The organism is Metapseudomonas otitidis (genome assembly GCF_011397855.1).
Lineage (GTDB): Bacteria > Pseudomonadota > Gammaproteobacteria > Pseudomonadales > Pseudomonadaceae > Metapseudomonas > Metapseudomonas otitidis.
In genome coordinates, this window is record NZ_AP022642.1 from 4,526,810 (window position 1) to 4,582,762 (window position 55,953).

General features: G+C 67.6%; 51 protein-coding genes (1 of these 51 running past the window's edge). 9 read left to right on the forward strand and 42 right to left on the reverse strand.

The genetic code is table 11. The annotated features are described in order from the left end of the window. A protein-coding gene (mgtE, locus tag PotMrB4_RS20835) for a magnesium transporter (RefSeq protein ID WP_044411585.1) crosses the window boundary here: on the reverse strand, positions 1-1,099 show its 5' portion. It extends 344 nt beyond the left edge of the window; 1,099 of the gene's 1,443 nt are visible here — the first part of the coding sequence; it begins with the start codon at positions 1,097-1,099; its stop codon lies beyond the left edge, outside the window. 315 nt (positions 1,100-1,414) lie between these two features. Between mgtE and PotMrB4_RS20840 the strand changes: the two genes are divergently transcribed. Continuing rightward, positions 1,415-1,921 (forward strand): DUF4124 domain-containing protein, encoded by a 507-nt coding sequence (locus PotMrB4_RS20840; protein ID WP_172434378.1) that lies wholly within the window; start codon positions 1,415-1,417, stop codon positions 1,919-1,921. A 108-nt stretch (positions 1,922-2,029) separates the two neighbouring features. On the opposite strand, the gene PotMrB4_RS20845 is transcribed toward PotMrB4_RS20840, so the two are convergent. The 23 genes from PotMrB4_RS20845 to PotMrB4_RS20955 form a co-directional block, all read right to left on the reverse strand. Then, positions 2,030-2,284 carry a hypothetical protein gene (locus PotMrB4_RS20845; RefSeq protein ID WP_172434379.1) on the reverse strand — a complete coding sequence of 85 codons (255 nt, stop codon included), beginning with the start codon at positions 2,282-2,284 and terminating at the stop codon, positions 2,030-2,032. Further along, on the reverse strand, positions 2,281-2,661 hold the full coding sequence (locus tag PotMrB4_RS20850; RefSeq protein WP_172434380.1) for a hypothetical protein: 381 nt from the start codon (positions 2,659-2,661) through the stop codon (positions 2,281-2,283). Before PotMrB4_RS20850 ends, PotMrB4_RS20845 begins: the two co-directional genes overlap by 4 nt. Next, on the reverse strand, positions 2,658-3,281 hold the full coding sequence (locus tag PotMrB4_RS20855) for a glycoside hydrolase family 19 protein (protein WP_394354044.1): 624 nt from the start codon (positions 3,279-3,281) through the stop codon (positions 2,658-2,660). Before PotMrB4_RS20855 ends, PotMrB4_RS20850 begins: the two co-directional genes overlap by 4 nt. An 8-nt stretch (positions 3,282-3,289) precedes the next feature. Continuing rightward, on the reverse strand, positions 3,290-3,796 hold the full coding sequence (locus PotMrB4_RS20860) for a hypothetical protein (RefSeq protein ID WP_172434382.1): 507 nt from the start codon (positions 3,794-3,796) through the stop codon (positions 3,290-3,292). Continuing rightward, positions 3,793-5,166 (reverse strand): hypothetical protein, encoded by a 1,374-nt coding sequence (locus tag PotMrB4_RS20865; RefSeq protein WP_172434383.1) that lies wholly within the window; start codon positions 5,164-5,166, stop codon positions 3,793-3,795. Before PotMrB4_RS20865 ends, PotMrB4_RS20860 begins: the two co-directional genes overlap by 4 nt. Before the next feature lie 255 nt (positions 5,167-5,421). Beyond that, complete coding sequence (locus tag PotMrB4_RS20870) at positions 5,422-5,919, reverse strand: DUF4376 domain-containing protein (RefSeq protein WP_172434384.1); 498 nt, start codon at positions 5,917-5,919, stop codon at positions 5,422-5,424. After that, positions 5,919-8,183, reverse strand: a complete 2,265-nt coding sequence (locus tag PotMrB4_RS20875; protein ID WP_172434385.1) for a phage tail protein — start codon at positions 8,181-8,183, stop codon at positions 5,919-5,921. Before PotMrB4_RS20875 ends, PotMrB4_RS20870 begins: the two co-directional genes overlap by 1 nt. Next, positions 8,180-8,818: a DUF2612 domain-containing protein gene (locus tag PotMrB4_RS20880; protein WP_069563013.1), complete on the reverse strand. Its 639-nt coding sequence runs from the start codon at positions 8,816-8,818 to the stop codon at positions 8,180-8,182. Before PotMrB4_RS20880 ends, PotMrB4_RS20875 begins: the two co-directional genes overlap by 4 nt. Further along, a complete protein-coding gene (locus PotMrB4_RS20885; protein WP_160481213.1) occupies positions 8,815-9,960 on the reverse strand; it encodes a baseplate J/gp47 family protein in 1,146 nt (381 codons plus the stop codon). Before PotMrB4_RS20885 ends, PotMrB4_RS20880 begins: the two co-directional genes overlap by 4 nt. Positions 9,961-10,022: 62 nt before the next feature. Further along, complete coding sequence (locus PotMrB4_RS20890; protein WP_044411559.1) at positions 10,023-10,376, reverse strand: hypothetical protein; 354 nt, start codon at positions 10,374-10,376, stop codon at positions 10,023-10,025. A gap of 10 nt (positions 10,377-10,386) precedes the next feature. Then, positions 10,387-11,028, reverse strand: coding sequence for a Gp138 family membrane-puncturing spike protein (locus PotMrB4_RS20895; protein ID WP_172434386.1), 642 nt, complete (start codon positions 11,026-11,028; stop codon positions 10,387-10,389). After that, complete coding sequence (locus PotMrB4_RS20900) at positions 11,021-11,878, reverse strand: phage protein (protein WP_069564431.1); 858 nt, start codon at positions 11,876-11,878, stop codon at positions 11,021-11,023. The genes PotMrB4_RS20895 and PotMrB4_RS20900 overlap by 8 nt, the downstream gene beginning before the upstream one ends. Next, a complete protein-coding gene (locus PotMrB4_RS20905; RefSeq protein WP_044411556.1) occupies positions 11,875-12,192 on the reverse strand; it encodes a phage baseplate plug family protein in 318 nt (105 codons plus the stop codon). Before PotMrB4_RS20905 ends, PotMrB4_RS20900 begins: the two co-directional genes overlap by 4 nt. After that, the gene (locus tag PotMrB4_RS20910; protein ID WP_044411553.1) at positions 12,189-12,950 is read right to left on the reverse strand and encodes a phage baseplate protein; all 762 of its coding nucleotides are present in this window, start codon (positions 12,948-12,950) and stop codon (positions 12,189-12,191) included. The genes PotMrB4_RS20905 and PotMrB4_RS20910 overlap by 4 nt, the downstream gene beginning before the upstream one ends. Before the next feature lie 9 nt (positions 12,951-12,959). Next, on the reverse strand, positions 12,960-14,711 hold the full coding sequence (locus PotMrB4_RS20915) for a phage tail protein (protein ID WP_172434387.1): 1,752 nt from the start codon (positions 14,709-14,711) through the stop codon (positions 12,960-12,962). Further along, on the reverse strand, positions 14,701-14,865 hold the full coding sequence (locus PotMrB4_RS20920) for a hypothetical protein (RefSeq protein WP_160158626.1): 165 nt from the start codon (positions 14,863-14,865) through the stop codon (positions 14,701-14,703). Before PotMrB4_RS20920 ends, PotMrB4_RS20915 begins: the two co-directional genes overlap by 11 nt. After that, entirely contained in the window at positions 14,862-15,269 is a 408-nt protein-coding gene (locus tag PotMrB4_RS20925; protein WP_069563008.1) for a phage tail assembly chaperone, read from the reverse strand. The genes PotMrB4_RS20920 and PotMrB4_RS20925 overlap by 4 nt, the downstream gene beginning before the upstream one ends. A 2-nt stretch (positions 15,270-15,271) precedes the next feature. After that, positions 15,272-15,703 carry a phage structural protein gene (locus PotMrB4_RS20930; RefSeq protein ID WP_044411548.1) on the reverse strand — a complete coding sequence of 144 codons (432 nt, stop codon included), beginning with the start codon at positions 15,701-15,703 and terminating at the stop codon, positions 15,272-15,274. Positions 15,704-15,765: 62 nt separating this feature from the next. Further along, positions 15,766-17,265 (reverse strand): DUF3383 domain-containing protein, encoded by a 1,500-nt coding sequence (locus PotMrB4_RS20935; protein WP_172434388.1) that lies wholly within the window; start codon positions 17,263-17,265, stop codon positions 15,766-15,768. 1 nt (position 17,266) lies between these two features. Further along, a complete protein-coding gene (locus PotMrB4_RS20940; RefSeq protein ID WP_182850739.1) occupies positions 17,267-17,800 on the reverse strand; it encodes a phage neck terminator protein in 534 nt (177 codons plus the stop codon). A gap of 90 nt (positions 17,801-17,890) precedes the next feature. Further along, positions 17,891-18,166: a phage holin family protein gene (locus PotMrB4_RS20945; RefSeq protein ID WP_044411543.1), complete on the reverse strand. Its 276-nt coding sequence runs from the start codon at positions 18,164-18,166 to the stop codon at positions 17,891-17,893. Further along, positions 18,159-18,533, reverse strand: a complete 375-nt coding sequence (locus PotMrB4_RS20950) for a putative holin (RefSeq protein ID WP_044411540.1) — start codon at positions 18,531-18,533, stop codon at positions 18,159-18,161. Before PotMrB4_RS20950 ends, PotMrB4_RS20945 begins: the two co-directional genes overlap by 8 nt. Before the next feature lie 160 nt (positions 18,534-18,693). Continuing rightward, positions 18,694-19,224 (reverse strand): hypothetical protein, encoded by a 531-nt coding sequence (locus PotMrB4_RS20955; protein WP_044411537.1) that lies wholly within the window; start codon positions 19,222-19,224, stop codon positions 18,694-18,696. Between the two features lie 147 nt (positions 19,225-19,371). Between PotMrB4_RS20955 and PotMrB4_RS20960 the strand changes: the two genes are divergently transcribed. Further along, positions 19,372-20,082 (forward strand): XRE family transcriptional regulator, encoded by a 711-nt coding sequence (locus PotMrB4_RS20960; protein WP_172434389.1) that lies wholly within the window; start codon positions 19,372-19,374, stop codon positions 20,080-20,082. 234 nt (positions 20,083-20,316) lie between these two features. Here the strand turns inward: PotMrB4_RS20960 and PotMrB4_RS20965 are convergent, their stop codons facing one another. After that, complete coding sequence (locus PotMrB4_RS20965; RefSeq protein ID WP_172434390.1) at positions 20,317-21,876, reverse strand: sigma-54-dependent transcriptional regulator; 1,560 nt, start codon at positions 21,874-21,876, stop codon at positions 20,317-20,319. 356 nt (positions 21,877-22,232) lie between these two features. On the opposite strand from PotMrB4_RS20965, the gene phhA reads away from it, so the two are divergent. The 3 genes from phhA to PotMrB4_RS20980 are packed head-to-tail and all read left to right on the forward strand — an operon-like array spanning position 22,233 to position 24,670. Continuing rightward, a complete protein-coding gene (gene phhA / locus PotMrB4_RS20970) occupies positions 22,233-23,063 on the forward strand; it encodes a phenylalanine 4-monooxygenase (protein WP_309042769.1) in 831 nt (276 codons plus the stop codon). A gap of 60 nt (positions 23,064-23,123) precedes the next feature. Next, positions 23,124-23,480: a 4a-hydroxytetrahydrobiopterin dehydratase gene (locus PotMrB4_RS20975; protein ID WP_044411526.1), complete on the forward strand. Its 357-nt coding sequence runs from the start codon at positions 23,124-23,126 to the stop codon at positions 23,478-23,480. Continuing rightward, positions 23,477-24,670, forward strand: a complete 1,194-nt coding sequence (locus PotMrB4_RS20980) for an amino acid aminotransferase (protein WP_172434391.1) — start codon at positions 23,477-23,479, stop codon at positions 24,668-24,670. Before PotMrB4_RS20975 ends, PotMrB4_RS20980 begins: the two co-directional genes overlap by 4 nt. 40 nt (positions 24,671-24,710) lie before the next feature. Here the strand turns inward: PotMrB4_RS20980 and arfB are convergent, their stop codons facing one another. After that, positions 24,711-25,124 carry an alternative ribosome rescue aminoacyl-tRNA hydrolase ArfB gene (arfB, locus tag PotMrB4_RS20985; RefSeq protein ID WP_044411522.1) on the reverse strand — a complete coding sequence of 138 codons (414 nt, stop codon included), beginning with the start codon at positions 25,122-25,124 and terminating at the stop codon, positions 24,711-24,713. Between the two features lie 124 nt (positions 25,125-25,248). Between arfB and PotMrB4_RS20990 the strand changes: the two genes are divergently transcribed. Next, on the forward strand, positions 25,249-26,856 hold the full coding sequence (locus PotMrB4_RS20990; RefSeq protein ID WP_074971850.1) for a methyl-accepting chemotaxis protein: 1,608 nt from the start codon (positions 25,249-25,251) through the stop codon (positions 26,854-26,856). An 82-nt stretch (positions 26,857-26,938) separates the two neighbouring features. Here the strand turns inward: PotMrB4_RS20990 and PotMrB4_RS20995 are convergent, their stop codons facing one another. Next, entirely contained in the window at positions 26,939-28,042 is a 1,104-nt protein-coding gene (locus PotMrB4_RS20995; protein WP_044411516.1) for a hypothetical protein, read from the reverse strand. A 132-nt stretch (positions 28,043-28,174) separates the two neighbouring features. Next, positions 28,175-29,188, reverse strand: a complete 1,014-nt coding sequence (locus PotMrB4_RS21000; RefSeq protein ID WP_172434392.1) for a hypothetical protein — start codon at positions 29,186-29,188, stop codon at positions 28,175-28,177. A gap of 165 nt (positions 29,189-29,353) precedes the next feature. Between PotMrB4_RS21000 and PotMrB4_RS21005 the strand changes: the two genes are divergently transcribed. Next, entirely contained in the window at positions 29,354-30,610 is a 1,257-nt protein-coding gene (locus tag PotMrB4_RS21005; protein WP_172434393.1) for a nucleoside deaminase, read from the forward strand. 58 nt (positions 30,611-30,668) lie between these two features. Here the strand turns inward: PotMrB4_RS21005 and PotMrB4_RS21010 are convergent, their stop codons facing one another. From PotMrB4_RS21010 to PotMrB4_RS21070, 13 genes are all read right to left on the reverse strand, one after another. Continuing rightward, on the reverse strand, positions 30,669-32,165 hold the full coding sequence (locus tag PotMrB4_RS21010; RefSeq protein WP_044411647.1) for a TolC family protein: 1,497 nt from the start codon (positions 32,163-32,165) through the stop codon (positions 30,669-30,671). A 49-nt stretch (positions 32,166-32,214) separates the two neighbouring features. Further along, complete coding sequence (locus tag PotMrB4_RS21015; protein WP_269473690.1) at positions 32,215-40,503, reverse strand: Ig-like domain-containing protein; 8,289 nt, start codon at positions 40,501-40,503, stop codon at positions 32,215-32,217. Positions 40,504-40,544: 41 nt separating this feature from the next. Next, on the reverse strand, positions 40,545-41,408 hold the full coding sequence (locus PotMrB4_RS21020) for a sulfotransferase (protein ID WP_172434394.1): 864 nt from the start codon (positions 41,406-41,408) through the stop codon (positions 40,545-40,547). An 80-nt stretch (positions 41,409-41,488) separates the two neighbouring features. Then, a complete protein-coding gene (locus tag PotMrB4_RS21025) occupies positions 41,489-42,064 on the reverse strand; it encodes a phage tail protein (protein WP_232060748.1) in 576 nt (191 codons plus the stop codon). Positions 42,065-42,136: 72 nt separating this feature from the next. Next, positions 42,137-42,445, reverse strand: coding sequence for a DUF6916 family protein (locus tag PotMrB4_RS21030; RefSeq protein WP_052807580.1), 309 nt, complete (start codon positions 42,443-42,445; stop codon positions 42,137-42,139). Between the two features lie 11 nt (positions 42,446-42,456). After that, a complete protein-coding gene (locus tag PotMrB4_RS21035) occupies positions 42,457-42,954 on the reverse strand; it encodes a GNAT family N-acetyltransferase (RefSeq protein ID WP_232060749.1) in 498 nt (165 codons plus the stop codon). Positions 42,955-43,125: 171 nt separating this feature from the next. Beyond that, a complete protein-coding gene (locus tag PotMrB4_RS21040; protein WP_172434397.1) occupies positions 43,126-44,094 on the reverse strand; it encodes a sulfotransferase family protein in 969 nt (322 codons plus the stop codon). Continuing rightward, positions 44,091-44,891, reverse strand: coding sequence for an aspartyl/asparaginyl beta-hydroxylase domain-containing protein (locus tag PotMrB4_RS21045; RefSeq protein ID WP_172434398.1), 801 nt, complete (start codon positions 44,889-44,891; stop codon positions 44,091-44,093). The genes PotMrB4_RS21040 and PotMrB4_RS21045 overlap by 4 nt, the downstream gene beginning before the upstream one ends. A gap of 37 nt (positions 44,892-44,928) precedes the next feature. Further along, on the reverse strand, positions 44,929-47,025 hold the full coding sequence (locus PotMrB4_RS21050; protein ID WP_172434399.1) for an efflux RND transporter periplasmic adaptor subunit: 2,097 nt from the start codon (positions 47,023-47,025) through the stop codon (positions 44,929-44,931). Beyond that, on the reverse strand, positions 47,022-48,341 hold the full coding sequence (locus PotMrB4_RS21055) for an efflux RND transporter periplasmic adaptor subunit (RefSeq protein ID WP_172434400.1): 1,320 nt from the start codon (positions 48,339-48,341) through the stop codon (positions 47,022-47,024). Before PotMrB4_RS21055 ends, PotMrB4_RS21050 begins: the two co-directional genes overlap by 4 nt. Beyond that, complete coding sequence (locus PotMrB4_RS21060; RefSeq protein WP_172434401.1) at positions 48,338-49,123, reverse strand: efflux RND transporter periplasmic adaptor subunit; 786 nt, start codon at positions 49,121-49,123, stop codon at positions 48,338-48,340. Before PotMrB4_RS21060 ends, PotMrB4_RS21055 begins: the two co-directional genes overlap by 4 nt. A 97-nt stretch (positions 49,124-49,220) precedes the next feature. Next, entirely contained in the window at positions 49,221-50,042 is an 822-nt protein-coding gene (locus PotMrB4_RS21065) for an aldo/keto reductase (protein WP_172434402.1), read from the reverse strand. Continuing rightward, positions 50,035-50,595 carry a cysteine hydrolase family protein gene (locus PotMrB4_RS21070; RefSeq protein WP_142015476.1) on the reverse strand — a complete coding sequence of 187 codons (561 nt, stop codon included), beginning with the start codon at positions 50,593-50,595 and terminating at the stop codon, positions 50,035-50,037. The genes PotMrB4_RS21065 and PotMrB4_RS21070 overlap by 8 nt, the downstream gene beginning before the upstream one ends. Before the next feature lie 162 nt (positions 50,596-50,757). Between PotMrB4_RS21070 and PotMrB4_RS21075 the strand changes: the two genes are divergently transcribed. Next, entirely contained in the window at positions 50,758-51,921 is a 1,164-nt protein-coding gene (locus PotMrB4_RS21075) for an OpgC family protein (RefSeq protein ID WP_107330694.1), read from the forward strand. Here PotMrB4_RS21075 and PotMrB4_RS21080 read toward each other — a convergent pair. Continuing rightward, positions 51,903-52,601, reverse strand: a complete 699-nt coding sequence (locus PotMrB4_RS21080; RefSeq protein ID WP_107330693.1) for a class I SAM-dependent methyltransferase — start codon at positions 52,599-52,601, stop codon at positions 51,903-51,905. The two genes, PotMrB4_RS21075 and PotMrB4_RS21080, sit on opposite strands and share 19 nt — an antisense overlap. A gap of 161 nt (positions 52,602-52,762) precedes the next feature. Between PotMrB4_RS21080 and PotMrB4_RS21085 the strand changes: the two genes are divergently transcribed. Continuing rightward, positions 52,763-55,867: a transglycosylase domain-containing protein gene (locus tag PotMrB4_RS21085; RefSeq protein ID WP_172434403.1), complete on the forward strand. Its 3,105-nt coding sequence runs from the start codon at positions 52,763-52,765 to the stop codon at positions 55,865-55,867. The last annotated feature ends 86 nt before the right edge of the window (positions 55,868-55,953 follow it).

The window sequence follows — 55,953 nt, forward strand, 5'->3', positions numbered from 1 at the left end:
TGATGGTCTGGTTGCCGGAGTTGCCGCCGATACCGGCGACGATGGGCATCAGTGCAGCCAGGGCCACCAGCTTCTCGATGGAGCCTTCGAACAGGCCGATCACCCGCGAGGCGACGAAGGCGGTGATGAGGTTGATGGCCAGCCAGGCCCAGCGGTTGCCGACGGACTTCCAGACCGAGGCGAAGATGTCTTCCTCTTCGCGCAGACCGGCCATGCTGAGGACTTCGCTTTCGCTCTCCTCACGGATCAGGTCGACGATCTCGTCAATGGTCAGACGGCCGATCAGCTTGCCGTTCTTGTCGACCACCGGTGCCGATACCAGGTCGTAGCGCTCGAACGCCTGGGCGGCGTCATTGGCGTCCTCATCCGGGTGGAAGCTCACCGGGTCGCTGGCCATCACTTCGGCCACCAGCTTGTCCGGGTCGTTCACCAGCAGACGCTTGATCTGCAGCACCCCCTTGAGGATGCCGTCGTAGTCGACCACGAACAGCTTGTCGGTGTGGCCCGGCAGCTCCTTCAGGCGACGCAGGTAGCGCAGGACCACTTCGAGGGTGACGTCTTCGCGGATGGTGACCATCTCGAAGTCCATCAGCGCACCGACCTGGTCCTCTTCATAGGACAGTGCCGAACGCACGCGCTCGCGCTGCTGGGCGTCGAGGGACTCCATCAGCTCGTGGATCACGTCGCGGGGCAGCTCGGGGGCCAGGTCCGCCAGTTCGTCCGCGTCCATCTCCTTGGCGGCGGCGAGCAGCTCGTGATCGTCCATGTCGGCGATCAGCGTCTCGCGGACGGCGTCGGAGACTTCCAGCAGGATGTCGCCATCGCGCTCGACCTTGACCAGCTGCCAGACCGTCAGGCGGTCTTCGAGCGGCAGGGATTCGAGAATGTGGGCGATGTCGGCGGGGTGAAGTTCGTCGAGCTTGCGCTGGAGTTCGGCGAGGTTCTGACGGTGGACGAGATTTTCCACCAGGTCATGGTGCTGGCCTTCCTGACGATGGGTCAGGTCTTCCACCAGCTTGTGGCGATGCAGCAGTTCGACCACCTGGGCCAGGCGATCCTGCAGGCTCTCTTGAGGCTTCTTTACTTCTACTTCGGTCATAGCGCGCTCCACCCCCAGTGGCGGCGCACGCCAAGGAGGGTCAATCAGTCAATACGCGATTGGCAAATCGAGATCTTGAGTAACTACTGGGTAAGTCCATGAGGGGTGTCCAAAAGCCTCGGCGAGGCTGACCGCGCAATGATAACACCGGTCAGTCATTTTGCGCGTTACAAAATCGTGGCCAGAACAATCGGTTGCAGCATAAAGCTGAGATTGCTTGCACCTTCCGTGGGACGCCGTCACGCCCTGGCGAGGCACCGTTGGGAAGCAAGTAAAGCAGATACCTTCGAGGCTCATCGTCATGGAGGACCGCTCATGCTTCGATACATCGCCACCCTGGCCCTGCTGCTCGCCGCACCATTCAGCGCGCCCCAGGCCGCCACCATCTACCACTGCAAGGGCCCGGACGGGCGCATCACCTACTCGCAACTGGGTTGCCCCGACGACCAGCGCATCGCCAGCCAGGAAACCGCTCCTGCCCACGGCGAAGCGGAGTACCTGCTGCCGCCGGCCAAACCCGAACGGATCGTGCGCAGGAGCCGGAAGGAAGCGGCCGAGAATCGGCGCGAAATAACGGTGGTGGGGGAACGACAGGACGGCTGCGGCAACCGGATCACCGGCACCGAACGGCGCCAGGCGATGTTGCGCAAACAGGTGCGCACCGGGATGACGCAACGGGACGTGGAAAGCATGCTCGGCAAACCGGACCGGATCACCCGCAGCAACGGGCTGACCCGTTACCACTACACGCCGAAGAAAGGAAAGGGACGCAGCCAGGTCGTCGCATTCGACGAACAAGGCTGCGTCAAGGGAAGGCGCTGAAGCAGCGCCTGGAAGGCAGGAAATGGGAAGGGAACGGACGCCCGCCCTGGCAGGCCGCTGAACAACCCGCAGCGTTGCCGTAGCAGCGTCCAGGCGTTCAACAGCCCGCTAGCGGCAGGCGTCCAAAGCGGCCACGAGCTCTCGCTCGTAGCCCATGCGCTGCAGGCGTTCGGCCCGCAGCGCTTTCATCTGTTGATCGATCGGCGCATCCAGCGCCAATGCCGATACCGCAAACGCCGGAGCAGCCGGCAGCTCGACACGACACGGAACCAGCACCGGCACGCGCACCTCTACGGGTGGCGGCACAGCTGGCGCGGCGCATCCGGCCAGCAGGCCCAGGGGCAATAGCCACACCCCGTTCATGGCGCACGCTCGCGGCGCAGCTCCTCGGCAAACGCCCGCCTCGCCGCCTCGCAGGCATCAGCCGAAGGCGTGGGCTCCAGCATCACCTGAGCGGCGGCGTGGTAGTCACGGGCAGACCGGGACCGCGCCTCGGCAACAGCCGCCTCGGCGCGCTCGCTGCGCGCGAGTCCCTGGCGCTCCAGTTCGGCCATCGCCTCACCCTGCTTGAGCAGCGCCAGGCGATTGGCCTGATCGGCCTGTCGCAACGCGACCAACTGCGCACGGGCCTCGTCCAACCGGGGCCGGTAGAACTGCCCCGCCATCCAGGCGCCGAACCCGACCAACCCGAGGGCACACAGCCCCCAGGCCAGCCAGCGGCTAGAAAGGAAGGCACTCATGCCAGCGCCTCCCGGAACTTCGCCCACAGCGCCCGACGCTCGGCCAGGCCATTGAGCCCACCGTTGATGCGCCGGGTGATGGCCTCGAAGTCCCCGGCATCCGCCAGTTCGTTCAGCCCGTTCGCCTGCCAGAACCAGGCGGCCGAGAGCACGGCCGGCTCCGGCTGGGCGAGCAGATCCGGCTGCTCCACCAGGGGCAGGCCCAACGCCGCACCGCAACGCTGGTACTGGGCCCGACCGGTGATCTGCAACAGCCCCCTGCCCCGGTACCGCCAACCGTCTCCGGAAGCCTCGGGGCCGTTCCCCATGCGGTTGGCATACACCACATTGGCAATCGCCTCGGGCCGACGGTGCAGGCCGCGGGCCAGCGCATTGGGCTGCCCATCCGCCCCCCGGAAACGTCCCGGCCAGGTAGCGGCCAGGCCAGTGGCGCTGTAGTTGAGGTTCTCGGTCAGCCGGGTGAAACCGGCGGATTCGTGGGCGGCTTGGGCGAGGAAGGCGGATTGGCGGGTGGGGGTGGTGAGGGAGAAGCGGAGGAAGACAGCATTCAAACCTTCAACCAAGATGCCTCGATCAAAAGGAACATCTCTCAGCAAGGCCAGCGTCTCATATACCGGGATTAGTTCGTTTATCGCCATGGCATCTGAGATATCTGAGAAATCGTTTGAGCAACATACGCGTTCGCTTCCCTCTCATCTCCATCGCTTACTAGCGCCCGCACCTCCGCCTTGCTCTTTAGCCGGATCTCCCGCAGAGCGTATACATCTTTCTTAAACTGCCCAGCCTTATCAATTATTTCATTGGCTGCTTGTTCAGCATCACGCCCTTCAATCATCCAACTACAAACAGATGGCGGGATAGATGCAGCAGGGTAACCTGCTGCCTTGAAAGTCATCGCTTCTATAGCAGCGATATCATATTCAGCCATGCGCAGGGAGCCTCCAGAAAGCGCCTCCAGTGCAGCGTTACAGGCACGATCGATCCGCTCATAGAGCCTTAGCTTGAGCCTCTCCCGAGTACTTGCAGCCAACTCCTCATCAAACACCCACTCACCATTATCCCAACGATGATTATCATCGGGGCGGGGCGTGCGCATTTCATTGCCGTATATATGTAGACCCTCTACCACTCTCATTTGAATACACTCCAAGTAAAGCTAGCACCACTGCAGTTCCTATAAAACAACGCCACACCATTTTCATAATCACTCGCCTGGATTTTCATCAGCCCCATCCCCAGTAGCAACTCATCACTGGCGTGGCTCTTATCTGCATATGTGTGTTCAGCTTGATAGGTCTGCCACATGGAGCGCCCGTTAGCATGGTCAAACCCCGCATTTATAGCAGTTTGAAAAACGTCTCCTACCAAATTATTGCTAGAGACCACTAAAGATGAAGAGCCGTTCCAGTAACCCGAACTCATAAGTCCGGAGTTACCCGGAACTCCATATACATAAGAAGCCCCAATCCAACCATCGCCGCCAAAATTAATATCTGAAAGTCCACTCTCAGGCGGCATAATACAACTAGCACTTCCAGAGGCCGTTTTAACCTGAGGGTCAAGCGGCAAGTAGAGGGTACCCGAGCCGTTCAGGACGACACTCCAACTATTTTCCCGTCTATTAATGATCCTCTGGACCACAGGCACGGTACCCGCAGCCCCCGTAATGATCCGAGCTAGGCACACGTCCAGAGCGGTCGTATTAAATCCGCCGCCAGAATCTGCCGCCGGACTACCTTTCAGCGAAAGTGGAACAGCATCGGACAGCTTCCCTTTTTGCACATAAATCAGCAGACCGCCGTTAGCGACCTGTCCTCTCAGGAAGTACTCCGAGTTCGCGGCCAATACAGGGCTCGTCCAGATCGGTGTAAGGAACTCCTTTACAAACCCCTTTTTCGAACTTTCCACTTCCACTGCCAAACTCAAGGAAATTCCTGCCGGGATCGAAACCCTCCCGCCACCGCCAGACAAAGATTCCGCAGTAACAGGCATACGACCGTCATCGGTCGACACAACTGCCAAAGGCAATGCACTGAATGGAAGCCAGATGCTCTTGGGGGTCAATCCATCCAGGATTCCATAGCCGTCGAGTGTCGAAGGCTTGTTGGTAATGGATGCAAAGCTGTGCGAGTGGTTCGCCGAGGCGTATGCCTCATCCAGTTCTTTTTGCGTGGTTTTCAGGAGTTCCCAAGTGGTGCCGTTCGCGACCGGCTTGATTCCGATATGGTTTTTCGCGCTCCGCCACAACTTCCCATCGTGTTGAACATGAGCCCCTGCCGGGTAATCCTCGGTCGCCGACCACTCGGCAATACCCCGCTGCATCAGGTAGCGCAGGGCCTCGTCATTGCGCTTGAACAGCGCGTTGAACCATTCCATCGGCGGGATGCCGTTGGTCTGGTCGAACGACACGCCCCAACCTCGGGCGATGTCGGGGAAATTCTCGACTTCTCCGGTTTTGGCGCCGGATGCAAAGACCGTCTCGTCAGGACGTTTGTATTGAGTCATGGGTAAAACCTCATTCGATTCGTGGCTAGAAAATCGCCGGCACAACGGCCGGCGATTGAGCGCGGCCCGCTCTGGAAGGGGGCTGGCGCTCGGGAACAAAGGAGGGGCAAACGCCCCACCGATCACGAATCGATGCTCGCCATGGCTCAGGTTGAAACGCCCAGCCCGCGTGAGCGGGCTGGGGAGAGAAGGCTCAGTCGAGCCGGTCGGGCGCCAATGGGCGCGGGGAGATCAGAGGTTTGGCAAGGTGCGCCATCATGGCCACCACTTGTCGTCGGTGTAGTCGCCCGGAATGGCGTCCATGTCCTTCAGGCGACGCCCTGCCAGGACCAATGCCTGGGTGCGCGCTGCCATGGCCTTGGCGAAGGCTACGACAGTAGGCGCATCCATCGGCACCAGTGTGTTGTCGGCGGCGATCCAGGTGAAATCCTGCTCAGGTTCCAGCCAACGCAGATCACCCGGCTTGGCGCCGCTGGCTGCAGCCATGAAGGCCAGTTGAGCGGCTTCGGTGATACGTTCACGGTCGATTGACCGGGATTGGAACAACGTGCCTTGGAACTCGATCCCCCCCGCAAGACGACGGTCACGCTCGTAATCGATATCAGCCGGTTTTATCTGCCCCACCTTCTTGAGGTACTCCTCAATGTCAGCAGTAGTCAGAGGCGCAAGGTCTTTGTTGATCAAATGATCCTGCGAGCCATCTTGCTCATAAGCGAAAATTTCACCACTTAGTGCATTAACGAAGTATTTCATCAGGCCAACTCCATCCAAGTATTAATACTTGTGCCCGCCGTTACCGAGTAAGTAGTTCCATTTGGGACCACAGCAGAAATAGTCGTTGAAATAGATCCCGATGCGATAGGCGTAAACTGCGACACCAAAACTCCTCCTACGGATATCCCCCTCGTCGCCAGACCGTTAGCCGCAAAAATACTCACCAACTTTGGACGACCACTGGAGTTCGTATAAGTGACACCTGAAGCACGACTAGCCGTAACGTCTTGCCATGCTTGGCCATCGCCAACGCTACGCGGTCGCATTTCGAGTGCCTCTACCCTTGTCACCAACTTCGCATAGGTCGAAGAAACCGCAGCGGCATCAATTGCCCCGGGGTTGTTCACTCCGCTGCCCATCTTGATGATCCAGCAGCCGGTAACGTTGAGCGGGCGGGTTTCTGAGTCACTGACCTTGGCGCCAGGCGATCCGGCGCTGTCGAACGCAACTGTGCAACCGGTTGCAGACGCGGGTGAAATACGCATGACTGTAGGAGTGCCGAGTTTGAAAACCCCCGTTCCAGCAGGGGCGGTGCCACTGGTTTCAACAGCCCACTTTTCGCCGCCCTGTCCGGTTATCCGTTGCATTGCATCGCTCTGAATAGCGCCTGCCACGGCCACCGACAATGCCCCGTCGCCTCGCATGAACACCGCCCCCAATGACCCCACCGCCTTGCCGTTGTAATCCGGCATGCGGAACGTGGTGCTGCCGTCACCCTCGGTGAACATGCCGCGCTGGGTTGGATCACTGCTCCAGGTCGCTTCGGTGGTCTTGGGCACTTTGCCGTCGCGAATCGCAGCCCAAACATCGGGATACAACGTGCGGCTCAGCAGTTGACCGTCAGCCGGCGCGCAACCAGCTGGGATGCTGGCGCGGCTGACCCACCACTGCACGGACATAAGCGGCATGCCCGCGCCCTCAATCGCTTCCACCCGCGTCACCAACTTCGCATAGGTCGAAGAAACCGCAGCGGCATCAATTGCCCCTGGGTTGGTCACTTCGCTGCCCATCTTGATGATCCAACAGCCCGTAATGTTTAGCGGTCGGGTTTCAAGCCCTCCTTTCTCGAAGGTGGTACTTGCACCACCAAAATCACCGCCGCCGCCATTCTGGTTCAAGTAGGCGAGCTTGGTTGTATTAGAACCTGACGCACCGTTAATCGAGTGGCTGTGTGCTTTGATCTCGTCTAGCTGAATTTTTCCCGCTGTACTCGCCGACAACGCCCCATCCCCCCGCAGGAACAACGCCCCCAACGATCCCACCGCCTTGCCGTTGTAATCCGGCATGCGGAACGTGGTGCTGCCGTCACCCTCGGTGAACATCCCGCGCTGGGTGGGATCGCTGCTCCAGGTCGCTTCGCTGGTCTTGGGCACCTTGCCATCGCGAATGGCAGCCCAGACGTCGGGGTACAGCGCGCGGCTCAGTAGTTGGCCGTCGGCCGGGGCGCAACCGGCGGGGATGCTGGCGCGGCTGACCCACCACTGGACGGACAGCAGCGGCATGCCCATGTCCGAAGCCCCCGCCGGCGTCATCAACACCTGCAGCAGCGCATTGGAGGCCGGTACGCCCCCTGCCCCGCTGACGTACACCACCGGCACCGAGCGGTAGGCGCCGCTGTCCACCAGCTCGCCAGTGACGCGGAAGCGGTGGGCGACGGTGCCGCCCGGGCGGCTCTGGATGCACAGGGTGTCGCCGGCCCGCAGCAGGGCCACGCTGCGGCTGTAGTCCAGGCCTTCGGCGCTGGACTTGGCGATCATCAGCGCGGTGGCGTCGGCCGGGTTGGTGGCGTTCAGCGCCAGGTAGCCGTTGGCCACGCCGCCGGAGGTGGCGCTGCTCCATTGCCACTGGCCGAAGTTGAGGGTGCCGCCACCCAGTTGCTCCTGGATCAGCGCCTTCAACGCCTCACGCGTCAGCGCCGTCTCCACCCATTCGCCGGGGTTGACCGACGGCCGCTTGCCAAGGTTTGCCACCTTGGCCTTCCAGACCTTACCCCCCTCCTGAACGTGGGCGTCCACGGGGTAGTCCTCGGTGGCCGACCAGTCGGCGATGCCGCGTTGCAGCAGGTAGCGCAGGCCTTCGTCACCGCGCTTGAACAGCGCGTTGAACCACTCCATCGGCGGGATGCCGGCGGTCTGGTCGTAGGCCACGCCCCAGCCACGGGGAATGTCGGGGAAACCCTGGACCTCGCCCGGCTTGGCGCCGGAAGCGAAGACCAGTTCGTCAGGACGGGAGTAATGCGTCATAGGAACCTCGCGAATTTTCCTTGGTTGAAGCCGAGTGCGCCGGCGGCGCCCCGGAAGCCGAAGGCCCGTTGGGGCACAGCGACGTAGAACTGGATACGGACACCCGCCGGTCGCGGCAGGATGTCCAGGGTGTTCAGCGCATAGCGCTTGAAGTCGCTGACCTGGTCGCTGCGGATGACCACGGTCAGGCTCATGTCGTACTGGTCGAAGACCAGGCTCTCGCTGTCGAAGATGAAGCGCAGGGCTGCGCTGATGTCGTCGACGGTGCCGAGTTGGTAGTTGCGGGCGATGCGGCAGCGGATGAGGAAGCGGTAGTCGTCGTCATCCAGCACCGCCGACTCTTCCAGCGGGTCGCCCATGCGGTACCACTTGCCGGTGCCGAAACCACGGGCACCGGGGACCTCGTGGAAGCCGAACAGGCTGCGCGGGGCGAGCCCGTTGAGCACGCGGCTCTGGCCGACGTGCTTGCCCACCAGGTCGAGGTTGGCGCCCAGCGCGCGGTCGATGTCGAGCGCGTCGGGCAGGCTCGACAGGCCTTGCCAGGTGTCGCCGAACTGTCGCGAGAGCAGTTCGGCGGTGGCGGCGGCCCGGGGCTTGCCCTGGTATTGCCAGATCAGCAGGCGGTCATAGCTCATAGCACCACCACCTCGATGTCGGACGGGGCGAACCGCGCCCGTTCACGCACACCGATGGCGATGTTGTCCGCCGCCGGGGTGCCGCTGCGACGGCTGATCTTCAGCTGCTCGACCCAGAAGCCCTGGACGGTGTTGATCGGGCTGTAGAGCCGCGACAGCTGCACGTCCTGGCCGATGCGGAAGTCCAGCTGCGCCAGTTGCGCCTTGATCGCCGCCACGTCGATGGCGGTGAACTCGGCGTCGCGCCGCAGCTGGACGAAGGCCTTGCAGTCCACCACCGCCGGGCGGTCGAAGCGGATCAGGCGCTTCATGCCCTGCCCGTCCACCACGGTGCGCGACTGCTGGCCCATGAGCCCGGTGCCCGCCGGCTTGCGCTGGAAGATCGCCTGGGCGATGGCCTGCTCCTCGCCACCATCGACGATCAGGTTGAGGCTGTGGCCCGGCACGCCGTCGGCGTCTACGGTCGGGCCGGTGTTCTCCAGCCCCACCACCTGGCGCACGTCCGGCAGTTGCAGCAGCGCGGCCACCAGGCCATCGAGGCTGTTCTGCGCCGGGCGAGCCCGGCTGCGGAAGAAGCGCGCACGCAGCTCGGCGTCGGTCTCCTCCTCGGCGCCCACTTCGGCCGGGGCCTGGGTGGTGGCGGTGTCCCAGCCCAGCACCAGGGTCTCGAGGGTGAGGCTGCTGTTGGCCGGCAGGTTGTAGGCGCCGAGTTCCTCGCTGCGCAGGTCGGCGCGGGCGGAGCCGTCGACACCCAGGGTGACGTCGGCGGTGAGCAGCCAGCGCCCGCGGTTGGCGTCGCGCAGCACGGCACCGGCGGGAATCTGGGTGCCGGCACGCCCGGTGAGGGCGGTGCCGCGCAGGTAGCTGTAGCGCGCCTGGCGCCGGGTCAAGCCGGCGTAGGCGACCCGCTGTTCGAGCCAGTCGCCACTGGCGTGGTCCGGATCGAGGGCGCGGTAGATGACCTCGCCCAGCTCCTCCAGGTCAGCACGGACCTGGGCGATGAGCCCGAGCATCTGCCCGTCGGGGCTGTCGGGCGCGAGGTCGATGTCGTTGCCATAGATGGCTCGGAACCCCTGGTCCAGCTCCGCAAGGATGCTGTCCAGGCGTACACCGACATAGCCCTTGTTGGTCAGTTGTCCCATGTTGGTTCTCCAAAGAAAAAGCCCCACGCGAGGTGGGGCTTCGGTTTGACGGCGGCGGCCGATCAGCGCTGGACGCGGGTACTCAGGTCATTGCCGAGGTTGTCGCGCAGCGTGACGCCGATGGCCAGGCGCCGGTCGTCGGGGGTGACATCCAGCTGGAAATCGAGGATCTCGCTCACCCCCTCGGTGGTGAGGATGCAGCGCTTGATGTCCACCTCGATCTGCGCCAGGTCCGCCGGCCGCTCCATGCGGGGCAGCCAGGGCAGGCCATGCTCCAGGTCGAGGAACCAGTCCCCCTGGAAGGAGCGCAGGCGCGTGCACACACGCTGGGCCACGCATTCGCCGCCGTCGGCGTAGTTGTTGCGGCCCTGGCCGAAGGTCCAGTCGCCGTCCTTGTCTATTCGTCTCACTCTCATTGTCGTGTCCTCATTGCGGCACGCCGGTGACGGCCGGGCCGGCCATGACCTGGCCGTGCAGGTGGCGTTCCAGGCTGATGCCGCTGGACACCACGTCGCCCTTGCCGGTCATGCCCGCCTCGAACACCACCGGGCACTTGATCAGCACCTTGGCGCCGTCCAGCGTCAGGGTGCCGCCCTCGTCCAGGCGTACGTAGGCCGAACCGTCCAGCCGGCGCAATTCCACCGCGTCGGTGGCGAAGGCCGGCACCACCTGGGGCAGCGAGCTGATGCCCATCACCGCCACGGCGTCCGACAGGTCGTGCTGGCGGTAGTCCAGCGGTTCGCTGGAAGCACCGGAATGCCACCAGCCGTCGATGCAGCGCTCGTTGAACACCAGCAGGCATTCGTCGCCCGGCTTGACCGGGAAGGTCAGCACGAAGCCGCCGCCCCGGGGGAACTGCACCGGCACGTCGGGCAGCATCGGCAGGGGCTGGCGCGAGCCATCCATCAGCTGCTGCTCGATCATCGGCTGCACGCTGGCCACCTGGCGGGCGGCATCGAAGGTGACGATGCGCCCCGGCAGCGCGGTGTGCAGGCGCTTGATGCGAGTATCGAGGGCGGTGCCCATGGCGACCTCGGTCGAGGGGGTCTGCCAGTCGTAGTTACCCATTGCTCTTGCCTCCGGATTTGCTCTTGGCGCCGCCGGCCGGCTGGAACTCGCCCTTGCTCACGGTGAGCACGCAGAACCAGTCCTTCTCCATGACGTCGCCCTTGCTGATGATCCTGACGATCTTGTAGTCGCCGTCGAAGCGCGGCTCGATGGACTTCACCCGCACCGTGCCACCGACCCGGGGTGCCGGGTCGATCAGGCAGGTCAGCTCCAGGCCGCCCTCCACTTCCTTGGGTGAGCCGATCAGGCCGGTTTCCTGGGAGAGGAACACGGCCTGGTCGTCCAGCACGTTGCCGGCGGGCAGCAGCAGCAGTTCGCCATCCTGGATGGACCAGTCGGCCCCCTGCTCCGCCGCCACCTGGCTGAGCACGTCGCGGCTCAGCCCCACCAGCACCTTGCCGCGCGGCAGGGGCCGTTGCTTGGGCAGGGTGATCTGCCCCGGCGTGGTGGACTTCATCGACTGCACCGCTGCCTTGACGTGGTCGTCGGCGGTGCTGCCGGCGGCGAGGGAGCGGCTGATGCGCGCCTCGCGGTAATCCACCGCGCCGGTGGCGCAGGTGAGCACAGTGATGTTGTCCAGGCCCTTGCGCTCCACCGCCGCCTCGGCGATGTCGCCGGCGTAGAGCAGGCGCAGCTCGCTGTAGCCGGCCCAGAGCCAGGCCTTGCGCAAGGTGCCGTCCTGCAGTTGTTCGCGGTGCTCGGGGTTGAGGTTCCAGACGCGGATCGTCCCCGGGTTGGGTTTGTTGTCGATGCTCTTGGTGAAGTCGAAGGCCACCCGCAGGCTGTCGATCACCAGCCCTTCCTGGTCGGCACCGAGGATCAGGCGGTAACGCCGGCCGAACTGCCTCATGGCTGCACCTCCGCTTTCTCGCCGATGTGGAGCAGGCAGCGGCTGCCCATGTCATCGCCGCCGATGGGGTCGAGGCCGACGCCGCTGACATCCTCCAGCCAGAGGAAGAACGGCAGGGTGCTGCGCCAGAGCATCGGCACGCCGGTTACCAGCGTCAGCCCCTGGGCCAGCCAGGTGCCCTTGGCCTCGTCCAGCAGGTCGATGGCCCAGTGGTCGCCGATGCTGTTGTAGCGAAGGGTCAGGCGCAGGCGGTAGCCGGCGAACTCGAAGCTCTGCTCCTGCAGCGGGTCGCTGCTGATGGGGATCTGCTTCATGAGAACACCGTCCTGCCTACAGCATGCGCAAAGCTCTCATTGCGCTTCTTGGTCTTGGGCGTGGTCTTGCCCTTGGACTTCTTCTCCGCTGCCTGGCACTGGGAGCGTCCGGAACGCTTGGTCCCGGCCGCCGGGGTGACCACGCCGTTGATGACGCGGGTGTCCACCACCAGGACTTCGCGCAGGGTCAGGTCCAGCTCGATGGCGCCATCGATGGCCTGCACGGCGGAAATCGTGGTGAGCAGCATGTTCTTGTACAGGTAGAAACCGGTCTGCACCTGCAGCAGCTCACCGGCCTTCTGGGTGTCCAGCAGGCATTGGTAGACCTGTTGCAGGCGCGACTGGCTGGGCGAGCTGTCGAAGCGCGACAGCGGCTGGTACTCCAGCATCCAGGGCGCCAGGGGCCGGGCCTTGGGCGTATCCACCTGGGGCTTGAGCCAGCTCTTGAGCTCGCGCTGGGCCCGATTGCGGGCCTGCCGGGTCAGGTTGGCCAGGATCCCCGGCTTCACCTCGTCGACGAAGTCGACACTGCTGCGCAGCCCCGGCGTGACCTCGGCGGCCAGGGCCGCCAGGGGGTCGTAATGCTCGACCACGATGCCCTTGATCTTCAATGTGCGGGGCTGCGCATAGGCGTGGTCGGCAATGTTGGCGCCGCTCTCCACCGGGTTTTCGGTGATCTTGAGTTCAGCGGTGTGGGTTTCGTTGATGACCGCATCGAGCCTCATCGTGCCGATGCGGCGGTTGATCAGCATGACCATCGATTCACCTCACTGTCTGATGTCACTCTGGTTGTTGTGGGTGGCCAGGCGCTGCTGGTTGGAGGCCACCTGCTCGGCGACCTCCCGTCCGATGGCTTGGGGGTTGTCTCCGCTCACGTGGACCGTGACCGACTGGTTGAAGCTGTTGTTGCTCACCGGGGCCACGAGGGCGGCGGCGCCGACGCCAGCACCCAGCGCTGCGCGGCTCTGTGCGTCCTGCACACCGGCCGTGAACTGGCTGGCGCCTTCCACCAGGCGAGGTGCCGTGGCGGCCTGGTCGTCGGTGCTGTTCCAGCCGAAGAGGTTGGCCACGCCGGAGAACATCCCCGGCGATTCCTTGGCCGCCTCGGGCGCGCCTTCCTTGTCGTCACCAAAGCCGAACATCCCGGCGACCTTCTTGAACCCGGCGCCGAGTGCCTCGAACTTGGCCTTCACGCCTTCGAACCAGCTGTTGAAGACTTCCTTGACACCGTCGAAGCCGCCTTTGACGAGGACGAACAGACCTTTGAACAGGTTGATGACGTAGTTGATGCTGGTCCCGATGCCGGCCATCAGGCTCCCGGCGAAGGCCATCACCGACTCGCTGACCTCCGTCCAGAAGGCCATGAATTGCGCCTTCAGCCCATTCAGCACGGCCTCTACCGCAGCGATGCCATTGAGCAACGGCTCCCAGGAGAACAGGCTGCCGATCACTTCGAACTGCGTGGCCAGGCCTTCGAATATCCCGCCGAACGCTTCCTTGACGCCGTCGACGTCTCCTCTGAGCAAGGCGGAGAAGCCTTTGAACAGGTTGATGACGTTGCTGATACCCGCGCCGATGAACAGCATCAGGCCGTCGGCGAAGGCCATCACCGTCTCGCCGTTCTCCGCCCAGAAGGCGTCGAACTGCGCCTTCATGTCCGCCAGGATGGCGCCGACTTCCTTGAAGCCTTTCACCAACGGCTCCCAAACGCCGCCGAAGGCCGACTCGCCGCCGTCCAGGTAGGTCATGAAGTCGTCCACCAGGGCGATCACCACCACCAGGGCGGCGATGATCCACATGATGGGGTTGGTGGCGAAGGCCATCAGGCTGGCGCGGCCGACCCAGAGCAGGGCCGTGCCGAGCATCATCAGGGCGTTGTCCCAACCGACGGTTCCGCTGACCACGAAGTCCAGCGCGCGGCCGAAGTTGTAGACCGCGTCCAGGCCTTCGGCGACCAGCGTCATGGTCTTCTGCAGCCCTTCGGTGATCAGCTCCTTGTTGGCGTCCACCACCGCGAGGAAGCGGTCCGCCAGGAATGACAGCTGCGGGGCGAGGCCCAGGCCGACCCGCGCCTTCACCCCGTCCAGCACCTTGTCCAGTTTCTCCATGGACGTCTGGTAGTCCTTGGCCGACTGGGCCTGCTCGTCGGTGACGACGCCCAGGGCATCCGGCCCGGCCTTGAGGTCCTTCAGGCTGCCCAGGGAGGACTGCACGAAGTCGAAGAGCTTGGAGGACACCTGGGAGATGGCGCCGCCGATCCTGGACGAGCTGCCCTCGACCTGCGCCGCCTTGTCCTGAACCTGGTTGAGGGTCTCGATGTAGGTGTAGTGGGCCTTGTTGCTGGAGAGCAGGGTGTTGCGGGTGACCTCGACGTTCTGCCTGAGGTGGTTCACCACGCTGATCTCCTGCACCAGCGTATTGCTGATGACGTTCAGCTCCTGCTTCAGGGTGTTGGTGATCTGCTGCAGGCCCAGCGCGAACTGCGTGCTGAGTTGTTGGATTCCAATTTCAATTGCCATTGGCCTGCCTCTCGTGGGCCTGACGCTGTGCGTCATCCCATTCGGCTATCGCGTCATGGAAGTCGCACAGGTCGGCCAGGGTGTAGAGCGCGCGCAGCTCGTGCAGCGTGCAGAGCTGGCGCATGACAGGGGTGAACAGGAACCAGTCGGTCACTCCGCCTTGGCCGGTCCCGGCAGAATCGCCGACAGGGCTGGCGCGGCGGCGGCGAAAAAATCGGCGAACTGGTACTTCACCCCCTCCACCAGCAGCGGCACCAGGTGCCCGCGGTGTTGGTTGAAGTGCGCCTCGGCGCGGTCGGCGAGGCGGAATGCCGCGCCGTCGGCCGGTTGCACGTTGGTCTGCTGGATCACCAGCGCTTCGATCTCCGCCACCACCGGATCGCCCAGGTTGGCCAGGATGGCGCCGATGGCCAGGCTGTCGCCGCCCTCGCCGCGCTTGATCTCCACGCCCTGCAGCAGGCGCGCGGCCTTTTTCAGGGCGTTCCAGGCCGGCATGGCGTTGGCCGGGCGCATAACGTAGTCGAAGCCGTCGAGGTTGATGCGATGTTCGGCGTTCATGGTCAGGCGACTCCTTGTTCCAGGTTCACGTTGGCGCGCTCGAAGACGATGGTCCAGGTGGTGTCGTTGGCCTCGCTGCCACGGGTCACCTCGGGACGCTTGGTGAAGTAGCCGCGGGTGGCGCTGATCAGGTCTTCGTTGAGCAGGTCGCGCATTTCCAGGGTCAGCGGGGTGAAGGCCTTGAGGTTGCCTTCCTGCAGCAGGCGCAGGCTGTTGAGGAACTTGTTGTCACGCGAGTGCTGCTTGAGCTTCAGGGTGAGGGTCGCGGACCGGTCGTTGTTGGCAACGAACACGCCGGTGCCGTTGCTGCCGATCTTCATGGAGCCGGATTCGGCGGTGAAAGCCAGCTTGAGGACATCGGCGCCGGCGCCCCAGTCGCTGATCTCGTAGCCGTTGATCAGGACGGACAGTTGTTTCTGGTCGTAGATAGCCATGGAAAATCTCCGGAAATAGAAAGGCCCCACGCGGGGGCCGGAAAACGTTGGGTGGGTCGGGATCAGCGGTCGAAGTTGACCAGCACGTCCACGGAGTGAACGGCGCCGGCCATCTTCAGGGCCACCTGGATCGGCGGCGCCTTGCGCTGCTCCCGGTCGGAGGTGGACAGGTTGTCGACGCTGTCGGCCCAGACGTAGTAGCCCTCGTCCAGGCGCTCGCCGCTGACCAGGTTGCCGAAGGGGTCGCCGTTCCATACACCGGGGGCGAAGGCACCGTTGTTCACGCCCTCGCGGCAGACCTTGCGCACGGCGGCCAGCAGGCGCGCCACACCGGCGTCGGTCAGCGGCACCTTGCTCGAGGAGCGGTAGAGGGTGGCGAAGACCTCCTTCTGCACCGCGTCGACGTACCAGTCGAGGATGTGTACTTCGTCGAAGAAACGGCCACCGATCACGGTGCCCTCGGCGACCATCGCCGACTCGTCGAAGTAGGTGTAGAAGTTCAGGCCCAGCTTCCGGCACTTGTCCGCTTCGGTGAGGGTCAGGTTGTCGGCGCTGATGCCCGGCAGCTGCTTGAACTTCATGGTCAGGGTGGAGTTGTTGGCGGCGAAGTTCACCGACAGCGCACGCGCCAGCCAGCTGGCCACGGCGTAGGGGTCGTTCTTGTCGTAGACCGCGACGGTGCGGTAGCTCTGGCGATCCTTCAAGCGCTTGAACGGGTTGCTCGGCACGTTCTCCAGGTGGCTGGGGTTCTGGGTGGTGACGCCGAAGACCTTCTTGTCCGCAGCCAGCACCCAGGCGGCCGCCTGTTCGATCTCGTCGTCGGTCAGGGACGCGGCGACGGTGGCGGCGTACCAGCCGGAGTTGACCTCCAGCAGCGCGGTGAAGGCCTCGGGCAGGGTCTGCGCAGCCAGCACCAGGGCATCGCGGCCGACGACCTTCTGCGCCATGCCGTTCTCCAGGCGCAGCAGGCCACCCAGGTAGGTGCCGGTGGCGCCCAGGTCCTGAACGAAACCGACGGACTTGGCCTGGCCGGCGACGTCGGCTTCGAGGATGAAGCGGTTGGCCACGGCGTCGTAACGGCAGCTGACGGCCTGGGCGGTGAGCTTGGCGTCGATCAGCGCGGCGATGGCCGGCAGGTCGCTGGCGGCGCTGAAGTTCAGGCCAGTGACGTCCTGGCGGACGCCGTCCACGGTCACCGAGAACTGGCCGGCGCTGATGGCCTTGAGCTGGTCCAGGGTGGCCACCAGCGGCGTGCCGTTGAGGGCGGCCTTCACCGCCGGCACGTTGCGGGTGTTCTTCAGCCAGCGCGCCACCAGCAGTTGCTTGGGTCGCGGGCTCTGGGCGAAGAAGGCGCTGGCGGCCAGGGCGGTCTGGGAGGTGCTGCCGAAGGCGGCTTCCACCTCGGCCTGGCTGGCGCAGCTGATGTAGAGGGTGGCGGCGTCGGTGAAGACGTTGCCGGCCTCGGGGGTGAACAGGGCGAGCTGGCCGAAGTCACGGCGCGGGCTGGCCACCGGTTGAACGTTGAGTTGTACGTTGACGATCTGCGAAAGCGGAAGGGACATATCAGGTCTCCGTTGGATTCACTGTAAGGGTGGCGGTGAGGCCCGTATCGGTGTGGGCGGTCACCACCGAGGAAGCGATGCGTTTCTGTTCCAGGACCACCTGGTGGCCATGGGCGAGGACCAGTTCCAGACGGGCCTGCTCCTTGGCCACGCCCGCCTCGACGGCGGACAGGTTGTCGATGGGTTTCATGCGCGGCAGGGCAACGCCCAGCCGGCGCAAGCTGTCCAGGGCCCGGCTGGACTGCAGGATCGAGCGCGCGTCGTGCGCCAGATCCAGCGCCCCGGGGCCATGGGTGATGAGGTGGAAGGTGGTTTCACAGGCGGTGACGACGGTTTCCCGCTCGCCATTGCCGTTGAACTCGCGGCGGGACACGCCCACCTCGGCGGACTGCTGCTCGCGCAGGCTGGCGTACAGGCCCGCCGGCGGCGCAGCGGCCTGGTCGGCGGCCACCAGCGCCCCGGCCGGCAGCTCCAGCAGGCTGCGCAGCGCTTCGCGCAGGGCCGCCACATCCAGCCGCGTGGCGGTGATGCTCATGGTGTTCTCCTTCATATGCAGGGCACGACCCAGCGCGGGCGACCGAGGCCGCCCGGCCAGGCCGGGGATGGAACGGGTAGGCGCCGGGCGTCAGCCCAGGCGCAGGATGCGGGCGAGGTTGCCGCGGGCCCTGAAGACCAGGACCAGCAGGATCAGCAACACCCCCAGCATCCACGGCGACAGCTGCCCCACGGGGTAGCGGCCGACCGCGATGCTCAGGGCCTGGCTGCCGGTGCACAGCGCCATCAGGTAGGCGCAGAGCGAAACACCGGGGCGGAAGCGCGAACCGCGCCGCCGGTAAGTGATCAGCCGCAGGCAGATGGCCGAACAGACGAAGAGGGTCGCGGTGGCCAACGGGTCATCCATTGCGGCCTCCCGCGCCTCGGCGCAACAAGGTGCGCAGCCAGTTGGGCAACTGCCCGCCGCGCATCCATTCGAGCATCCCGATCCCCCCGGTGACACAGAGGGTGGCGGCCACGAAGGCCACCACCCCGCTGGTCTGGGCCAGCCCGCGACTGACCGCCTCGACGGCGGCGTAGTAGCCCCCCACCCAGGACACCAGCAGATAGCCGGCGCGGGTCAGGGGCTTGTAGTCACGGGCGAACACCACGAAGAAGATGGCACCGCCGAATCCTCCGATCAGCGCGTTGCCATCGATGCTGGGGATCAGGATCGCCAACCCCGCGCCGGTCATCCCCCCTGCCATTGCCGCAGCGACACTGGGCTCGGTCATGATGGGACTCCTTGAAGAGGGCCCGATGATCGACCGGGCCCGGAAACGAAAGAGCCCGCTGGTGGGCGGGCTCTTGATGGTCTGATTTCGATCTTGGAGCTAGGTTACCTTTATCGTCCCAACAGGTCAATATGGGAGAAACTGTTTTTCAGAAATATTTTCAATGCGCCACGACAATCCCCGCACGGCTCATCGGCGCCTCCAGGCGCGCCAGGGCCTCGCGCAGTTTCAGGGCCACGCGCGCGCGCCAATCCTGGTCCCAGCGGTGCAGGGTGCTCTTGGACAGGCCGGTCAGGCGCTCGATCTCGCGGATGCTGTGGGGCGGGCGGCGGAACATGCGCATCAGCAGTGCCAGGGCGGCACGCTGCTCGGCCGAATCGGCCTGCGGCTTGAGCCAGTCACGCAGGGCCGCCATGGCCAGCACGAAGTCGCGCCCGTGGGCGTATTCGGCCTGAACCACGGCCAGTTCGAGGGGGTGGTCGGCCAGCAGGCGCTGGGCGAAACGGATCGTCATGGTGGCCTGGGCCTGCCATTCGTGGGGGCTCAGGCCGCTGGGCAGGCGCTCGACGAACTGGGTGTCGAAACGCTCGCGCAGCACATCGATCGCCATCGCCGTGGACGACTTCGGCCCCACCCGGTGTTCAGCCATCCAATACGCTACGGCCAGGGCCTGTTCGGTGCTGTTAAACATGGGCTGTCTCCTTTTCCATGCCCCGTGACGGGGCTAAACAAAAGCCCCGTCGACCGGTTCACGGCAACGGGGCAGCACAGGCGTATATAATAATACCTATATATAGGTGCTTGCAATGAAATAGGCGCACCGTTAATCTGCTGCCCCATGGAACTCAAAGACCGAATCCGGGCGGCGCGAAAGCACGCCAACCTCAGCCAGGTCCAGCTCGCCCAGGCGACTGGCATGACCCAGGCCTCCATCTCCGATCTGGAGCGTGGCAAGTCGCGCGCGACCAGTTTTGCCACGCAGATCGCCACCGTCTGCGGCGTCAGCCCGCGCTGGCTCGCCGAAGGCCACGGCGGCATGCTCGACACCCGCATGCCGCCGTCCGGCGCGAACGCCAACTGGGCCGGCGCCGTGGAGTCCTGGGACGACGACACCCCGCTGGACCCCGATGAGGTCGAACTGCCCTTCTACAAGGAAGTGGAACTGTCCGGCGGCAAGGGCAGCACCGTGGTGCTGCAGACCACCGGGCGCAAGCTGCGCTTCGGCAAGTACTCGCTGCGCAAGAAGAACATCGACGCGGCCAGCGCGGCCTGCGTGACGGTGAACGGCAACAGCATGGAACCGGTCCTGCCCGACGGCAGCACGGTGGGCGTGGACACCAGCTCGCGCACCATCAAGGACGGCGACATGTACGCCTTCGACCACGACGGGCAACTGCGGGTGAAGCTGCTCTACCGCCTCCCTGGCGGCGGGCTGCGCATCCGCAGCTTCAACAGCGACGAACACCCCGACGAGCGCTACGAGGCCACCGAAGTGGCCGAGCACATCAACGTCATTGGCCGGGTGTTCTGGTATTCGGTGATGCTCTAGGCAGCGCTGGCACCGCGCGACCTCCGGAACACAGGCAAAAAAATGGGCGACCATCTGGTCGCCCGCCCAATTCATTCCGGGATGGGAATGCTAGAAACGCTTGTGTCCGATCACGCAAGATTCAGACGCGTCCTTTGTACCCCCCGAGCGCCGGCCCAACCATTGCACCAAGGTCTAACAGGCCGTTGAACACGCCCTGTGCTGCCCCGCCTGGAACCCCAGCGGCCTGCCGGCTCAGGTCTCTTCCCGACCCAATCCGTACTGCCGCAGCTTGTTGGCGATGGTGGTGTGCGACACCCCCAGGCGCTTGCCCAGTTGCCGGCTGCTGGGGTGGTCGGCGAACAGCCGCTCCAACACCGCCCGCTCGAAGCGCCCGACGATGGCCTCCAGCCCGCCTTCCAGGGAGAAGTCCCCAAGGGGCTGTGGCGCGCCGTAGTCTGGCAGGCGGATGTGCTCGGCACGCACCTGGCCGCCTTCGCACAGGGAGACGGCCTGGAACAGCACGTTCTCCAGCTGCCGCACGTTGCCCGGCCAGTGGTAGCGCGACAGCCGCTCCAGCGCCTGGGGCGCCAGGGTCGGCAACGGACAGCCGATCTGCCGGCTGGCCGAGTCGAGGAAGTGCTCCACCAGCGGCCCCAGCCCATCCAGGCATTCGCGCAGCGGCGGGATGTGCAGGGACAGCACGTTGAGGCGGTGATAGAGGTCCTGGCGGAACTCGCCCCGCGCGCACAGCTCCGACAGGTCCACCTGGGTGGCGCAGATCACCCGCACGTCCAGGTACACCTCCTCGTCGCTGCCCACCCGGCGGAAGCAGCCGTCCTGCAGGAAGCGCAGCAGCTTGGCCTGCAGGCGCGGGCTCATCTCCCCCACACCATCGAGGAACAGCGTGCCGCCGGCCGTCAGCTCCAGCAGCCCCAGCTTGCCCTCCGGCCGGGCGCCCTCGAAGGCCCCGGGGCCGTAGCCGAACAGCTCCGTCTCGGCCATGGATTCCGGCAGCCCGGCGCAATTCAGCGCCATGAACGGCGACTGCCCGCGTGGGCTCGCCAGGTGGCAGGCACGGGCTAGCAGCTCCTTGCCGGTGCCGGTCTCGCCCTCGATCAGCAGCGGCGCGTCCAGCGGCGCCATGCGCCGCGCCTCGCGCACTACCGCCGCCATCACCCGCGAACTCTGGAAGATGCTGTCGAAGCCGCGCAGTTCGTGCTTGCGCACGTTGTAGATGCGCTCCCCCACCCGGTCGGCGCGGTGCAGGGTCAGCACCGCGCCGGCCAGGGCCTCGCTCTCGTCGTGCTCGGATTGCAGCGGCGCGATGTCGGCCAGGAACACGTCGCCGCGCACCTTGATGCGCAAGCCGTTCACCCGCGCCTTGTTGGCCCGCACCACCTCCGGCAGGTCGAAGTCCTCCACGTAGCGCGACAGCGGGATGCCCGGCACCTCGTCCACCCGCACACCCAGCAACTGCGCCGCCGCGCGGTTGGCGGCGACGATGGAGCCGCCCATGTCCACCGACAGCACCGGGAACTCCAAGGCCCCCAGCAGGGCGTTCAGCTCCAGGTGACGGCGTTCGCTGGGCATAAGCCCCACGCGCTTCACGCCGAATACGCCGGGGATGGCCTCCAGCTTCGGCCGCAGGGATTGCAGTTGCAGATTGATGAGGTTGGGGCACAGCAGGTAGATGGCGTTGCCCTGGTCCCCGCCCACTTCGCCACGGTTGACGTTGATGCCGTAGTCGACGAGCAGGTTGAGGATGTCGCGCAGGATCCCTACGCGGTTCTGGCAATGGACTTTGATGCGCATGCGGCACCCCGAAACGGGCTCTTGTCAGTGCACCTCCAAAAACTACCTGCGTTGTCATCGCTGCGTTAAAAACCGACTCAAAGTGCTCATTCACACCACGTAAACTGCGCTTTTTCGCCTGTTTTTGCCTTGCGCTGACTGCCTCGCCTACGTTTTTAGAGGCGCACACCAGGGGCAGCGCCGGGAAAATCAGCGTCCTGCCCGATTTTTCCGTCAAGAATATGTGACGCTTCGACGCACCAGCAAGGCCGAAACACCGGCCACCGGCAAAATCGTAAAGAATTCGTTACGAAACACACCCCCGCCTCCCCATCCAGCCCGACCTCCTGCACCGCCCCAGCCCACCGAAACGCGGTATCCCTGGGTCAACACAACAACAACGTCGCGCCCTGGGAGGCCGAATGAAAACCACCCACTACGTGGCCCGCGAGCCGGACGACAGCGGCTTCATCCATTACCCGGACAGCGAGCACGCCGTCTGGAACACCCTCATCACCCGCCAGCTCAAGGTGATCGAAGGGCGCGCCTGCCAGGACTACCTGGACGGCATCGAACGCCTCGCTCTGCCCCACGACCGCATCCCCCAGCTCGACGAGATCAACCGCGTGCTCCAGGCCGCCACCGGCTGGCGCGTTGCCCGCGTCCCGGCGCTGATCCCCTTCCAGACGTTCTTCGAGCTGCTGGCCAGCCAGCAGTTCCCCGTGGCCACCTTCATCCGCACCCCGGAGGAGCTGGACTACCTGCAGGAGCCCGACATCTTCCACGAGATCTTCGGCCACTGCCCCCTGCTCACCAATCCCTGGTTCGCCGAGTTCACCCACACCTACGGCAAGCTCGGCCTCAAGGCCACCAAGGAAGAGCGCGTGTACCTCGCCCGCCTCTACTGGATGACCATCGAGTTCGGCCTGGTGGACACGCCCCAGGGCCGCCGCATCTACGGCGGCGGCATCCTCTCCTCGCCCAAGGAGACGGTCTACTCGCTGTCCAGCGAGCCCGAGCACCAGGCCTTCGACCCGCTGGAAGCGATGCGCACGCCGTACCGGATCGATATCCTGCAACCCCTGTACTTCGTGCTGCCGGAGCTGAAGCGCCTGTTCGAGCTGGCCCACGAGGACATCATGGCCCTGGTCCACCAGGCCATGGCCCTCGGCCTGCACGCGCCGAAATTCCCGCCCAAGGCGGCCTGAACCGAACCAGACTCAAGGAGCCGGCGAGCCACGCCGGCCGAACGAACAACGGAGAACCCCATGACCGCCTTGTCCCAAGCCCACTGCGAAGCCTGCCGCGCTGGCGCCCCGCTGGTTTCCGACGACGAACTGGCCACGCTGATCAAGGAGATCCCGGACTGGAACATCGAAGTCCGCGACGGAATCATGCAACTGGAGAAGGTCTTCCTGTTCCGCACCTTCCGCCACGCCCTGGCCTTCACCAACGCCGTCGGCGCCGCCGCCGAGGAAGAAGGCCACCACCCGGGCCTGCTCACCGAGTGGGGCAAGGTCACCGTCACCTGGTGGAGCCACGAAGCCAAGGGCCTGCACCGCAACGACTTCATCATGGCCGCGCGCACCGACCGCATCGCCGAAACCGCCGAGGGCCGCAAATGAGCCACTTCGCCGCCGTGGGCCGGGTGCCGGGCGACCCCATCCTCGGGTTGATGGACGCCTTCCGCCAGGACACCCACCCCAACAAGCTCGACCTGGGCGTCGGCGTCTACAAGGACGCCCGCGGCCTCACCCCCATTCCCCACGCCGTGAAGCACGCCGAGCAGCGCCTGCTGGAGCTGGAAACCACCAAGACCTATGTCGGTGGCCACGGTGACGCCGCCTTCGGCCGCCTGCTGCAGGACCTGGTGCTGGGCATCGGCAACCCCGTGCAGCGCGCCGGTCGCGCCGGCACCACCCAGGCCCCGGGTGGCACCGGCGCCCTGCGCCTGGCCGCCGAGTTCATCGCTCGCAACCTGCCGGGCCGTGGCGTCTGGCTGAGCGACCCGACCTGGCCGATCCACGAAACCATCTTCAACGCCGTCAGCGTCGCGATCAGCCACTACCCCTACGTGGACGCCGCCAACCGCCTCGACGTCGAAGGCCTGCTGGCAGCCTTCGAGCGCATTCCCGTCGGCGACGTGGTGCTGCTGCACGCCTGCTGCCACAACCCCACCGGCTTCGACCTGGCCCAGGCCGACTGGCAACGGGTGCTGGAGGTGGTGAAGCGCCGCGAACTGCTGCCGCTGATCGACTTCGCCTACCAGGGCTTCGGCGATGGTCTGGACGACGACGCCTGGGCCGTGCGCCTGTTCGCCGAAAACCTGCCGGAGGTGCTGGTCACCAGCTCCTGCTCGAAGAACTTCGGCCTCTACCGCGAACGCACCGGTGCCCTCATCGTCTGCGCCGAAGATGCCGAGAAGCTCGCCGACGTCCGCAGCCAACTGGCCTTCCACGCGCGCAACCTGTGGTCCACCCCGCCCGCCCACGGCGCCGCCGTGGTCGCCACCATCCTCGAGGACGCCAAGCTGAAAGCCGAATGGATCACCGAGCTGGAGGGCATGCGCCGCCGCGTCGCCGACCTGCGCCGGGGCCTGGTGGAAGCCCTGCAGCCCTACGGCCTGGCCGAGCGCTTCGCCCACATCGGCGTGCAGCGCGGCATGTTCTCCTACACCGGCCTGTCGCCGGAGCAGGTGGCGCGACTGCGCAGCGAGTTCAGCATCTACATGGTGGGCACCGGCCGCGCCAACATCGCCGGGCTGGACTTCAGCCGCATCGGCGACCTCGCCGCCGCCATCGCCAAGGTCTGCTGAACGCACCGAGGCGGCCCCTGCCCGGGGTCGCCCGGTCGGCTCAGTAATCCACCTTGCCGCGCCCGGCCTTGATCGCCCCGCGCTTGCTCTTGCCGTCGAGGCGACGGGTCTTGGAGCCGAGGGTGGGCCGCGTCGGCCGGCGCTTCTTCTGCACCACCGCCGCCTCGCGAATCAGTGTCGCCAGACGCTCCAGCGCATCGGCACGATTCTGTTCCTGGGTCCGGTACTGCTGGGCCTTGATCACCACCACCCCATCGGCCGTGATGCGCGCATCCCGCAGCGCCAGCAGGCGCTCCTTGTAGAACGGCGGCAACGACGAGGCCTGGCTGTCGAAGCGCAGGTGCACCGCACTGGAGACCTTGTTGACGTTCTGCCCACCGGCGCCCTGGGCGCGGATGGCGGTCAGCTCGATCTCGTCGTCGGGGATCTGGACGTTGGAGGAAATCTGCAGCATGACGACGACCCGCGAAAAAGGGCGCCCAGAATACGCCGCGCAAAGGCCCTGATGCGAGCACGCTGGCCCGCCAACACTGAACTACGCTTAGCCAACGATCCGCTTCGCAAGGGAGGCCAAGGGGATGAACATCCGTCAGAAACTGGTGGCATCGGGCGTCATCAGCGTGCTCGCCGCCGCACTGCTGGGGGGCATCGGCCTGCTCGGGCAGAACCGCCTCGCCGATGCACTGGCCGAGAACCAACTGAGCGTCACGGCCCTGCGCAACCACATGGAAGGCGACATGATGCACGACGCCCTGCGCGCCGACGTGCTCGCCGCCTTCGTCGCCGCCCCGGGCGACAACGCCGCCGCCAGCCAGGTGCGCAACGACTTCAGCGAGCATAGCCAGTGGTTCCGCAAGGTCATGGACGAGAACGCCAAGCTGCCGCTGAGTCCCGAGCTCAGCCAGTCCATCCGCGACCTGCGCCCGCTGATCGACACCTACATCGCAGCAGCCGGCAAGCTGGTGGACGACGCCCTGCGCGATCCCCAGGCGAGCCGCGCGCAGCTGAGCGACTTCCAGCGCATTTTCAGCGAGCTGGAGGAGCGCAACGAGAAGCTCAGCACCCTGATCGAAACCCGCGCCGACGAGGCCCGCCAGACTGCCAGCGACGCCGTACACAGCGCCGCCTGGTGGCTGCTGGGCGGGCTGGTGCTGGTCTGCGTCGTGCTCTGCCTCGCCACCGCACAGTTGATGAGCGCCATCATGCGCCCGTTGAAGAAGACCATCGACGTGGCCCGTGCCATCGCCCAGGGCAACCTGCGCAACAGCATCCAGGTGGAAAGCCGCGACGAGGCCGGCCAGCTGATGGAAGCACTGGCCCAGATGCAGAACAGCCTGCGCGAGATGATCGCCAGCATCCGCCTGGAGAGCGAAGAGCTGCGCGGCACCGCCACCACCCTCAGCGACACCTCACGGGGCATCGTCGACGGCGCCAACCAGCAGGCCGAGAGCGCCGCCAGCATGGCCGCCGCCATGGAGCAGATGATCACCAACATCGCCCAGATCGCCGACCACGCGCGCAACGCCCAAGGCATTTCCGCCCATTCCGAAGGCCTGGCCAGCAGTGGCGGGCAGGTCATCCTCGGCGTGGTGGACGGCATGAACCGCATCGCCGAGGCGGTGAACAGCTCCTCCAACACCATCACCGCCCTGGGCCGCTCGTCCGAAGAGATCCACTCCATCATCCAGGTGATCAAGAGCATCGCCGAGCAGACCAACCTGCTGGCCCTCAACGCCGCCATCGAAGCGGCCCGTGCCGGCGAGGCCGGGCGTGGCTTCGCCGTGGTCGCCGACGAGGTGCGCAACCTCGCGGCGCGCACTGCCCAGTCCACCCAGGAGATCACCGGCATGATCGCGCGCATCCGCGAAAGCACCGACCAGGCGGTGAACAGCATGCAGACCGGCGTCACCCGCGTGCAGGACGGCGTCACCCTCGCCACCCAGGCCGGCAGCTCCATCAGCGAGATCCGCGAGGGTGCCCACAAGGCCGCCGAAGTGGTGGACGAGATCTCCCACACCATCGGCGAGCAGTCCAAGGCCAGCAGCGAAGTGGCCCAGCGGGTCGAACTCATCGCCCACATGTCCCGCAGCAACACCGAGGCCATGCACGAACTGGCCGCAGCCGCCCAGCGCCTGGACCAGGTGGCCGCCGCCATGCAGTCCTCGGTGTCGCGCTTCCAGGTCTAGCCAGCCCCTCCCCTGCCCGCCCACAAAAAAGCCGCCTTGCCCATCAGGGCAAGGCGGCTTCGTGGTGCGGCCAAGCCAGCGGTCAGGCTGCCAGGCGAACGGCCTCCAGCAACGCTGGCAGCGGCAGCGCATGGGCGCCGCCGATGCTCAGGGTCACCTGCTGGCCGGCGGCCCCGGCGTAACGCTGCAGGGCTTCCGGCGTCAGCTGTGCGCCGTTGAACGCGGCGTCGAAGCGCTTCTGGTCGCCCGCCACCTCGAAGGCGGCCAGCAGGCTGGGCTCGGCCACCTCCTGGGCCGTGTTCACCGCCACGGCGGTGCTCACCCCGGCCGCTTCCAGCGCCAGGGCCAGGTTCACTTCCGCCTGCAGGGCGCCGTTGAATTCCACCGACAGCTGGCGGGTGTTGCCGGTGGCACCGATGCAGGCCAGCAGGCTGGCACTGTCCAGGGACTCGGCAGTGTTCACCCGCACCAGGGTGTTGGTGCCGGCGCCCGCCACCACGCTCGCCAGGTCGGTCTCGCCGGCCTGCGCGCCGTTGAACACCAGGCTCAGGTGGCGGCCGTTGCCTGCGGCGCCCAGCGTGTCGCGCAGCTCGTCCGCCGTCAGGGCCTGGGCACCACCGATGACGATGCCGGTGCTCGCCCCGGCCGCCTCGACCGCCTGCAGCAGGTGCGCGGCCGGTTGCGTGCCGCTGAGCTCCACGGCGAGGTTGCGCCCGTCGCCGGCCGCTTCCAGGGCCGCCAGCAGCGCTTCCGGGGCCAGCGACTGGGCGGCACCGATGCCGATGTCGACCCGCTCACCCGCCACGCCCAGCGCGGCCAGCAGCGCTTCTGCGCTGGCGCGGCCGCCGGTGAAGGTGGCGCGGACCTGGCGACCATCACCGGCCGCCGCCAGGGTCGAGCGCAGTGCAGCGGGGTTCACCGCCTGGGCGGCGTTGATCTCCACCGCCGTGTGCGGGCCGGCGAAGCTCACCGCCTGCTGGAGGTTGCGCGTCTCGGCGCGGGCCCCATCGAAACCGAGCACCAGGCGGCGGTCGCTGCCGGCGGCGCTCACCACCGACAGCAGCGCCCCCGCATCCAGGCCGTGGGCGGCCCCGTAGTGCACGGTGGTGTTTTCACCAGCGGCCAGGAGCACCTGGCGCAGGGTATTGATCGCGACAGAACCGTCGAAGTGCAGAACGAGTTTCATGACTGACTCCCGAAAATTCCAACGCCTCAGGGCAGCGGCTACCCTCCCAGAGTCGGCTGCATCGGGCAATCGGGACCCAGTGAAGGGCGCGGGCGAAAGGTCGGAAAGCCCGGTCCGAAAGGGGCCCCGGGGCTATTCGAGGACCATCCAGTCGATGACACCCACCTCGTCGTTGGCCGGCATCTTCAGCACCTGGCCGTCGCTGCGCCGCTGCAGGATCGAGCGACCGGCGCCCTGCTTCAGGCCGTCCGCCTCGCGGACCGCCACGGCCCGGTCGGTAGGGCTGAACAGCGACAGGCCATCCCCCTCGTGACGCACGCGGGTGCCCACCGGGTAGTGCCAGCCACCCAGCACCAGCGGCCGGGCCAGCTCGCCCTCCCAGAACACCGGCTCGCGCCGGGCATCCAGTTCCAGCACCAGGGACAGCCAGTGCAGGCCATCGAACGGCAGGTCGGCGGGGCCGTCGTTGCGCAGCACCCAGTGCTCGCCCAGCTGCCGCAGCGTCGTGCCGGTCGGCCAGTCGATACCCTGCACGGAATGGCCGGGGGTCAGCGGGCAGCTCTCGAAGTGCCAGCCGGCGGGCTTCAGGCGGTCCTCCTGGGTGCGACGGAACTCCACCCACTCCCCGGCGGCGCAGGGCCACCCGTCCACCTGGCCTTCGCGGGCCAGGCGCACGCGGCTGGAGTCATAGCCGGTCGGCAAGTCGAGGGCGTCCACCTGCAAGCCGAGCAGTGCCATGGGCGCGGGCAGCTCGGCCTCCTTCAGGCTCTCCAGCCCGTGGGGCTGGGGCTGGTCCTGCCAGTCCAGCGGATCGAGGGTTTCCAGCTTGACCTGGCTGCCCGCCGGGAAGGTCAGGTCGCCCAGGGTCAGCGGCTGCTCCAGGCGCGGGTTGAGCGCCGCCTCGCGGGCGGCGAATTCCGCCGCGAACTCGCGCTCCTGCAGCCACAACGCGCCCATGAGCCCCACCGGCACCAGCATCACCAGCGTCAGCAGGCCGTAGCGCCAGGGACGCGCCAGCACATGCCGACGCGAGCGCGGCCAGCACAGGGAGGCCGCCAGGGCCAGCAGCACGGGCACGGCCAGCACGCCGAGCAGGTAGATCAGCCCGATGATCAGAAACACGGTGGGGTTGGGAACGGGGATCATCGACGCACCTCGGCAATGGCAGGCGCCCATGCTCGCAGAAAGCCCGGCGAATCCAATATCCAGGCTTTGCCGTTCGCGAGCCCGATCACATCAGGCGAAACTGGTGGAGCTGGTCTATACACAAAGCCGGCATCACAAGCGTTCAACGCCGGAGAGCATAAACGGATGACGATGACGCGCTCGGAAGAAGGGATTCTGTTTGCTTGGGCATTGGCTGCCGCTGCGGGAAAGGCGGTCGCGATCTACCTGGACCATACCGGCGTCAAAGCAGCAGCAGTGGACACCGCCACCACCAGTTTCGAGGCTCGTTCCGCACTGGTGAACCTGCTGCGCCATGGTCTGCCAGGTCGCAACGGCATGGTCTGCATGAGCGAGGAACCCAGCGAACTGGACCAGGGCATCTTCCAGATGAACGCTGCTCAGGGCGGGCTGCACTGGGCTACGGCAAGCTCGCTTTACAAGGGCAGCGTCAACAACTTCACCTGGACAGCCGCCACCGTTCAGCCGGGAGGCCTTGGCGACTGGCTAAGGGTGGCAGCACCACAACGCAGCAACTACGCCAAGCGTTGGTGCGCACGCAACCGCCTGGACAAGCAACCGCTCATCCCACCGCAAACCTCCAATGAAGTCTCGAACCTGCTCGGCAGGGTTCTGCGCGACGCACCCTTTCCACGGCTGCGCATGCCAGAGATGTCAGAGATACCCGGCTACCACGTCACCCCGCTCTCCGAAGCCATTCTTATGAGCCTGGCCTATGGCATCGTGCGACTATCCTGGAGCGACGAAGCCATCAGCAACATGGGGCACAAGACTCCTAGCAATCCACAGGGCGGACACAACATCGCCTGCGTCATCGTGGACGGTAAAGGCAGGATCATCGGCTGGGGGCGCAACCATAATGCCACCAACGCTACTCTGCACGGCGAAGTCATGGCCATCCTCAACTATCAACTGCTCGACGGTGGCCCTCTGCCGGAAGGCAGCCGGATCTACACCACCCTCAAACCCTGCTACATGTGCGCCGGCACCCTGGTCACCGCAGCTCCCGGTTGCACGGTGGTCAGCGGCCAGGACGACGTGAACATCGTCAACAGTGCACTGGACCGCCAAGTCAATCGCTGCCGTAGTGAAGTGCGCGCCCACGAGAACACCGGGATCAAGCTGCTGGCCATCCAGGGCAATCGATCCACTACTGGCAGCCTCGCCACCGCCGCAGCGCAGGAACTGATGGAGGATGCCCTGTTCGAGTTCTTCTACATCGGTTTCAACCTGAGAGCCGACTGCTGGGAGAGCCAGCTCTGGGAGCAAGGCATGGAGTTGTTGCGTAGCATCAGCCCGCATGTCGATACCCTGCGCTTCTACATGCTCAAGGGATTGAGCAATCTGCCGCCGAGCAACGGCCCGCTCTATCCGAAGCGCTAAAGCCTGCCAGCCCGGTAGATCGCAGGGGCACGATCCACCGGGCAGGCTCGCCGGCCGCTTACTTGGCCGGGCTGATGTCGCCCTGTTCGAGGCGCGCCTGGCTGCTGGCCAGGGCGTTGGCGAGGGTGCTCAGGCGGGTGTCCGGCAGGGAGCCGGGCAGCGGGTCGACACCGGCGCTGACGAACACCTGGTTGTAGGCGTTGCGCAGGTCGGCGTAGGCCAGGTCGCGCTTGAGCTGGGCCTGCAGGGTGTTCAGCTCGCCCTGGATCAGCTCCAGCTCGCCGATGCTCTGGGTGCTGTAGCGGTTGCGCAGCTGCTCGGCGATCTGCCCGTCCAGGTCGGCCAGTTGCTGGCTGGTCTGGAACTGCCGGCGGGCCTCGGCGTAGTTGGCGCTGGCCACGTAGAGCTGCGCGAGGATGGCCATGGACATGGCCTGGCGACGGGCCACGGTGACGTCCTGGCCGGCCTTGGCCACGTCGATGGCCGCCGGGGCGGAGAGCACGTTGAACAGGTTCCAGGTGACCTTCACGCCGTAGTCGGCCCAGCTCTGGTTCACCAGGAAGCTGTTGCTGTCGTAGTGGCCGCCGGCGGAGAACTCCAGGCCGGGCAGCAGGCGCAGCATGGCCTTGCGGGTCTCGGCGGCGCTGATGCGCGCCTGGTAGTCCTGCTCACGCAGTTCCGGGCGGCTGGCCAGGGCCTGCTGCTCCAGCTGGGCGAAGTTCACCTTCAGCTCGGGCACCGCGTAGTCGTTGCTGGCGGCCAGCTGGAAGTCGGTGTTCAGCGGCAGGTTGATCAGCGCGGCCAGCTCGGTCTTGGCCAGGGACAGCGCGCGGCGCTGCTCTTCCAGCTGGCGGGTGGCCTCGATCAGCGCGCGCTGGTAGCTCAGCGCCTGCACCGGGTCGCCGATGCGCTGGGTGCTGAGGTTGCGGCTGTCATCGCGGGCCTTGTCGACGCGGGCCATGAGGCTGTCGATCTGCTTGAGCAGGCGCTCGGCGGCCACGGCCCGCCAGTAGGCGGAGCGTACGTCCTGGGTGATGGTGTGGATGACCTTGCGACGGCGCTCCTCGACGATCAGGCGCTGGTCGGCCTGCTGCTTGGCGCTCATGTAGCTGACGCCGAAGTCGAGCACGTTCCACACCATGGTCAGGTCCGCCACGCCACGGTCGCGGTCCTGAGAGGTGGACGGTTCCAGGGACTGGGAACCGGTCTCGATGCTGCGGCTGCTGGAGGCGCTGACGTTGTTGCGCCCGGCGTAGCCAGCGGACAGCGCCATGCGCGGCAGCATGTCGAAGGTGGCCAGGTCCAGCTGACGCTCGGCCAGGGCGTGCTCCATCACCTTGAGGCGCGCCTCGAGGTTGTACTTGATGGCGCGGGCCATGGCTTCGTTCAGGGTCAGGGGCCCGCTGAGGGGCTCCTGGTCCTTGAACATGCTGGAGAGGTCCGCCCGCGCGCGGGCCTCGCTCTCGCTGCGGTCGATGGGCTGGGTGGTCACGGCACACCCGCTGATGGCCAAGGCCAGTAGGCTGGCAGTGAAGAGCTTGTAGGTCTGGTTCATGCTGGCGGCCGCCCCCTGGTACGGCACGGTGATTCCCTTTCTTGTCATGTCAGCCACGGGTGGTGGCCCCCGCCACCTGCCCGAGGGCCTGGGCCAACTCGCGCACCGGGCGCAGGTCGGCTTCCTTCATGGCGTGCAGTTGCTGGCCGAGAGTGGGGGCGCCGGTCAGGCCCCGCCCGTTCTTGCCGGTGTCGCCACCGCGCCACTGCTTGCCGTCGAATACCTTCAGTTGCATGTCCTGCTGCGGCACATCCTTGCCGAACATGCTGGAGAAGCTGCTGCTGCCGAACACGCCGCCGTCGCCCCCGCCGAAGCCGAGGAAGCCGTTGGCGCCGCCGTCACTGGCGGAGCTGTCGCTGCTGGCGAAGACCTGAGCGATGTAGCTGGGCGCCAGGGCGTTCGGGTTGATGAAGATGTTGCCCACGGTGGGCACCCCGCTGCCCAGGGTCGGCTGCTCGAACAGCGGCGGCGGCAGCAACGGCGAGGTGGTGCTGGAGGGCGGCACGCTGGGCACGTTGGGCTGGATCGGTGCGGTCGGCGTGGTCGGCACGCTGGGCGTCGGGTTGGCACGGAACTCGGGGTCGCCCTCGACCCCGCCAAGCACGTAGCCCACGGTGGCGAAGTTGTTCGCCATGGCATTGCCGACGGTATCGGTGATGCCGCTGCCGGCGGCCGCAAGGGACAGCCCCAGGGTGCCCTGGCCGGTGACACCGCTGACGGTGACGCGGTAGGTGCGCGCATCCACCTGTACCAGCGACAGCAGGGTGCCGCTGGCGCTGCCGCTGGTGGCCAGGGCGAAGTCGGCCAGGTCGACGCCGCTGACGTCCTCGCTGAAGGTCACGGTGAAGCTGAGGGTGGTGTCGCGGGTCGGCGAGGTGCCATCGATGGCGATGTTGGTGACCTGCGGCGCAGCAGTATCCACCAGCACGCCGGCGGTGGAGCCCACGTTGTTGAGCACGGTCTGTGCGTTGTTGCCGGCGGCATCGCGCAGGGTCGCGCCGTTGGCATCGAGGCTGGCGCCAACGGCGATGCCGTTGCTGTCCTGCTGGCCGCTGGCGACGGTGAGGCGGAACACCAGGGCGGTGCCGCCCGAACCGCTGACATAGTTGGCGTAGACGGTACCGCCGGTGTCCAGGGTGATCGCCAGGCGCGGCGTGCCGCCGGTGGTGTCGACGGTCACGGCCTCATCGAAGTTCACCGTGAAGTCGAGGGTGTTGCCGGCCACGTAGGTGCCGTTGGCCGGCACGCTGACGGAGGTGACGGCCGGGGCACGGCTGTCGATGGCGTAGTTGTTGGAGTCGGTGGTGCCGGTGCCGGTGTTGCCGGCGGCGTCGGTGTAGCCGGTGTTGTCCAGGGTGATCAGGTTGGTCGGGTCGGTGACGTTGGCGCTGGGCGTCAGGGTCGCTGTCCAGGTGATGCCGCCGTCGGCGGAACTGAGCCCGCTCAGGCTGCCGTTGGCCACGCTGAAGTCCGCCGTGGTCAGCCCGCTCACCGCCTCGCTGAAGGTGATGGTGACGGTGGTGCCCTGCCCGGCCTTCAGTGCCGTGTCGGTGACCACGATGGTGGCCGTCGGGCGCTGGGTGTCGATGGCGTAGTTGTTGGAGTCGGTGGTACCGCTGCCGGCGTTGCCGGCGACATCGGTGTAGCCGGTGTTGTCCAGGGTGATCAGGTTGGTGGGGTCGGTGATGTTGTTGCTGGGCGTCAGAGTCGCCGTCCAGGTGATGCCGCCGTCGTTGGAGCTGAGGCCGCTCAGGGTGCCGTTGGCGACGCTGAAGTCCGCCGTTGTCAGCCCGGTCACGGCCTCGTTGAAGGTGATGGTGACGGTGGTGGTCTGCCCAGCCTTCAGCGCGCTATCGGTGACCACGATGGTGGCCGTCGGGCGCTGGGTGTCGATGGCGTAGTTGACCGAATCGGTGGTGCCGGTTCCGGTGTTGCCGGCAGCGTCGATATAACCCGTGTTGTCGAGGGTGATGACGTTGGTGGCATCGCTGACATTGGCACTCGGCGTGAAGGTTGCTGTCCAGGTCAGGCCACCATTACTGGTACTGAGCCCGCTCAAGCTGCCGTTGGCCACGCTGAAGTCGGCAATGTCCAGGCCTGTCACGGCCCGGTTGAAGCTGATGGTCACCGTGGTGGTTTCACCGATGGACAAAGCCGTATCAGCCACCGTGATCGTGGCCGTCGGACGCACGCTGTCGATGGCGTAGTTGTTGGAGTCAGTGGTGCCGGTGCCGGTGTTGCCGGCGGCATCGGTGTAGCCGGTGTTGTCCAGGGTGATCAGGTTGGTCGGGTCGGTGACGTTGGCGCTGGGCGTCAGGGTCGCCGTCCAGGTGATGCCGCCGTCGGCGGAGCTGAGCCCGCTCAGGCTGCCGTTGGCCACGCTGAAGTCCGCCGTGGTCAGCCCGCTCACCGCCTCGCTGAAGGTGATGGTGACGGTGGTGCCCTGCCCGGCCTTCAGCGCGGTGTCGGTGACCACGATGGTGGCGGTCGGGCGCTGGGTGTCGATGGCGTAGTTGGTGGAGTCGGTGGTGCCGCTGCCGGCGTTGCCGGCGACATCGGTGTAGCCGGTGTTGTCCAGGGTGATCAGGTTGGTGGGGTCGGTGATGTTGTTGCTGGGCGTCAGGGTCGCCGTCCAGGTGACGCCACCGTCGTTGGAGCTGAGGCCGCTCAGGGTGCCGTTGGCGACGCTGAAGTCCGCCGTGGTCAGCCCGGTCACCGCCTCGTTGAAGGTGATGGTGACCGTGGTGGTCTGCCCGGCTTTCAGCACGGCGTCGGTGACCACGATGGTGGCCGTCGGACGCTGCGTGTCGATGGCGTAGTTGACCGAATCGGTGGTGCCACTGCCGATGTTGCCCACCTGGTCCATCACCCCGGTGTTGTCGAGGGTGATGACATTGGTGGCGTCGGCGATGTTGGCGCTGGGGGTGAAGGTCGCCGTCCAGGTCAGGCCGCCATCGCTGCTGCTGAGCCCACTCAGGCTGCCGTTGGCCACGCTGAAGTCGGCAATGTCCAGGCCGGTGACCCGCTCGTTGAAGGTCACGGTGACGGTGGCGGTCTCGCCGATGCGCAAGGCCGTGTCGCTGAGGGTGATGCTGGTGGCCGCCGGGCGCACGCCGTCCACCACCAAGGCCTTGTTGGCACCCAGGGAGCCGGCGGCGCCGGGGGTCGGCAGGGTGAGGATGGCGTTCTGGTTGGCGCCGTCCTTGATGGTGCCGCCGTTCAGACTCAGGGCCGAGCTGGAGGCGTAGTCGAGGTCGGCGGAGCTGTCGCCGGCCTGCACGGTGTAGCTGAAGGTCAGGGTGTCGGTGCCCGAGCCGGACACGTAGTTGAGCACCCGGTCGGTGGCACCGGTCTCCAGGGTCAGGGTCGGGGTGCCGGTCACGTTCACCGCGCTGTCGAAGCGCACGGTGACGGTGATGACGTCGCCGATCTTGTAGGTGCCGTTGGCGGTGCTGGACGAGACGCTGGTGACGGTCGGGGCAATGGGCGCGGTCAGGGTCAGGTCATTGCCGCTGCCGCCGATGTAGCTGGTGGTCAGCTCGGTGCCATTGCCGGCCGCGTTGAACTTGCTGCCCTCGGTGACGCCGCTGAAGGTGCCGGTCACGGCATCGGCGGCATCGTTGACGATCACCGTGTAGCTGTCGCCGCTGCCGGCCGCGTAGCCGTGGGTGACCGCCAGGGCAGCGCCGGAGACATCGACGGCGCCGTTGACCACCACCCGGTCGTAGCCGGTGCCGGCGGTGGCGCCGTTGATGTCCAGAGCCAGGGTGCTGCCCGAGGCCAGGGTCAGGTTGCCGTTGACGGTCAGGGTGGCAACGCCCGTGCCGCCCGGGGACAGGGTCCCGCCACTCTGCACGGTGACATCGCCGCCCAGGGTGCCGCTGCCGGCCAGGGTCGCACCGCTGGCCACGGTGGTGGCGCTGTTGGTGCTGCCGTCGACCACCAGGGTGCCCGCCGCCACAGTGGTGGCGCCGCTGTTGGTGTTGCTGCCCGAGAGGGTCAGGTTGCTGGCGCCGGTCTTGGTCAGGCTGCCGGTGCCGCTGATGGTGCCGGACAGGGTGGCGGCCGCGCCGGCATTGACGGTGACCAGGCCGGTGAGCGCCAGGGCGTTGTCGATGGTGGTGTTGCCGGTGATCTGCAGGGTGGTGCCGTTGGCCAGGTTGAGCGCACCGGCGCCCAGGTTGGCGTCGCTGGCGACGCTCAGGGTGCCGGCGTTGATGCTGGTGCTGCCGGTGAAGGTGTTGCTGCCGGTCAGCGTGAGGGTGCTGGCACCGGACTTGGTCAGGCTGTTGCTGCCGCTGATCACCCCGGACAGGGTAGTGTCGGCGCCGGTGTTGACCGTGGCGCTGCCGCTGAGGGCGATGGCGTTGTCGATGGTGGTGGCGCTGGTCACCGCCAGGGTCGAGCCGGAGGCCAGGGTAACGGTGCCGTTGCCCAGGTTGCTGTCGCTGGCGACGCTGAGGGTGCCGGCGCTCACGGTGGTGGCACCGTAGGTGTTACTGCCGGACAGGGTCAGGGTGTTGACTCCCGACTTGGTCAGGGTGAAGGCACCGCTGATCACCCCGGACAGGGTGGCGTTGGCCGCTGCGCTGACCGTGGCATTGCCGCCGAGAACGATGGCGTTGTCGATGGTGGTGGCGCTGGACACCAACAGGGTGCTGCCGGCGGCCAGGTTCACCGCCCCCGAGCCCAGGTTGCCGTCGCTGCTCACGCTCAGGGTGCCGGCGCTCACGGTGGTGGCGCCGTAGCTATTGCTGCCGGACAGGGTCAGGGTGCCGCTGCCGGTCTTCGTCAGGTCGTAGGCACCGCTGATGGCACCACTGAGGGTGACGGCGTTGCTGTTGCCGATGCTGCTGTTGCCGGTCAGGACGATGGCGTTGTTGATGGTGGTGGCGCCGGAGACGTCGAGCACGGTTCCACCCGCCAGGATGACCGTGTCGCCGCCCAGGTTGCCGTCACCGGCGATCGACAGGGTGCCGGCGGAGACGGTGGTGGTGCCACCGTAGGTATTGCTGCCGGACAGGGTCAGGGTGCCGCTGCCCTGCTTGACCAGCGAGCCGGTGCCGGAAATCACCCCGAGCACCGAGGTGGTGGTGTTGTCGCCCCCGGCAGTAAGCGTGTAGCTGCCCAGCTGGATGCTGGCATTGGCGTTGTTGCTTGCCAGGCTGCCGATGGTCTGATTCGAGAGCAGCGTCAGGACGCTGTTGCCGTTGACCCGCACGACGTTGTTGTCGGCCATGGAGGCGTCGCCATTGAGCTTCAGCCAGGCGTAGTTGGCCAGCAGGGTGGCGCCGGTGTAGGTGTTGGTGCCGGAAAGCGTGGTCGAGTAGGTGGCGGAACCGCTCTGACTGAAAACCACTCCACCGGTGCCGCTGATGGAGCCGGAGAAGGTGGTATCCGCCGTCTGGGTGCTGGTGAGACTGAAACTGCCGAGCGTCACCGAGCCGGCGCCGGAGAGGTTGCCGATCGCCTCGTTGCCAGCCAGGGCCAGGGTGGCGCCTGCGGCGACGGACACGCTGCTGTTGGAGGAGATCGCATCCCCACCGCTCACCGTCAGGGTGCCAGCGCTGATGGTGGTGGCACCGGAGAACGCATTGGCGGCGCCGGAGAGGGTCAGGTTGCCGGCCCCGGCCTTGGTCAGGGCGCCGCTGCCGGTAATGATGCTGGCGATGGTCGCGGTGTCGCCGGCGCCATGGGTGAAGGTCTGGGTGGTGCCAGCGCCCAGGGTGATGGTGCCGCCGGTGAGGATCAGGCCGCTGGCCTGGTCCATGTCGAGGGTCAGGCTTTCGTTGATCGACACGGCGTTGAGGTTCAGCGTCTGGCCGGCCAGGTTGCTGGCGAAAATGATGGTCTGGGTGCCGGTGCTGTCGGCCGCGGCGATGGCCACGGCCTCGCTGAAGCTGGTGCCGTTGCTGGGGTCGATGGTCGCGGTGTCGGTAGCGTTGGTGACGTAGATGAAGTCGCTGGCCACGGTGACGTTTGCGGTGGCACTGCCGCCGGCACCGTCATTGACGGTGACCTTGACGTTGGCATCGCCGGCCGGCGTATCGCTGCGGTAGGTGATGCGCTGCGCCACGTCGTTGACCAGCGCCGTGGTGGCGGTGGTGGCGCTGCTGGTGAAGGTGATGGTCAGCACGCCGCCGGTGTTGGTGAAGGTGGCGAAGGTCAGCCCGCCCGCCTGCAGGTTGCTGCCGCTGACGGTGAACAGTGCACCGGAGGTGTCGAAGCCCAGCACATCGCTGCTCACCGCCGTGCCGTTGCGCTGGATGACGAGGCTGGCCCCGGACCAGTTGCCGTTGCCGCTGTTCAGCGCGCCCAGCTCGGCATCGGCCAGGCTGGCGTTGCTGCCCACGTCGAGGCGCACGGTATTGCCCACGCCGCCCCAGGCGACGCTGTCACCGTTGAGGTTGCCGATAGTGGGCGCGGCGTTGGGGTTGTAGTTGGTATCGGTGATGCCGCCATTGGTGGTGTAGAGGGTCGAGGTGGAATCACCGTCGGCGCCGTTGACGTTCGTGCCGCCGGCCGCCTTGCCACCCAGGCCACCTGCGCCGATGTTGCCGTTGGTCAGGGTATTGAAGCTGGTGCTGTCCATGCGCACGGTGCCGCCGGCGTTCCAGATGGCACCGACCCCGGCACCGCCCGCCCCACCATTGCCGACCCTGTTGCCAGGCCCCGTGGCCGCATCGCTGGAAACACCGCCACCGCCACCACCACCTGCCCCCAGGTTGTTGGTGAGGCTGCTGTTGACGATGGTCAGGATGCCGCTGCTGGCGTTGAAGATACCCCCCGCAGCGGCGCCCCCCTTGCCGCCGACGGCGGCAACACCGCCGCCGCCGCCGCCACCGCCAATGCTGGTGGTGCCGTTGTTGGCCGACCCACCTCCACCCCCTGCGGTGTAACCGGAGGTGCTGTTGCCGTCACCGCTGTAGCTGCCCCCAGCGCCGCCGGCCGCACCGCCGCCACGCCCCCCGAAGCTACTGGTACCGCCCGCGCCATTGCCGCCGCTGATGCCGGAAGCGGGCGTGGCCGAGACCCCGGCGCCAGCACTGCTGCCGCCGGAGCCGCCGGGGGTCGTTCCAAAACCGCCGCCGCCGCCGCCGCCACCGCCGTAGTAGCCACCGGAGTCGCCACCGCCGCCGCCGCCACCGGACGCCTTGTTGCCGGTAATGGTGCTGTTGGTGATGGTCAGTACGCCGGCGTTGTAGATACCGGCACCCACGCTATCGGGTGCGGCCGAGTTCTCGTTGCCACCGTTGCCGACGATCAGGCCATTGCGGATGGTGATGTTGTCCAGCGCGACCTTGGAGTTGGCGCCGCTGGTGTTCACGTCCAGTATCCGAGCCTTGTTGGCCCCGTCGATGGCGAAGCCACCGCCGACGATCTGCAGGGTGTGGCCGTCGGTGACATGGATGGAAATGGTGTCGTTGAAGCCGGTGAAGGTGATGTTGCCGGTGAGGGTGATCACGTCGTCGGCGTTATCGGCAACGCCCGTGGTGATGGCGCTCTTCAACTGGGCCAGGGTGCTCACCGAGGTGGTCACCAGCAGGTGGTCGTAACTGCCCAGGCGCGACAGGTTCAGGGCATTGCTGGCGGCGATCTGGCCGGTGGTAACCTCCAGGTCCCAGTCACCGCCCTTGGCGTTGCCGCCGGTGTTGTCGTCGGATGCGGCGATGTCCGCACCGGTCATGTCCGCCAGCTTGGAGACGAAGGCATGGCCTTCGCTGCCCGCCCCCACTTCGCAGCCGTAAAGGAGGATGTCGCCCTCGGCGGTCAGCGCCTTGCCGATGGTGGAGAGCTGGGACGCGTACTGCGCGAGGTTGCCCTCGAACAACGGGCCGTTGCCCAGCAGCAGCACCCCGGAATCGCCGTGGGAAATGATGTGGATGGCATCGATGCCGGTGCGCCCGGCCAGGGCGTCGGCGATCTGCTGCACGCCGTCCTTGTTGGTGGACAGCAGCACCACCTCGGCATTGGGCGAGACGGCCTTGAGCAGCTCCTGGTAGTTCGGCGCGCGGGTATCGACGAAGACGATTTCCTTGCGCACGCCGCTCTGCCCATCGGTCACCGGACTGGCCTGCAGGTCCTGGGTACCTTGGTGGGTATCGGTGGTGCTCGCGTGGCTGCTGTCGCGGGCGCCGGTGTCATGGGCCGCATCGGCCGTGGGAGCGGCTGTTGCCGTCGCGGCGGCGGTATCGGCGACGGTGGCCGCCACCGCGCCGTCGAACATCATGCGCGGCTCCAGCGCACTGATCAGCGGCAACGGGCATGCCAGCGGCGCAGCCTCCGCACCCTTGGCCTTGCCGTTGCGACCTGCCTTCTTCGAAAGACCCCAGCCCATGACTTCTACCTCCTCATTCCGACGCCCGCCTTGGCAGGTGCTCAGTTGCGTTCGTGTTCCAGGGCCCGGGCGTCCCGGGAGGTCCTGATCACATGGGCCTCGCTGTTGCGCGAGTCCTTCCAGAAATCCAGTTGTGCGTATTGCTCGAACAGGTCCGGCGGCAGCAGGGTGCGCCGCGCCGCCACTTCAACCTTGGGCCGCACCTTGTGCAGACCGCGCAGGCCCAGGGCCTGGTCGAACTCCGGAGCGTCGTACTCGACGTGCTCGAAGTCGTGCGGGTACCAGGGCTCATCGAGGAATTCGTAGACCAGTTGCAGCACCCGCTCGGGCGTGGCCACCAGCAGGTCGTAGTCCACCAGCAGCAGGGAGCGGGCGTGCTCGCCGTAATAGGCATCCTTGAGCGCCGACCAGGCCAGGCCCACCAGGCGGTTGCGCTGGGCCAGGGTCTCGACCCGGCTGTAGACGGTGTTGCGTTCGCTGTCGTCGTTGAACAGCTTGGTGATCTCGTACGGGTTGGCGCGGTAGAGCCGCTCGATGCTGTCCATCACCCAGGCGACGTTGCGCACGCAGGCGATCACCTTGGCCTGGGGGAACAGGTCCAGCAGGGCCGGCAGTCGCGCGCACCACAGGCGGTTGGTGTCGAAGATCACCTCATGCCCGCTCTGGTCCGCGTAGTAACTGCTGAACAGGCCGGCCAGCAGGCGCTTGCGCTGCTCCTGGGTCACCACCGGGCCGAACTCGCTGTCGGCGCCGAACTGCTTGAGCAGGCCCGAGAAGAAGCTGCCCACCGGGCTGGTCATGCCGGCGTGAAAGCGCGGGTTCTGCCGCAGCAGCGCCGCCAGCAGCGTGGACCCCGAGCGTGGCAGCCCCGAGATGAAGTGATAGGTGGGTGATGGATGGGCCATGGTCTGCGTGTACGTCTGCCTGTCAGTGATACGGGGCCGGAGAGCCACCGGTGCCGCAAGGCACCGGCGGGTCGAGTGCCTCAGTTGCGCGAGGGGAAGATGCCGTCCAGCGCGATGATGAAGTTGATCCCGATGTAGGGGTTGCGGATGGCCACCGGCTGGCTGCCGCCGGCGATCTGCACCGTCACGCTCACGGTGCTGGGGTTGGTCAGCGGGACCGGGGTCGACATCGCGCTCGACCAGATCGCCGCTGCCGAAGGCGAGCCGCCGACGGAGCCACCCAGTACGGAGTTGGTCGCACTCGGAACCAGTGCCGGGTTGGTCGGTGTGCCAGCGGCGGAGATCGTGCTGGTGCCGGACGCGAGGTGGGTGTGCATGGGCATCTGGGTCTGCAGCAGGGTCACGTTCTCCGCCCCGCCGAGCTCACCCAGGTCGATGAGCGACAGGCCGGGCCCCTGGGACTGGCCGACCGGCGAGCGGCCACGCAGGTCCGGCAGGCCATAGGTGGTCTGGCCATTGCCGCCGTAGGTGGTGCCCAGCAGGGAAAACAGTGCTGTGTTCTGCGCAATCGCCATGCTCTGCCCCATGCAGAACGCATAGCCACGGGGTGCGAAGTTGCCGCCGAACATCTTGATCTCACCGATGAAAGGATCCACGTGTTGACTCTCCTCTGGCTCTGGTTTCGCGCAACCGGAATCCCGGTCGCACATGCATGCTCGTTGTTGTAGTTATGCCGGCCGATCCGTATGGAACACGGCCTGGAGTACATGGCGCCCATCCTCGACGGGCTGGCCGGGGGTCAGCAGCAGCGCCCAGCCCTCCTCGCCGGGCGGCCCCAGGCGGTACACGTCCTGGGGCAGGCTGCACTGCGGCGGCAGTACGAAGTGGGCGTGGTAGCAGTGGTGGCGAGGGGTCATGGCGATGCCCTCCTCGACACCGAGCAGCTCGACGGGCAACACCTGTTCCGGCGAGAGCCAGAGGTGAAAGGACTGGCCAACGGCCTCGGAGAGCAGCGCGTAGGACGGCATGGGGTACATGGACGGGCTCCTCAGGACGGCATGGCCGGGCGCAGCGCCGGTTCGGCGGCGGCCTGATGGCCGCGGGGGTGGCGGCGCAACTTCAGGTACACACCGTTCTCTCCCACCACCTCGAAGCCATGGCGGAAGTAGAGGCGCTGGGCCGGGTTGTAGGACTCGACATGCAGCCCCGCACTGAGGCCCTCGCGGTCGGCCCGTTCGAGGAAGCGGCCCAGCAGCTCACCGCCAATGCCGCGGCCACAGGCCTCGGGCAACAGCGCCAGGTCGATGATCTGCAGGTGGGTGTCGGTCCACAGCAGGTAGGCGCGACCGATGGGCTGGCCGGACGCCTCGATGACGTATTGCTCGGCGTCGGCGTAGTGCGCCTGGTAATAGCTGCGCTGGGCCTGGAACTGCTGGTCGACGAAACGCTCGCGAGCGGCCTGGTCCCAGGGGGTGTGCTCCAGTTCGTGGGCACGGGTGGTGCCGTAGAGCATCCGCAGGAAGGTGCGGTCTGCTTCGGTTGCCAAGCGGAGGTTCAAGGTGTGGAGAGACATACGGCGTGCATCCCTGCTGGCCCCGGGAACAGGGCCTACAACTGTAGTTACAGTTTCCCTGCACGGAGCATAGACGAGGATTTCAGTTGGCCACCATCGAAAAACCGCCGTTCGGCGGTTTCTGCAATGAATGTGAAGTGGCATTCACAACTGGCGGGGTGAAAACGCCTCCAGCGCCTCAAAGGGCGCCCTCGCCCACCGCTCCACAGCCGCCCGGGTGGCGTCGTCCGCCTCGCTGCGCTTGGCCTCGCCGTCGGCGCTGAAGGCCATCGCCGGACGCTTCGCATCGTGCCCGGCAACGGCCTGCAGGTGCGGCACGGCGGCCGGGTCGATGCACAGCAGCGGGCCCAGGCGGCCCCAGAGGGCGCCGGGCAGCTCGCGGTAGTTCAGGGCCACCGCCTCGCCTGCCGAGCACAGGTCGAGCCCGGCCTGCAGCAGCTGCCCGACCATCCAGGCGAGGTAGTCGCCGGGCGCCAGCGCCTCCCGCCCCGGCAGGCCGTCCAGCCCGGACGGGCCCAGCAGTCCGGGAACTGCATGCAGCCCGGGCTGGCGCTGGTGGGACACCACCACCTCCAGCGGGTCGCGGTAGAGGAACAGGCACGGCACCTCGGGGCAGAGCCGGCGCAGCAGCTGCGCCTCGAACAGGTTCCAGGCGTCCAGCTTCACCACCAGCCGGGTTTCGTCGCCATGGCGGCGCTGGCCATAGGCCGAGCACAGCGCGCGCACCGTCTCCGCCTGCCAGGCAGAAGCGCCGGGGTCGCGGTAATGCGCGCGCAGCACGGCATCCAGTGGCGGCGGCTCGGACAGCACCACGTGCCCGGGCAGGGCTCGCAGCAACTGCGCCAGCAGGGTGGAACCGCAGCGGGAGGTGTGGAACACCAGCAGCGACGGTTCAAGGCCGGGGCTGCGGGCCTGCCAGTCGAGCAGCGCGTCCAGGCCGGTCTGGCGGCGCAGGGCCAGGTTGAACGGCAGGCGCAGCGCTTCGTCCACGTCGTCACTGAAGAAGGGCCGGGCCAGGGGCGTGGTGCCGAACCAGGCCCAGTCCAGCTGCCAGTTGCCGGCCTGTTCGAAGGCGCGGATCGGCAGCCATTGGGTGAAATCCAGGGCCGTCATCGCATGCTCCATTGGCGGCTCCAGGCCTGCCGTGCCTGGCGCATGACCATGCGCACATCCGCCTCGCTGAACACCAGCCCGAGGGTCTGGCCGGCGGCCACCGCATCGCGGCAGAAATCGGTGGGGTCGGTGATCAGTTGCAGGGCATGGGCCAGTTCCGGGCGCTGTTGCACCTGCTCGTTGAAGTCGGCGAAGGCGCGCATGCCCCGGCTCGGTTGCAGCGCGGGCGTGGTCGGCAGGCCCTCGGTGATGGCCTGGAACAGCCGTGGGTTCACCATGCAGTCCAGCACCAGGTGGATGCGCGGCCCCGGGCCGGGGTTGTCCACCCGGTGCGGGCGGGACAGGTCGATGAACCAGCACTCCCCCGGTGCCATCGGCACCTGCCGGCCGTCCACCAGGAACTCCACATCCGGCGGGCTGAGCAGCGGCACGTGCAGGCGCAGCGGCCCTTCCGGGCTGCCCAGGTCGGGGTCGCAATGCTCGCGGATGCTGGCACCGGCGCCCAGGCGCAGCAGGCGGGCGCTGCGCAGGTCCTCGCCGAACCATTCGATGGCCGCCAGCCAGGCCGGCTCGGCCGTGCACAGGGCACTGCGGGCCACCGGGCCGAAACCCGGCGCCAGGGGAATCGGCGCATCCACCGCGGCCACCAGGTCGATGCCGCTCCAGTCGCCCTGGTAATAGCCGGTGTTGAAATGCGCCACCCAGGCCGTCGGGGCGATCCGCTCCAACGCCGCCAGCAGCGGCGCCAGGTCGAAGCGCCAGGGCAGGCGGGAGCAGATCGGCAAGGCTTCGTCCATGGAACCCTCCTGGCAGGCTGTCCGTTCGATTGATGGGCTAGAAACCGCTTTCCCTCACCCCCAACGCCGCCATGCGGCGCCAGGCGAAGCCCAGCAGCGATTGCCGGCTGCCTTCCAGCACCACCACGCCGCGCAGTGGCTGGTCGGGGGGCGGCAAATCCTGCAGCAGGCTGAGGCGCACGCCGTACTGGGCCTGCACCGGCTCGGCGCGTTGCTGGGCATTGCGTCGCACGGCCACCTGGCCGTGGTGGTCGGAGGCCAGGGCCTCCAGTTCGAGGAAGGCGACGCCGGTGGTGTCCACCTCGTCCAGGCGCACCGGCAGGGCCGGCCGCGCCGGGTCGTCGGCGATGAAGCGGCCCTCGGTGCCCGGCGCCACGCGCCAGAGGTTCTCTTCGGCCAGGTAGCCACGCAGGCGCAACCCGGGGGCGATCACCCGCGCCAGGGTCTCGCCGCTGTGCAACCAGCGGCCCACCACCAGGTCCGGCGGCAGGTCGCGCACCACGCCGGCCAGGGGCGCGCGCAACTGCAGGCGCTCACGCTGGGCGGCCAGGCCGCGGTACTCGGCCACGGCCTCGGCCAGCTGCTGCTCGATCACCCCGGTCTCGGCGGCGGTCTCGCTGCGCCCGGCCTGGCGTCGCAACTGCAACTGGAGGATGTCGATCTCGCGGCGGACGATGCCCTGGCGCGCGTCCAGGTCCGGGGATTCCAGCTCCACCAGCAGGGCGCCCTGCTCCACCGTGTCGCCGTCCTTCACCCGCACCGCCTTGACCCGCGCACCGATGGGCGCGTGCAGGGTGCCGGTGCGCGAAGCCTCCAGCATGGCCGGCACGTCCACCGCGTTGCGCCAGGGCACCAGCAGCGCCAGCAGCACCAGCCCCAGGGCCGAGCCGGTGAGCAGCACCTTGCGCGGGTCGGCCTGGTCGCGCCGTTGCCACCATTCGCCGAACTCCTTCCAGATCGGCAGGCCGATGAACCACACCAGCTCCACCAGCATCAGGAAGATGCCGAGCACCTTGAAGAACAGGTGGTAGACCGTCAGCGCGATGCCGAAGAACAGCGCCGCACGCCAGATCCACGAGCCGTAGCCCCAGGCCAGCAGGCGCCGGCGCATGGCCTCGGGCCAGGGCTCGGGGGCCGGCTCGCCGTAGCCGAACAGCGCCTCGCGCAGGCGCCAGCGGCACAGGGCGAAGGCGCGGTTCTGCAGGTTCTCCACCTCCCACAGGTCGCTGAGCAGGAAGTAGCCGTCGAAGCGCATGAAGGGGTTGAGGTTGATCGCCAGGGTGGTGATCCAGGTGGCGCTGGAGAGCATGAAGGCCGCGGTGCGCGCCGGCCCGTCCGGCAGCAGCGACCAGGCCAGCAATGCCAGCACCGCCAGCACCAGTTCGGCCAGCACCCCGCCGGCGCCGATCAGCAGGCGCGAGCGGCGGTCCTGCACCCGCCAGGCATCGCTGACGTCGGTGTAGAACATCGGCAGCAGCACCATGAAGGCCAGCCCCATGCTCTGCACCCGGCAGCCGGCGCGCTTGGCCATGAAGGCGTGGCCGAACTCGTGGCAGAGCTTGGCGAAGGTCAGCGCGATGCCGAAGGCCAGGGCGCCGCCCAGGCTGAACAGGTGCGGGAAGGTGGCCAGGTAGCGCTCCCAGTCCCGCGCCACCAGGAACAGCCCCAGCAGCAGGATCACCGGCAGCCCGCGCCGCAGCAGCCAGGGCCCGTTGCGCTCCAGCACCGGCCAGGCACGGTTGAGGAAGCGGTCCGGCCGCCACAGCGGGATGCGGAAGAACAGGTACTGGTGCAGCACCTGCTGCCACAGGCTGTGGCGCGTGCTGGCGCGCTTGAGGCTGTAGCTGGCGCGCTGCTCCGGGTCGAGGGCAGCGATCAGGTCGTGTCCGCGCAGAAAGCGCAGCATCTGCTCCAGCTCACCGGCCCCGAGGGGCGCGCCCGGCTCGGCGTTGGCCGCCGCCAGCACCGCGCGGGGGTCGCCCAGGGACCAGTGGCGCAGCAAGCGCACGGCCGCCGCGCCGAGTTTGAAATAGCGGCCGCGCAGCGGGTCGGCCAGGGTCCATTGCGGCGCGCCCTCACGGGTTGGCGCAGCGGCGGACAGCTGCAGGTCGGAACGCAGGGCCGGCAGCATCACAACCCCAGGTTCTGGCGCAGCGCCGCCAGGGGCCGGCGCAGCAGGTAATAGGCCAGCGGCGCGCGGGCGCCGAACAGCTTGGCGGTGCCGCGCAGGCCGATGCGCGGCGGGGCATCGGCAAAGGCCGCGTCGAGGCGGTAGGCCAGTTGCCCGGCGGCGGTGGCCTGGGCTTCGTAGGCAGCCCGCTCCAGGCGCGCGTCATGGCGGTTGAGCGGGTCGCTGTCGAGGAACAGCGCCACCTCGGCGCCAGGCTCCAGGGCGATGGCGTCGCCCACCGGCAGCTCGATGCGCAGTTCGGCCTGGGCCGGGTCGGCGATCTGCATCAGCCGCTCGCCGGTCTGCACCGGCTTGCCGGTGAGGCGCTCGGCATCGGCGAACACGGCGATGCCGGCGCGCTCGGCGCGGACTTCGCTGCGCGCCAGCAACTGCCTGGCGTAGTCGCGCTCGGCGCGCTTCTGCTCCACGCGGGCGGCCAGCAGGTCGATGCGCGCGCTGGATTCGGCATCGGCGAAGGCGCGCTGGCTGTTGGCCTTCAGCTCCGCCTCGGCCACCCCCAGGGCGCGCTCGGCAACGTCGGCCTGGGCCTTGAGGGTGGTGGCGTCGAAGCGCACCAGCAGGTCACCGGCGGCGACGCTCTGGTTGGGCTTGACGAGAAATTCGGCGATCACCCCGTCCAGCGGCGCGGCCACCACGCGGCCGCCCTGGGGCACCACTTCGGCGGGTGCCAGCACCGACTGGCGCACCGGCACCAGCAGCACCAGGGCCAGCGCGGCGGCCAGGACCAGGAGCTTCTTCTTCGGCCAGCGCAGGCGCCAGGGCTTGCGCGGCTGCAGGGCCAGCCAGGCGTGGCCGTAGGTGCCGCCCAGTTGCACCAGCAGGGCCTGCTCGGCCTCGCTCCAGGGGGTGTCGCGGGCGATCCACAGGCCGCCGAACACGGCGCCCTGGCGGTCCTTCAGTGGCAGCCAGAAGGCATGGGGCGCGGACAGTGCCTGCCAGTCGTCACGGCTGCTCTCGTCCAGGCTGGCGGGGTCGACCACGCCGGGCTCGCCCAGCAGGCCGGCGGCCAGGCGCTGGGCCGCCGCCCGTTCGACGAAGGCGACGAAGGGCGCGTTGGGTTCCACCACGCTGATGCCGGTGAGGGCGCTGACCTTGCCGGCGATTAGCAGCGCGGCGTGGCGGTAGCCGAACAGGCCCTGGCCATCGTTGACCATGGCGAAGGCCAGTTGCTCGGTCGTGGCGGCCTGCCGGGCCTGGGCCTGGAGGCCGAGAAAGACCGCGAAGACGCGCTCGGCGAAACCGGGCACCGGTGCGTTCATCGCGCCTCCGGGAAGCGCGCGCTGCCGCTCATGCCGGCCACCAGGCCCGACGCATCCTCGGGCAGGCCGCCGATCAGCAGCAGCGTCTGGCTGCCTTCGTCGATGCGCGCGCCCAGGCGCTTGACCACGGCCTTGAGCGGCTTGCCGGTCTCGTCGGGGATGAATTCGAAGGGCTGGCCCGGCTTGAGGGCGCCGATCCAGCGCGAGGGCACCAGCAGGTGGATCTCCAGGGTGCGGTTGTCCACCACCTCCAGCAGCGGCGCGCCGCCGGGCACGCTCTCATGGGGCTGCACGCGGCGGTTGACCACCTGGCCGTCGTAGGGGGCCTTCACCTGGCAGCGCTGCACCTGCACCTGGTAGACCTGCGCCTCGGCCTGGGCCTGGGCCTGGCGGGCCTCGGCCAGGGCCACTTCGAAGCGCCCGACGGAGTTGAGGGCGGCCAGCTGCTGCTTGTTCTTCAGCTCCTCGCGGGCGGCGCGGGTGGCGGCGTTGGAGGCGGTGAGCTGGGCCTGGTAGGCGCTGCAGTCGAAGCGCACCAGCACGTCGCCGGCCTTGAACGACTGCCCTTCGGCGAAGGGCATCTCGACGATGCGCCCGGCCAGCTCGCTGGACAGCACCGCCTGGTTGCGGGCCCGCAGCACGCCCCGTGGCGAAGGGGCCGATGCGGCGGCGGTGGAGGGTGCAGGGGCATCCAGCAACGGATCGTGGGCGGGGGGCTCGTCGGCCCAGGCGGCGGTTGCCATCGCCAGCGAACCCGCCAGCCCGTACATCAGGTGCTTCATAGGTCTGTCCCTAGATTCCAAGTGGAGCAGAGTCTAGGAGAGCGCTCGGACAATAGGAATCGGGTGTCGGAAAGATTCCTCCGCCGATGACGAAGCGTCACACCATCGCCAGGGACCGCTTGCGGGTGGGGGCCGGCCAGGCGCGGTCGATCCGTGCCAGGTCCTCCGCGTCCAGGCGCAGGGCGTGGGCGGCGGCGTTCTGCTCGATGTGCTTGGGCTCCACCGCCTTGGGGATCACCATCACCCCGTCCTGGCGGAGGGCCCAGGCCAGGGCCACCTGGGCGGGGCTGGCGCCGTGGCGCCGGGCCACCTCCAGCAGCGCCGCATCCCGCAGCAGCGCCCCACCCTGCCCCACGGGGCAGTAGGCCATGAGCGGCAGGCCCTCGGCCTGCTGGCGCGGCAGCAGGTCGAACTCGATGCCCCGCGCCTCGGGGTTGTAGAGCACCTGGTTGGCGGCGCAGCCGGGGGGCAGCGCGTCGAGGTCGGCAACGTCGAAGTTGGACACGCCCCAGCGGCGGATCAGCCCGCGCTCGCGCAACTGCTCGAAGGCGTCCACCGTCTCCTCCAGCGGGTGCTCGCCGGGCCAGTGCAGCAGGTACAGGTCGAGGTGGTCGGTGCCCAGGCGCCGAAGGCTGCGTTCGCAGGCCTGGGGGATGCCCCGGCGGCTGGCGTTCCAGGGGTAGACCTTGCTGACCAGGAACACCTGGTCGCGACGCCCGGCGATGGCTTCGCCCACCACCGTTTCGGCGCCGCCTTCGGCGTACATCTCGGCGGTGTCGATCAGGCTCAGGCCCAGCTCCAGGCCCTGGCGCAGGGCGGCCACTTCGCGGGGGCGCTGGTCGGCGCGCTCGCCCATGTGCCAGGTGCCCTGGCCGATGGTCGGCACGCGGGTGCCGTCGGGGAAGGTGATCTCACGCATGGGGCGCCTCCTCAGGTTCGAAGCGGATGGAGTCGGCCGGCGCCAGGCGCAGCGGATGGCGCGGCTGGATGAACTGGGCCCAGACCCAGTTGTGGTGCTCGACGATGGCCTCGGCGCGCTGGTGCGGGCGGTCCTTGGTGGTGTGGCCGTCGCTGACCAGGGTGACGCTGAAGCCTTCGCTGGTGGCGCGGCGGATGGAGGTGTCGACGCAGAACTCGGTGGCGTAGCCCACCACCACCAGCTCGGTGACGCCCAGAGCCTGCAGGGTGGCCTTGAGCGGGGTCTCGAAGAAGGCGTCGCAGGCCGTCTTGCGCACCACCGGGTCGAGGGGCGCGCGCTCCAGGCCCGGGTGCAGCTGCCAGCCGATGCAGCCGGGCTCCAGCTCGCTGCCCGCCTCGCCGTCGTGCTGCACGTAGAGCACCGGGGCGCCGGCGGTGCGGGCACGGTCGGCCAGGCGGTTGATGGTGGCGATCAACTCGGCGGCGCGCCACGGCTCCGGGTCGGCGAAGAACAGCCCCGCCTGCACGTCCACCACCAGCAATGCCTTGCTCATCGTCGTTCCTTGGGAGGGAGGGTGTGGCTGGCGATAGTGCCGGCTGGCGCCGCCCCGGTAAAGACGACCGCTGGTCTGCGCGGCGGAAACTCCACCCCCTGCCCCGGTCACAGCTTCAGGACCCCTTTTCCGGCCTCTTGCCGCCCGCCCGAGTACGCCGCCATGCAGACAGGACGCGACCTCCGCATCGACTTCTTCCGTGGACTGGCCCTGGTGTTCATCTTCTGGGACCACATCCCCCACAACCCCCTGGGCGCGGTGACGCCGCGCAACGTGGGGCTCAGCGACGCGGCGGAGATCTTCGTCTTCCTGGCCGGCTACGCGGCGCTGCTGGCCTACGGCAAGCTGCTGCAGCGCGACGGCTACGGCGTGGCCTGCCTGCGCATCCTGCGTCGCGCCTGGGTGCTGTACATCGCCCACATCTTCCTGCTGGCGGTGCTGATGGGGATGGTGTTCTTCGCCAACGCCCAGGTGGGCGGGCGCGACTTCATCGACGAGATGGGCCTGGACTACTTCCTGGCCAACCCGCAGCAGGCGCTGATCGACGAGCTGCTGCTGCGCTTCAAGCCCAACCTGATGGACCCGCTGCCGCTGTACATCGTGCTGCTGGCCGGCTGGCCGCTGGTGCTGCCGCTGCTGCTGCGCCACCCGCGCACCACGGTGGCGCTGTCGGCGCTGGCGTACCTGGGCGCGCCCTACTGGAACCTGACGGCGCACCCGGGCGGCGAATGGTTCTTCAACCCGCTGGCCTGGCAGTTCCTCTTCGTCCTGGGAGGCGCGGCGGCCCTGCACGCCCAGCGCCACCCGGCCCCGAACCTGACCCCGGCCTGGCGCGGCACGCTGCTGACCGGTTGCCTGCTGTACCTGGCGGCCAGCGCGGCGCTGGCGCTGAGCTGGAAGGTGCCGGGCCTGCACGATGCCTGGATGCCGGACGCGGTGGCGCGGGTGATCTACCCCCTGGACAAGACCGACCTCTCGCCCCTGCGCCTGCTGCACTTCCTCGCCCTCGCCTACTGCACCGCGCGCCTGCTGCCGGGCGGCACCTGGCTGCAGCGCTGGCCGGCACGGGAGGTGGTGCGCATGGGGCGGCACTCGCTGGAGGTGTTCTGCCTGAGCGTGCTGCTGGCGCCGCTGGCCGATGCCCTGGCCACCCTCTACCGGATGGGGGCCGTGGGCCAGGTGGCCCTGGCCTGCGCCGGTGTGCTGCTGATGGTGGCCCTGGCCGGCTGGCTGGACCTGATCGGCCGGCTCGGCCAGCGGCAACCGCCGAAGCCGGCGCTGGCCGCCCGTGGCTACGGCACCACACCCTACGCGGCGGCGTCCTGAACCCGCAGCTCCATCAGCAGCGACAGCGGCATGCCGGTTTCCGGGTGGCACGGCTCACTGAGCCGCTCCAGCCGGAAGCCGGCGTCGGTGACCAGGTTGAACCAGCCATGGACGGTGCGGAAATACCAGGGCATCGGCTCGCGGAAGCCCTCGCCCATGCTGGCGAAGGTCTCCAGGCGCCAGCCGTCCCGGTAGCCTTCCGGCCCGCAGGCGGTCATCGGGTGGACGGTCTGGATCACCACCCGCCCCCGGGGCTCAAGCAGGCGTATCAGGGTGGCGAGGATCGGCCTCAGGTCCTCCTCCAGCAGGGAGAAGTTGCAGACGATGAGGTCGTACTGGCCGTAGACCTTGTAGTCCATCTCCACGACCCGGTAATCGTCCGCCACGAACTGGCCGATGCCCTGGCTACCCTGGGCCTGCCGGGCGGCCTCGATCAGCTCATAGGACGCATCCACCCCGACGAAATCGATCCCCCGGTAGAGCAACTCGCGGCACAGCCAGCCTTCGCCGCAGCCCAGGTCGAGCACCCGGCGCGGCCGGGGCGTGAGCACCGCATCCAGCACGGCCTGGTCGGTGACCAGGCGGCGGCTCTCGATACGGCCACTGCGCACGGCGTCGACCCAGGCCTGGGCATTGGCCCGCCAGCTGTCACGGATACGTTGGCTCGTCGAATCGGTCATGGCGCTCGCTCCCGGGAAAACGCGCGAATGAAAGCACAGCGCGCCCCACCCTGCCCATGGCCGGCGGCCGATGATCGGCGCACCGGCCGCATTGCCCGCCGGGTGCGCCGCGACGGACTACGCTTGCAGCGAGAGCAGTCACCTGAGGCGGGTTCTCGATCATGGGCGTTGCCTGGCAGTCCCACGCATCATCGACCCGGTTGTCTTCGCACAGCCTGGACCCGGTGATCGCGCGCCGCCGGGCCCGCCGACGCCGTCACCGCCTCGCCGTGTGGCTGTTCCTGCTGCTGGTGGCGGTGATCCTGGCGCTGCTGGCCCGCGAGGAAATGCGCCACGCCTGGCTGCAATCCCGCGAGATCAGCCGCTACGCCGCCACCCTGGACTACCGCCTCGGCGACGGGCCCAGCCCGGCCATCCTCTTCCCCCGCGACGGCCCCTTCGACAAGCGCCTGGGCTACGCCCACCTGCCCGCCATGCTGCAGCGCCTGGAACAGCGCGGCTACGAGATCCGCCAGCAGGTGCGCTTCTCCCCGGCGCTGCTGGAATACACCCAGCACGGGCTGTTCCCGCCCTACCGGGAGAAGGTCCAGGCCGGGCTGGACATCCGCGACTGCCGCAACGAACCGCTGTACACCTTCCGCTATCCGCAACAGCTCTACGGCGCCTTCGACGAGATCCCGCCGCTGCTGGTGAGCAGCCTGCTGTTCATCGAGAACCGCCACCTGCTGGACGCCTCGCCCCTGGCCAACCCGGCGGTGGACTGGCCGCGCTTCGCCAAGGCCGCCCTGACCCAGGCCGGCAAGGTGCTGGACGTGCCCGGCCAGAGCGCCGGCGGCAGCACCCTGGCGACCCAGTTGGAGAAGTACCGCCACTCCCCCGCCGGGCTGACCCTCTCGGCCCACGACAAGCTGCTGCAGATGGCCTCGGCCAGTGTGCGCGCCTACCAGGGCGGGCCGGAGACACTGCCGGCGCGGCGCCGCATCGTGCAGGACTACCTCAACAGCGTGCCGCTCTCCGCCGCCCCCGGCCACGGCGAGGTGCACGGCCTGGCCGACGGGCTGCGGGTGTGGTTCGGCGCCGACTTCGAGCGCAGCAACCGCCTGCTGGGCCAGCCCCAGGACGAGCCCGGCGGCCTGGCCGAACGGGGCCTGGCCCTGCGCAAGGCGGTGGCGCTGATGATCGCCCAGCGGCGCCCGTCCCATTACCTCGGGCGCGGCCGCGACGAGCTGGAGGCCCTCACCGACAGCCACCTGCGCCTGCTGGCCGGCGCCGGCGTGCTGCAGCCCGCCCTGCGGGACACTGCCCTCGGCGCACGGCTGGCCTTCCGCGATCTGGCCCAGGACCCGGCGCTGGCACGGGTGGACGGCAACAAGGGCATCAGCCTGGCCCGCGCCCGGCTGTCGAGCCTGCTGCAGATGCCGCTGTACGACCTCGACCGCCTCGACCTGGGCGCCCGCACCAGCCTCCAGGGCGAGCTGCAGCAGGCCGTCACCACCTACCTGCACGACCTTGCCGAACCCGCCTTCGCCCAACAGGCCGGGCTGCTCGGCGAGCGCATGCTGACGGCGGAGAAGACCCGCGACGTGCGCTACAGCTTCACCCTCTTCGAGCGCACCCCGGCGGGCAACCAGGTGCGGGTGCAGACCGACAACACCGACCAGCCCTTCGACATCAACGAAGGCAGCAAGCTGGAGCTGGGCTCCACCGCCAAGCTGCGGGTGCTGGCTACCTACCTGGACTTCGTCGCCCGCCTGCACCAGCGCTACGCCGGGCTCGACACCAAGGCCCTGCGCGCGGTCGACGTGGACCCGCAGGACGTGCTCAGCCGCTGGGCGCTCGACTACCTGGCCAGCCACCCGGACGCGCGCCTGGCGCCGATGCTCGATGCCGCGCTGGAGCGCACCTACTCCGCCAGCCCGGCGGAACGCTTCTTCACCGGCGGCGGCATGCACACCTTCGGCAACTTCCGTCGCGAGGACAACGGCCGCACCCCGACCCTGCGCGAGGCCCTGCGCGAATCCATCAACCTGCCCTTCGTGCGCTTGCTGCGCGATCTGGTGCGCCACGCCATCCACCGCCCCGACGGCGACAAGGCCGCCCTGCTGCGGGACGACCGCGACCCGCGCCGGCAGGGCTACCTGGACCTGTTCGTATCCCGCGAGAGCCAGACCTACCTGCTGCGCTTCTGGAACAAGTACAAGGGCAAGGACGCCGACGCCCGCATGGCCACCTTCCTCGACGGGCTGAACCCCTGGCCTGCCCGGCTGGCGGCGATCCACCGCTACCTGCAGCCCCAGGCCGACCGCGCCACCTTCGCCGCCTTCATGCGCGCGCGCCTGCCCGGCGAAGCCCTCGGCGACAAGCGCCTGGCGGAGCTGTACGACCGCTACGGACCGGGCGCCTTCGACCTCAACGACCAGGGCTACATCGCCCGCGTGCACCCGCTGGAGCTGTGGCTGCTGGCCTACCTGCAAGGCCACCCGCAGGCGAGCTTCCGCGAGGCGGTGGAGGCCAGTGGCGAGGTACGCCGCGAGGTCTACGGCTGGCTGTTCAAGTCCCAGCGCAAGAACGCCCGGGACTCGCGCATCCGCACCATGCTGGAGGTGGAGGCCTTCCTCGACATCCACCAGCACTGGCGCCAGCTCGGCTACCCGTTCGACCACCTGGTGCCGTCGCTGGCCACCGCACTGGGCAGCTCCGGCGACCGGCCGGCGGCCCTGGCGGAGCTGATGGGGATCATCGTCAACGACGGCGTGCGCCTGCCGACGGTGCGCCTGGACGACCTGCACTTCGCCGCCGACACCCCCTACGAAACCCGGGTGCTGCACGAAACCGGCGGCGGCAGGCGGGTGATGCCCTCCGAGGTGGCCGCCGCCCTGCGCGGCGCCCTCGCCCAGGTGGTGGAAGGCGGCACGGCGCGACGCCTGCAGGGCGCGTTCCGCCAGCCCGATGGCCAGCCGCTGGTGATGGGCGGCAAGACCGGCACCGGCGACAACCGCCTGCAGACCTTCGGCCGGGGCGGCCAGGTGCTCGCCTCCCGGGCGCTGAACCGCACCGCAACCTTCGTGTTCTACCTGGGCCCACGCCACTTCGGCACGCTGACCGCGTACGTGGCCGGCGACGAAGCCTCGGGGTTCCGCTTCACCTCGGCGTTGCCGGTGCAGGTGATGAAGGGCATGGCGCCGTTGCTGCAGCCCTACCTGGAGCCTGGGCGTGCCACCCTGTGCCAGGGGCCGCAGACGGCGTTGGGGGCGAGGCAGTTGTAGCGATGAAGGCCGGGTTACCGGCCTGTGGAGGCTGGGCGGAGGAGCTGGAAAGGCCGAGGGCAGACGGGTTGACGCGTTCTGTGGAT

What these genes read in the sequence shown, in the direction of transcription:
- PotMrB4_RS20840 (WP_172434378.1), top strand. Translation starts at nt 1,415, where the DNA reads ATGCTTCGATACATCGCCACCCTGGCCCTGCTGCTCGCCGCACCATTC.
- PotMrB4_RS20845 (WP_172434379.1), bottom strand. Translation starts at nt 2,284, where the DNA reads ATGAACGGGGTGTGGCTATTGCCCCTGGGCCTGCTGGCCGGATGCGCC.
- PotMrB4_RS20850 (WP_172434380.1), bottom strand. Translation starts at nt 2,661, where the DNA reads ATGAGTGCCTTCCTTTCTAGCCGCTGGCTGGCCTGGGGGCTGTGTGCC.
- PotMrB4_RS20860 (WP_172434382.1), bottom strand. Translation starts at nt 3,796, where the DNA reads ATGAGAGTGGTAGAGGGTCTACATATATACGGCAATGAAATGCGCACG.
- PotMrB4_RS20865 (WP_172434383.1), bottom strand. Translation starts at nt 5,166, where the DNA reads ATGACTCAATACAAACGTCCTGACGAGACGGTCTTTGCATCCGGCGCC.
- PotMrB4_RS20870 (WP_172434384.1), bottom strand. Translation starts at nt 5,919, where the DNA reads ATGAAATACTTCGTTAATGCACTAAGTGGTGAAATTTTCGCTTATGAG.
- PotMrB4_RS20875 (WP_172434385.1), bottom strand. Translation starts at nt 8,183, where the DNA reads ATGACGCATTACTCCCGTCCTGACGAACTGGTCTTCGCTTCCGGCGCC.
- PotMrB4_RS20880 (WP_069563013.1), bottom strand. Translation starts at nt 8,818, where the DNA reads ATGAGCTATGACCGCCTGCTGATCTGGCAATACCAGGGCAAGCCCCGG.
- PotMrB4_RS20885 (WP_160481213.1), bottom strand. Translation starts at nt 9,960, where the DNA reads ATGGGACAACTGACCAACAAGGGCTATGTCGGTGTACGCCTGGACAGC.
- PotMrB4_RS20890 (WP_044411559.1), bottom strand. Translation starts at nt 10,376, where the DNA reads ATGAGAGTGAGACGAATAGACAAGGACGGCGACTGGACCTTCGGCCAG.
- PotMrB4_RS20895 (WP_172434386.1), bottom strand. Translation starts at nt 11,028, where the DNA reads ATGGGTAACTACGACTGGCAGACCCCCTCGACCGAGGTCGCCATGGGC.
- PotMrB4_RS20900 (WP_069564431.1), bottom strand. Translation starts at nt 11,878, where the DNA reads ATGAGGCAGTTCGGCCGGCGTTACCGCCTGATCCTCGGTGCCGACCAG.
- PotMrB4_RS20905 (WP_044411556.1), bottom strand. Translation starts at nt 12,192, where the DNA reads ATGAAGCAGATCCCCATCAGCAGCGACCCGCTGCAGGAGCAGAGCTTC.
- PotMrB4_RS20910 (WP_044411553.1), bottom strand. Translation starts at nt 12,950, where the DNA reads ATGGTCATGCTGATCAACCGCCGCATCGGCACGATGAGGCTCGATGCG.
- PotMrB4_RS20915 (WP_172434387.1), bottom strand. Translation starts at nt 14,711, where the DNA reads ATGGCAATTGAAATTGGAATCCAACAACTCAGCACGCAGTTCGCGCTG.
- PotMrB4_RS20925 (WP_069563008.1), bottom strand. Translation starts at nt 15,269, where the DNA reads ATGAACGCCGAACATCGCATCAACCTCGACGGCTTCGACTACGTTATG.
- PotMrB4_RS20930 (WP_044411548.1), bottom strand. Translation starts at nt 15,703, where the DNA reads ATGGCTATCTACGACCAGAAACAACTGTCCGTCCTGATCAACGGCTAC.
- PotMrB4_RS20935 (WP_172434388.1), bottom strand. Translation starts at nt 17,265, where the DNA reads ATGTCCCTTCCGCTTTCGCAGATCGTCAACGTACAACTCAACGTTCAA.
- PotMrB4_RS20940 (WP_182850739.1), bottom strand. Translation starts at nt 17,800, where the DNA reads ATGAGCATCACCGCCACGCGGCTGGATGTGGCGGCCCTGCGCGAAGCG.
- PotMrB4_RS20945 (WP_044411543.1), bottom strand. Translation starts at nt 18,166, where the DNA reads ATGGATGACCCGTTGGCCACCGCGACCCTCTTCGTCTGTTCGGCCATC.
- PotMrB4_RS20950 (WP_044411540.1), bottom strand. Translation starts at nt 18,533, where the DNA reads ATGACCGAGCCCAGTGTCGCTGCGGCAATGGCAGGGGGGATGACCGGC.
- PotMrB4_RS20955 (WP_044411537.1), bottom strand. Translation starts at nt 19,224, where the DNA reads ATGTTTAACAGCACCGAACAGGCCCTGGCCGTAGCGTATTGGATGGCT.
- PotMrB4_RS20960 (WP_172434389.1), top strand. Translation starts at nt 19,372, where the DNA reads ATGGAACTCAAAGACCGAATCCGGGCGGCGCGAAAGCACGCCAACCTC.
- PotMrB4_RS20965 (WP_172434390.1), bottom strand. Translation starts at nt 21,876, where the DNA reads ATGCGCATCAAAGTCCATTGCCAGAACCGCGTAGGGATCCTGCGCGAC.
- PotMrB4_RS20975 (WP_044411526.1), top strand. Translation starts at nt 23,124, where the DNA reads ATGACCGCCTTGTCCCAAGCCCACTGCGAAGCCTGCCGCGCTGGCGCC.
- PotMrB4_RS20980 (WP_172434391.1), top strand. Translation starts at nt 23,477, where the DNA reads ATGAGCCACTTCGCCGCCGTGGGCCGGGTGCCGGGCGACCCCATCCTC.
- arfB (WP_044411522.1), bottom strand. Translation starts at nt 25,124, where the DNA reads ATGCTGCAGATTTCCTCCAACGTCCAGATCCCCGACGACGAGATCGAG.
- PotMrB4_RS20990 (WP_074971850.1), top strand. Translation starts at nt 25,249, where the DNA reads ATGAACATCCGTCAGAAACTGGTGGCATCGGGCGTCATCAGCGTGCTC.
- PotMrB4_RS20995 (WP_044411516.1), bottom strand. Translation starts at nt 28,042, where the DNA reads ATGAAACTCGTTCTGCACTTCGACGGTTCTGTCGCGATCAATACCCTG.
- PotMrB4_RS21000 (WP_172434392.1), bottom strand. Translation starts at nt 29,188, where the DNA reads ATGATCCCCGTTCCCAACCCCACCGTGTTTCTGATCATCGGGCTGATC.
- PotMrB4_RS21005 (WP_172434393.1), top strand. Translation starts at nt 29,354, where the DNA reads ATGACGATGACGCGCTCGGAAGAAGGGATTCTGTTTGCTTGGGCATTG.
- PotMrB4_RS21010 (WP_044411647.1), bottom strand. Translation starts at nt 32,165, where the DNA reads ATGAACCAGACCTACAAGCTCTTCACTGCCAGCCTACTGGCCTTGGCC.
- PotMrB4_RS21015 (WP_269473690.1), bottom strand. Translation starts at nt 40,503, where the DNA reads ATGGGCTGGGGTCTTTCGAAGAAGGCAGGTCGCAACGGCAAGGCCAAG.
- PotMrB4_RS21020 (WP_172434394.1), bottom strand. Translation starts at nt 41,408, where the DNA reads ATGGCCCATCCATCACCCACCTATCACTTCATCTCGGGGCTGCCACGC.
- PotMrB4_RS21030 (WP_052807580.1), bottom strand. Translation starts at nt 42,445, where the DNA reads ATGTACCCCATGCCGTCCTACGCGCTGCTCTCCGAGGCCGTTGGCCAG.
- PotMrB4_RS21040 (WP_172434397.1), bottom strand. Translation starts at nt 44,094, where the DNA reads ATGACGGCCCTGGATTTCACCCAATGGCTGCCGATCCGCGCCTTCGAA.
- PotMrB4_RS21045 (WP_172434398.1), bottom strand. Translation starts at nt 44,891, where the DNA reads ATGGACGAAGCCTTGCCGATCTGCTCCCGCCTGCCCTGGCGCTTCGAC.
- PotMrB4_RS21055 (WP_172434400.1), bottom strand. Translation starts at nt 48,341, where the DNA reads ATGAACGCACCGGTGCCCGGTTTCGCCGAGCGCGTCTTCGCGGTCTTT.
- PotMrB4_RS21060 (WP_172434401.1), bottom strand. Translation starts at nt 49,123, where the DNA reads ATGAAGCACCTGATGTACGGGCTGGCGGGTTCGCTGGCGATGGCAACC.
- PotMrB4_RS21065 (WP_172434402.1), bottom strand. Translation starts at nt 50,042, where the DNA reads ATGCGTGAGATCACCTTCCCCGACGGCACCCGCGTGCCGACCATCGGC.
- PotMrB4_RS21070 (WP_142015476.1), bottom strand. Translation starts at nt 50,595, where the DNA reads ATGAGCAAGGCATTGCTGGTGGTGGACGTGCAGGCGGGGCTGTTCTTC.
- PotMrB4_RS21075 (WP_107330694.1), top strand. Translation starts at nt 50,758, where the DNA reads ATGCAGACAGGACGCGACCTCCGCATCGACTTCTTCCGTGGACTGGCC.
- PotMrB4_RS21080 (WP_107330693.1), bottom strand. Translation starts at nt 52,601, where the DNA reads ATGACCGATTCGACGAGCCAACGTATCCGTGACAGCTGGCGGGCCAAT.
- PotMrB4_RS21085 (WP_172434403.1), top strand. Translation starts at nt 52,763, where the DNA reads ATGGGCGTTGCCTGGCAGTCCCACGCATCATCGACCCGGTTGTCTTCG.